The organism is Synechococcus sp. W60.1, from assembly GCF_047461575.1.
GTDB lineage: Bacteria > Cyanobacteriota > Cyanobacteriia > Thermostichales > Thermostichaceae > Thermostichus.
In genome coordinates, this window is sequence record NZ_JANSHL010000001.1 from 301,465 (window position 1) to 358,191 (window position 56,727).

Here is a 56,727-nt window from a genome sequence, read left to right on the forward strand (position 1 = left end):
CCTAGACCCCTTTCCAGCGTAAACTACCCCACGGCTGCAAGATCTGACGGCACCGACACCGTCCTGGCCTTATGGCTGGCGAGGCTTTTTGCGGTAGCGACCTTCTCGCCCGACCGATGGGCTCTCGCCCCCTCACCAGAGGCAGGCCTGCAGTGGGCTCCAGCTTGCATACCAGGGTCAGAGTCTGTTCCAGGCTAAGGTTGTATCATGCATAACCAAGGGCAGTGCTTTTTCCCAGGCATGTTCCCGCCGGCGGTGCGGAGCACCCATGCTGGGGTATATTGGCCATAGCTTTCTTGGTAGATGGAACTGGCAGATCTGGATCCCGATCAACATCCCTGACAACCCCAACGCCAGAGCTGGTAGGAGGCAAGGATGGCTGACTACAATCGCGGCATTATGAAGTTCAAGGGGGCAGATAGCCCAATTGTCGTTTTGATCTCGGCAGGAATTGTGGCCGGTGTGGTTTCGGCCCTGATCTGGTGGGCTTTGCACTTTGCTTACGCAGCTTGAGTCTCAGCCCATATCAGAAGCCGAGGTCAGTTTTTCCTACATTGCCAGCCTCCCGAGCAAAGGAGGGGAGTGGGACGAGGCTTCTTTGCAACGCTTGCGGCAGTCTCTTCAACGTTGGTACCGTGACCACGGAAGGGATCTGCCCTGGCGCCGCACCCGGGATCCTTACGCCATTTGGGTTTCGGAAGTGATGTTACAGCAAACCCAGGTGGCAACAGTTATCCCCTACTTTCAGCGCTGGATGCAAACCCTGCCCGGGATCCCAGCATTGGCGGCAGCCCCCCAGCAGCAGGTGCTGAAACTGTGGGAGGGCCTAGGCTACTACCGGCGGGCCCTGAACTTGCACAAAGCTGCCCAAATCCTGGTGCGGGAACGGAACGGCGAGTTCCCCAGGGATTTGGAGCAGGTGCTGGCTCTGCCGGGGATCGGGCGCACCACAGCCGGCGGCATTCTCAGCGCTGCCTTCGATCAGCCTTTGCCCATTTTGGATGGCAACGTTAAGCGGGTGCTGGCTCGCTTGGTGGCTTTGCAACAGCCTCCGGCCCAGTGTCTGCCCCTGTTGTGGCAGCTTTCCGAGCAATTGTTGGATCCCGTGCAGCCACGGGCTTTTAACCAAGCCCTGATGGATTTGGGGGCTACCGTCTGTCGTCCCAAAAAGCCTCACTGTGGCCGGTGCCCTTGGCAAGCGGATTGCAGCGCCTACAATCGAGGTCAACACCAACAATTGCCTATGTCTGCACCCCGTGCCTCTCGTCCTCACAAGCAAATCGCGGTTGCCATTGTTCTGCGGGGGAAAGAAATCCTTATCGATCGACGACTGGAAAGCTCAATGCTCAGCGGGCTGTGGGAGTTTCCCGGAGGGAAAATCGAGCCGGGAGAAACGGCTGCCGAGTGTGTAGTACGGGAGGTAAAAGAAGAAATCGGCATCGATATCGAGGTGGTCGCGCCGCTAGCCACCGTCGAACATGCCTATACCCATTTCACCGTTACTCTTATCGCTTTTATCTGTCGCTACCTGGGCGGAGAAGCCCAAGCCCTGCAATGTAGCGAGGTGCGCTGGGTCAGCCCGGCGGAGCTGTCGGAATTTCCCTTCCCAGGGGCCAATCAAAAGTTGTTTCCCCACTTGTATGCTTGGCTGGCAGAGCATGGCAACCCATGATGAACCCACCCAATCCGCCAAATGGCTTAGACCCTTCTGGAACGTTTGCCCCAAGACATTCGATAGGATAGTAGATGTCCTGCTGCCGTGAGCTACGGATATGCTTGTCACTCTGGAAAAAGCTGGGGAGATTCTGGCTAAGGGATCCCACACAGCCATCACAACCACAGATGGCAAGATCGCGCTGGTGCCCAAGGGAAAAGAAACCCTCAAACTGACGGCCAACGAAGCCATTAACCTAATGTTTTACGTCGTCCGCTCCGCTGAACCGGCAGAGACGGTGATGGCCCAACTGGAGGAGGCAGTTGCCAAAGCTCAAGCCCCCGATCCAGCCGAGGAACGGGCCAGAAAATATCGAGAACTTCGTGGCGTCTAAACGGATGGGCACTCGTGCCGGTTGGATCCCTTCGCAAACTGGAGAGAGACCCCAAAACAAAGATTAAAAGCAGGAGGAGCTGAGGGCGACAAACTTCCCATCGGTGGTCCACCCCAGCAGCATGGGCTCTTGCGGTTGAATGGCTCGTCCGGTGAGAGCGCAGCATTGGGCTTGGTGGGCCGTGGCCGGGAAGCTGGCCCGAATATCCTCAGGACTGAGGGTGGCAGCCCCTTGAGAGTGACGCAGGACATAACTCCAAAGAATTTCCCGTATGAGGGCCTGGTAACCCTGATTTCCGGCCAACGCCTTCAGCCGCTGCTTCAGCTCACGTTCCAGCCGAATGCTGGTCACTTCCATCTGAGTCGTGGGAATGGGGGAATGGGCGCGGATGGGCATGCAGGGATCCTCCCTCGAAAAGCCTATACTACTTTTGTGGCATAGCTAACTTCTCGCCCGAGCGGGGATCCCGGCCTGGGTGAGATGGCTCAGGTCAAAATGGTTGCAAGCTGTGCAGTTCTGACCGCTAAGGCAACGTCAGCACCTGAGTGTATGGTTGAGTTGATCCCGTCCCGCCGTCGTGCCTTGGAACATTTGCTGGCTCGTCTTGGATTCAGGGATCCGGCTTTGCTGGAACAACTGCGCTGGGATCTGCTGGATCAGGCCTTGATTCACCCTTCTCTGGATGGCCAGCGGAACAACGATCGGCTGGAGTTGTTGGGGGATTCTGTCCTGCGGATTTTGGTTACGGAATTCTTGTTTCAGTCCTATCCCCATCTGTCGGTGGGAGAGCTGACCGCGATTCGCTCTGACCTGATCAGCGATGCTCACCTGGCAGAACTGGCGGATCTGCAGGGCCTGGATCGCTACCTGGAGGTGGGATCCAGCTCGCAAAACGACTTGGCCGGGCGGGGTCGGCGGCTGGCGGATGCTTTCGAGGCTCTCCTGGGAGCCTTTTATCTCAGTTGGGGTATTTACACGCTGCCCAGGCTGCATCCCTGGCTGGATCCCTATCTACACCGGCGAGTGGAGCAGTGGTTTCAAGACCCCACTCGGCGCAACCCCAAAGCAGCCTTGCAAGAACTGACCCAACGCCTTTGGGGTAGCCTGCCCGAATACCGCCTGGTGGCCGCCCAGGAGCATCCCCCTCATTTCACCATGGAAGTTTGGGGGCAAGGGCGGTGCTGGGGCCGCGGTGAAGGTCGCTCGAAAAAGGCTGCGGAAATGGCCGCCGCTGCTCAAGCCTACGAACACTTGCAGTCGGAGAAGACATGAGAGGCAACCACCGCTACGAGTTGGCCAGTTGGTTGTTTTTGCTGGGGAGCAGCCTGTTTGCGGCGAGCGAGGTGATGACCTTGGGTAGCGACCCCCCTCCGTGGGATCCCGCAGCTCCAACCCTTCTCAATCTAAAGGTTGTCCGAACCCTGCTGGGAATAGGAGCCAGTCTCCTGTTCGTCGTAGGCAGTGCTCTGTTTATCCTCGATGCCCGTCACCGCTGAGATGCGCCCCTTATCCAGCAACCACAATAGCCCTTCTCCGAGAGCGGAGAGAGGCGAATAGATGAGAAGCTTGCTAATAGGGACTTCTTCCGGCTACAGGATCCGCAGGCGAGAGACTTTCTTTCTGTGGCAACCCTTCCGGCTCGTTTGACGAGTCATTCGGACGAGAGGAAAAAGATGGCTCTGGGCTGCTCGCGTCGGCAGGATCCATCCCCGGCAAAGCCAAAGAACCAGCAGCCTCGGTGGCCCGAGCATACAGCCTGGCTCGAACCTCTGCCTCCTGCTTGGGCTTCAGATAGAGGTTCTCCAGCAGCACCGCCATACCCGCCACCCACGGGGGGGCGATCACCGCCCCAACAATACCCAACAACTGGGTACCGCCCAGCACCGCCAGCAACTGATACAAGGGCTTCACCTGCACCGAGGATCCCACCAACAGAGGATCCAACACATAGGTTTCCAGGTTTTGAACGGCAACGTATAGGATCAGCACCCACAAAAAAGTCCAGCCCCCCTGAACGATTGCCACCACCAAGGCGGGCAGGGATCCCAGTACCGGCCCAATGAAGGGGATAAGGTTGGTAAACCCAGCGATCACCCCCAGCGCCAGAGCAAACTCCGACAGGCCCAGAAAGCGAAGCGAGACGGTGATCATCACACCCAAAATGGCAGAGACCAGCACCCGCCCCTGGATGTAGCCCCCCATGCGCTGAGCCATCGGGTGTACCTGCTCAGCAAGCCGCTCATTCCAGGGATAGGGAAACAACTCCACCAAGCCCCGCACCAAGTCAGAGCCGCTCACCAGCATGTAGCCGGAAATGAAGAGGGTCAGCACCATGGTCAGCAGACCGCCCAGCAAACCACGGGTGAAGTCGAAAGACTGCACCAGCACCCGTTGTCCCGAGCGAACCGCCCAGCTCATCAACGACTGAGGGTCGAGCAACTGGTTTAGGTAGTCCAGCGCCGCCGGATCCACCCCCGCCAGATCGGCAATCCAGGTATCCACCAACAGTTGCAACTGCTCCAGATAGAAAGGCAGCCTCGTCAGCAACCGCTGGGTCTGAGTTACCACCGTTGGGCCAATGAGCAGAGCCAAGCCGGCAATCCCGGCAATTAAGCTCAAATACACCAGCACAACCCCCAGCCAGCGGGGGATGCGTAATCGCTCGGCCAGATCCACCAGGGGAGCCAGCGCTGCCGCCACCACCACCGCGATCATCACCGTCAGCACCAAGCTGCGCAGTTGCCACAGCAGCAACAACAGCATCCCTGTGGCCACCACCAGGGCTACAGAGGATACGGAGATGGTCAGTTGTCTTCGGCTCATCACTTGGCTGGGTTCTCTTCAGGGGGGCGTTCAAGCCCCCCTAGGTAACAGATGGCTCTACCATCCTGGCCTGGCTTGGACGAACTTGCCAAATGCTCCTGGGCAAAGACCCCAAACCCAGCGCTTCAGATCCTCAGCAAAAACCCCGCCAGAGCTGAGCTACCGCAACAGTTCCCTCCGCACCGCTTCTACATATTCCAGCAGCCCCGGGGATCCCGTGCCGGAAGCCCGCCACAACATCAAAGCGCTACCCAAATCGGAAGCGGCACCAGCCCTATCCTCTCCCTGGTAAGCGCGCGCCATACCGCGGTGGTAGTAACCTTCAGCCCGCTGGGGCTGCACCTCGATAGCCCGGCTGAAATCCTGAACGGCCAAATTGAAGTCGCAGATGCTGGCCCACATCAGGCCGCGATGGACATAGGCCTCGAAAAGATCGGCAGCACTTTGATTTTGCTTGGCCAGCTCAATCGCCAGATGCGACACATCAAACGCCGATTCCAGATGGCCTTGTTCGGCCCAAATGCGGGAGCGGATCAAGTGCAATTGCGGGTTGTGATAGGCAATCCGATCCAGGGGAGACAAGGTCGCCAGAGCCTGCTCAGGTTCTTGCAAACGCTCGTGTTGGATTTTGGCCTTGAGCAAATAGGCTTCAGCCAGATAGGGATCCAAAGCAATAGCAATATCCAGATCCCGCAGAGCGGAGCGCATCAGGTAAGCAATGGCAGAAGCATGCTCCGGCTGCGGTAAAGCAGCAGGATCCTCCTGAGACTGACGCCAGAAGTATTGCGCCCGTTGCAGATAAAGTTGCGCATTTCCCGGCTCCTGCTGGATGAATTGGGTTAGCAGCGCCAGCTCATTGGGAACATCCGCCTGAGCAGAGAATGGAGAAAGGGTAGGATCCTGACGCCGAGGCCGTGCCGACAGGGCAGGGCTTGAGCTGGAACGGCCAACACCCCCGGCGGGCTGGGGAGCTGCCTGCTGTACCAGCAACTGATGAGCCTGCTGCTGGTGAGCTAGAGAGCGCTGCTCAAGCTGCTGTACCCGTTCTTGCAGCTGGGCTTGCCGCATGAGCCAAGATCCAGAACCTGCTTCATCTTCAAACAAGGCCTGGGATGAGGGCAGGGAGTGCTCCCAAGCTTGTAGAGAAACCTCAGTGACAGGACTCTGGCTCTTACGAGATGAGGTCAACCAGCCACCTTCGCCAATCAAAAACGGCAAAGACAGCAAACCCAACAGCGCCGAGCCGGAGAACAAAAGACTGGGCTTAAGCATGGATCCCACCCCTTGAAATAGCCTAGAAATGAAGAGTTGCCTCTAAGCTAGTTCGCCACAGCCGCAGTGTCCAGACTTTCGGCGATACCCGTCCTGCCCCAAGACCTGGAAACTCCCCTCTAGGGGATTCTGCCACCCGCCAGATCCACCAACTCCACGCGGCGATTCTTCGCCCGGCCTTCCTCAGTGGTGTTGCTGGCCACAGGAGCAGAGAACCCCACACCAACCGGATAGAGTCGACGTTGCTCGATGCCAAGCTGAACCAACCGGTTGACAACCGCCTCGGCCCGGCGCCGCGAGAGACCTAGGTTGTAGTCGAAGCTACCGGTTGCATCGGTATGACCGACCACGAGGATGCTGAGGTTGGTGCGCTCGCGCATCAGCTTGGCGATCTCGGCAAGGGTGGGCTCGACAGCCGCTTCGATTTGATCCGAGTCATAGGCAAAGAGAATGCCGTAGAGGAAGTGCCACCCTTACCTTGGTTCAGTTCGACTCCCAGGATCCCTATGAAGTCATTCACCGCTTCAAGCCAATTGCCGAGGTCCCTGAGCTGACCCGCGAGACCTACGTGCCGCGAGCTTCTACTCCCTTGCTGGATGCCATGGGGCGCGGCATCATCGACCTAGAAAAGAGCCTCAGCGAACTCAGCGAGGCAGATCGCCCGGCCAAGGTTGTGATGGTTGTGGTAACCGATGGGCAAGAGAATGCCAGTCGCGAGTTCCGCAAAGAGCAAATTGAGAAGATGATCAAGGAAAAAACCGAGAAGGAGAGCTGGCAGTTTGTCTTCTTAAGCGCCGATCTGGCTGCCATTGGGGATGCCCAAACCGTTGGCTTCGCTCCCAGCGCGTCCTTGCTATATCAGAAGTCTAAATTGGGCAGCGCAGGAGCGTGGACTTCTCTCTCTCGGCGCACCTCCGAGTACCGATTGGCTGTTCGCCAGAGGCTTATGTTCCTTGATGAAGACCGACAGCATCCCGACGATCCGAACAAGGGCAAGGAAGAAAGCTAATCCCTTTGCGGATAGGGCTTTGTGGGCAGGTTGACACGGGAAGCCCCTCGGATCCAGGGAAAGGGGAAGTATCGCAATGACCTCTGGGCCAGCGGGGATCCCTTCAGCGCCGTCGTCTGGAGCAGCGACGCAGTAACCAACTGGCGGCGGCCCGGTCGCCTTCATCCCACGCCAACCGCTCCACGGCCACCATCACCATCGAGGTGATTACAGCTTCACTTAAATGGCGAGAACGCAAGTGCTGCACGGCTGAAGTGGCGGCCTCTAGGTCGCGTCTGCGGATGGCGCGGAGCAGCTCATCAGACATAGACCAAGTCAACGAGCCTCACTTCCTTTCTGCCCCCTTTCTACCCCAAGAGCCAAAAATTTCCCTTTTCCTTCACCTGCTTGTCAGATAATGCAAAAGTTCGTCTTACTCTCACGAAATATCTCACAAAATGTCTTAGGAATTGTTATACTTTTTGCCCCTGAGCCGACCAGGCATGTTAGGCAGCAGGAAGAGCCACAGGAGAGCACGGGATCCCTTTGATAAGCCGCTCCATTTCTGCTTGTAAATCTTGGGTGAGGGCTTGTACGGCTTGTCGGCGGTTGGCCTGGTAGGCGGGCCAGCGTTCGGAAACCGAGAGGGGATCCCCAATGCTGAAACGGGCCAGGCGGGGTCCCAAGCGGGGGGGAGCAGTTCCAACGGGATTTTCTCCTTTGATCCAAGCCAGCAGACTCCAGAGGCGCAGGGCGGTTTCCGCCAACTCGTCTGGACTTAGACTGGGCTGCTCGGGCATGGGGCGCACCGCAAACACCATCAAGGTTTCCGCCAAGCGCATGTGCCAGAGGTGAAAACTGGCCTCAGCAGCCACTCGATTGGCCAGCCCCCTTTCCAAAGCCGAGAGAGCAGCAATATCGGCAATATCTTCGCGGTAGATCCAGGCCCAGCCCGCCTGTTCGATGCGGTGCCGCCGCTCGATGAAGTCTCCTTGAGGCTCTAGGCCGAAATGTTGCTCGGCCACCCGCAGGGCCAGATCTGACAAGCTTTGAAGACGCGCCAACAGATCCCCCTCTTTAACTTGGGCTCTATCTGCAGCAGGAAGAGCAGGGGCATAGAAGCGCTCATAGAAGGTCTGCATGACCTGGAGCAGGTGTTCTCCCAAGCGAAGGATACGGGCCAGCAAAAAGGCTTGACCGGCGTGAGCCGAGCGCGTGGGCGGCAGCTTGCAATCGGCCTCCATGCGGCTGAGCAATCTATTCAGAGCGGCACTGGGATCCCTCAGGTAAGAATAGCGAAGGCCCACCGGCAGGATCAGCACCTGCTCTGGCCGTCCCGCCTTGTGCAGATCCTCCACCGCCCAAAAGCTCATCTGGGCTACCCCCGGCTCCAACGGGTTGAGAAGACTGCTCATGCCGTTGATCGTTCCTTCTGGAGCTACCGCCAGCGGATATTGGCCCGATACAAACTGCTCACGAGAACTCTTTAGCCCTGCCCGATCCAGACGGCCCCGCAAAATCGGGATCCCGCCCAAGCGTGGCAAGCCCCAACGGGCAACGGATCCCAGCCACAGAGGTAGGCCGCGGTCGTAGACAAACAAAACGTGGGGCCGGCCCCGAAAGCGGATCCCCTGGCGTTGGGCCACCTGCGGCAGGAGATGGGCGAACAAGTACATCAAGCAGGGGGGATCATCGAGGGTCGGGTGTCGAAACGCCACCAACAGGCGAATCTTGCCCGCCTCAAACTGCTGATAAAGCTGAGCCAAACGCTCTCCCCCCTCCACTTCAACGCGAGGGATCCCTTTGGTCCATCGCAACCAAAAGGGCAAGCCTGCTTGAGCGAAATGAACGACCCAAGGCGTCAATCGCGGCGGCAAAAACTTGAGGGGTGGCTGAACCTTCTGTTGCATAGGGATCCTCATCTAGGGTCAGCAAGATCGGTGAACCTAGGCTTTGGATCCCATCTTAAAGAGGGCAAAGCGGGAAGAAAGCTGCGCAGTGACAGTTCGTCAACTGGATCCCTTCTCCTCAACCCCAGGAGAGGTTCAAGCCCCAGCAGTTTTTTTTCGGCGACCGCGAGTCGCTTTGGGGGAAGCTTCTTTGCTTGGGGTTGACTCCTCCACCCCCTGGCCGTTTAGCACTTGCTTGAGGTGAATGTGCTTGTAACCCAGCTGAATCTCGAACTCATCCCCAGGCTTGAGATTCATTTTTTCGGTGTAGGCCGACCCAATGATCAACTGCCCATTTTTGTGAACGCTGACCCGAAAGGTTGGTTCACGACCGCGCTTGTCTCGGCTGGAACTTGGGCTGAGGCTCAGACCTTTTGCCGCCAGCACCGCGTCATAGAACTCATTCAAGTTGACGCGAGGCTTGTTGGTCTTGGTCATGGTTACATAGCCACATCGCTTTGCCGTTTCTCGGCGTGGAAGATGCCCCAACGCTTCGACCTTCTGCAGCAGAGCCTTCCCGGTTAAAGGTTGTGGTGGTATATCTGACATTTTTTAATGTCCTACATCCTTCCCCTAAGATCATAGCCTTATGGTGTACCCCTGCAACCGAAAGTCGGAGGCTTTTTTGAAGACAGGTTTTTCTCCTGTTCCTTGAGCCGGCAGCTCGGAAGGAAAAGCCTCTTCTCACTCAAGAGATGTTCCCGCTCTTGCCAAAAGGTGATGGAGGCAAAAAGAACTCAAGCGCTGAAGGCTGCTGGGGTTTGCGTGGAGGGAGCTGACAAAAGATTGCCGTTGGAATAGGGGTGGTGCCGTGGCGCAGATGCAATTGACCGCCTTTGAGAGGGGAAAGCAATTGAGACTTCACCCCATGGCCGAAGGCGCGCAGGGGATAGGCATTGCTTGGAGACAACCTCATCCTCACTCGTCAGGTGCCCCGAACTCTGATCACGTCTTCTGCAACTTCCGCCAGAAAACGGGCTCGATCTTCCCAAAAACCGCCATAGAGACGGGCACGGCGATTGCCATTGCCTTGCGGAAATGGGTCGAAAAGATAGCCAGAGCGGGTGTGAAGCTGGATGCCATCACACCTGGCCCGGCGGTCACTTTCCCCTCTTGGCAAAGGCCGGTCACATCTGAGTAGTGGCTGAGGGATCCCCTCTTCGACATTTCTTTAGATAGGAGACCAGTGAGCGCGAGTTGCCCAAAGCAAGTTATTCATTCAGGATCCACTCGATTGGCTGCCGCTGAGACAACGATGAGTGGCAAGCTCACCAGCAAACAAAAGCCCCATTGCTCCCAAGACAGGGGTGCTGTGTCGAAGATAATGTTGAACAGGCTCCACTGGCTGAAGAGGATCTGCAGCAGGATGGCCGCCCCAATGCCGATGGCAATGGCTGCTGTATCCATGAGGCGCTCATGGCGCTCCAATTGGCTGGCACGTCCACGGCCCAACAGGGTAGGAATGGCCTGGCTGAGGCTGAGCAAGTAGAAGATGCGCCCGATCACCAACGCTTGGATGGCCATGGTGCGGGCCAGGTTAAGGTTGCCGGTGGTTTGTTCGATGTATTCAAAAACCCCGAAGATCAAGATCCAGTTGAACACGGACACCAGCAGGATGCGCTGCAGCAGCCTAGGAGAGAGCAAGTTGGCCTCCGGATCCCGCGGTGGGCGAGTCATCTCTCGGCCTGTGCTCGGCTCAAAGGCAAGAGGCACCGTCATGGTGATGGAGTTGATCATGTTTAGCCACAGCACTTGAATGGCCAGAATGGGGAGCTCGCGGTTGAGCAGCACGCTGAGGAGAATCGTCATCGATTCCCCCCCCGTTCACCGGCAGGATGAAGGCAATGGCTTTGAGCAGGTTGTTGTAAACCGTGCGCCCCTCCTCAACGGCTGCCTCAATGGAGGCGAAGTTGTCATCGGTCAGGATCATGTCGGCAGCAGCTTTGGCCACTTCGGTGCCGCCTCGCCCCATGGCAATCCCCACATCTGCTTGCTTTAGGGCCGGAGCGTCGTTGACGCCATCGCCGGTCATGGCCACGATCTGCCCCCGCGCTTGCAGAGCTTCCACCAGGCGCAGCTTTTGCTCTGGCACCACCCGTGCGAAGACGGATCCCCGATTGGCAGCTTCCACAAATTCCTCCGGGCTGAGCTGCTCCAGATCTCGACCGCTGTAGGCTTGCACAGGTTTTCCACCGCCCAAGCCCATCTGCTCGGCAATGGCCTGAGCCGTGAGCACGTGGTCGCCGGTGATCATCTTCACCTGCATCCCAGCCGTTTGACAGGAACGCACGGCGGCAATGGCCTCCGGCCGCGGCGGGTCAATCATTCCCTGCAAACCGAGGAAGATTAAACCCTCCTGCAGATCTGGGTGATCCACCCGAGTTTGGCTGCTGGGGACGGTTTTTTGGGCAAAGGCCAGAACTCGCAGCCCCTGCCGTGCCAAGGCCTCCACCTGCTGGCGAATCCGCTCCTCTTCCAGAGGCTGGATCTCCCCCTGGGATCCCATCTGGCTATGGCAGCGGGACAAGAGAGCCTCTACGGATCCCTTGACATAGAGGCAATGCTCTTCTGGCCCCAGCCGGTGCAGGGTGGCCATGTACTGAAACTCGGATTCAAAGGGGATGCTGTCCAGGCGAGGGCGGCGGCGCTGCAGTTCTTCCAGATCCAGACCCCCCTTCTGGGCTGCCACAAGCAGAGCCGCCTCGGTGGGATCCCCTACCACCTCCCACTGGCCGTTGTCTTTGGGTTGCAGACGGGTGTCATTGCAGAGGCAGCCGGCCAAGAGACAAGCCTGTAACGCCAGCAGCCGCTCCACTTCCACTGGATCACCCCCCTCCTGGGCCAGGATTTGTCCCTGAGGACTGTAGCCACTGCCCGTAACTTGGTAGAGCTGGGATCCGGCGTAGATGGCCTGCACCGTCATCTGGTTTTCCGTGAGGGTGCCGGTTTTGTCAGAGCAAATTACCGTAGCGCTGCCCAGGGTCTCCACCGCCGGCAGCTTGCGAATGATGGCGTGGCGCTGCGCCATGCGGGAAACCCCAATAGCCAAGGTAACCGTCACCACCGCCGGCAAGCCTTCGGGAATGGCGCTAACGGCCAGAGCCACTGCCGCCTCAAAGACACTGGCCGCCCCCTGTCCCTGAGCCAATCCCACCAAAAAGGTGAGCCCGGCCAAGCTGAGGATGATCCTGAGCAGCATGAGGCTGAATTCCTCGAACTTGCGTGTTAGGGGAGTTTGCAGGGATCCCCCCTTTTCGACCAACTCCGAGATACGGCCTGTTTGAGTCTGGTTGCCAATGGCCACCACCACCCCTGCTCCTTGGCCGAAGGTAACAAAGCTGCCGGCATAGGCCATGTTCTGGCGGTCGGCTAGGGGTGTGTCTTCCGCCAGGGATCCCAGCCGTTTTTCCACCGGCACCGACTCTCCGGTCAGGGCCGATTCATCCACCTGCAAGTTGCGCACGCTCAGCAAGCGCAGGTCGGCGGGCACCTTATCTCCCGAGCTCAAGAGCACCACATCCCCCGGCACCAGCTCCCGCGAGGGCAGCCGCAGTTTTTGCCCCTCCCGGATGACAGTAACCTCCGTCACCACCGACTGGGCCAGGGCGGCGATCGCTTCCTCCGCTTTGGACTCTTGGATGTAGCTGATGAGGGCGTTGATCACCACCACCGCCCAGATCACGATGGCGTTGCGCCAGGATCCCAGGAACGCCTTGATTGCCCCGGCCACCAGCAGGATGTAGAGCAACGACTGGTTAAACTGCTGCAGGAACTTAAGCCAGGCCGGGGTAGCTGCCTTGGCCTTCAGCTCATTGGGGCCATATTGCTGCTGCCGCCGGGCCACCTCGGCTTGAGAGAGGCCCTTTTCCAACAGCCCTGCCAAAGACAGCTCCTCTCCGAAAAGTCTCTGGATGGCCTGCTCCTCTGGCAGAGCATGCCAGGCAAGGGCCGGGAGCAGCTCAGGGGATGAGGATCTTGCCATGATCGGTGAGTCACCACAACACAACAGTAGGAGGAGCTTCCCGCTCTTCTCTCTGACAGCCTAGCGGATGCCGTCTGCCCCTTCCCAGCAAGACGCTCCCCAAGCGGCTCCCTCCAACCCTGAGGCAAGCGTCAAGCGCAGCCTCTTGGCCGCCCCTGGAGGATGAGTGAAGATGGACAAGTGGGCACGGAACACCCCCGCTATCCCAATGTGTTTGCTTTGGGGGATGCCTCTTCCCTGCCGACTTCCAAAACGGCAGCCGAAGTCCGCGACAGGCGCCGGTGCTAGCGGAAAACCTCTTAGCAGCCATGCAGCCCAGGCCCTTGCCCGCTCGCTACGACGGCTACACCTGCTGCCCCCTGATTACTGGCTACAACTCCCTGATCATGGCAGAGTTTGCCTATGACGGGAAGCTGGCCCCCTCCTTTCCTCTAGATCCAACGCGGGAGCGCTACTCCATGTACCTGGCTCAAATGCACCTGTTGCCTTGTTGGCAGCGCCGTGCGCAGGTCGCCCGAGTACTCCCGGAACAGCTCACCGGCAGGTATTTTTGGCCCTTCCAAGCCGGCTGTAGGCTCCCCAAACACGGCCGCTCACCCTTTCTCGCAAGCAGAACCAAGTCTGACTGCTCCAGACTGTCTCGAGAAGGAGGATTGCGGGCAAAGCTACAAAATATTTCTTGGCATCAAATTTTTTGAGATGTAGGGATTTACCACATAACTTTCCGCTAATCTCGGTAAAGGCCAAATAGTCAGAGTGGAGAAGTCTCATCTTGAGGATGTTGCCGTATGGCGGACGAAGCAGAGCTAGGGTGTCTCATTAAGAGGCTAGAGGAAATTGTAAAGCAGCAGAGAGGTATCCAAGCTGTTACTCAGTTTCCAAGAAACTGGCGGAAAAGAGATATTTTGCGTCAAGCAAGAGAGTGGGGCTGGGAAATTGTTCAGCGAAATGCCAGACATAGCACGAAAGCTGTCCGCGGCAATTTAAGGATTTCTATTCCTGGCCACGGTGACGGAGATGCTCTGAAAGTAGGATCGGCTCACAAGATCTTAACGGAACTAGCAGAGCCTGTACTCAGAGAGCTACAGCTTCAACAGCAAGAGTGCATCAACCTACTTATTAGCTTCCTAGCGAGAGGTATTAGCTTTAGCTCTTCAGGTGAAGCAGATTTACTAGCTAGGCGGATTGGGTTTCTAGAAGAGCAGAACAAAAAACTTGAACTTAAAATAGTCGAGACTGAGGAAGCAGCTCTTAGCTTGCTTACCGAGAAAGAACTTGAGAATCAGCGGCTAGCCAACAAAGTGAGAGAGCTTGCGGAAGAGCAGCTTCAAGCACAAGAGATTCTCGGTCGTGCTATTGTGGTTCTGAAGAAGCTCAGACACCTCTTTGATCAGCTTCAGAATGTGGTAAACCAACTTCCTATACTATGGGTTAGAAGCTCTCTGCAAGGTTACCTGAACAACATCCAGTCTATTTTTGAAACTAGCCTACTCCCTGCCGGTTCTGGGAAGTTGCTTCAGGAGAATGAGCAGGAGCCTTACCAAGGGAAGTTGCTTCAGGAGAACAACCATGGGTCTCATCGAGAGTCTTGAAACGGCGATCGCAACCTCTCGTCGCAATTATGCTGAGCTCCTTGAGTTGACAGGACAACTGGTTGCTGAGCGACAGCAGCAAAGTCAAAGAATTTGGATACGGCTGAATGCTAAGCCTTGGACGACAGCAACCCTTAAAAGAGCTTTTGCTTCCTTTGCGGCAGCTCGAGATTATTTTGGCAAGCGCTACGGCGTAAAGGCAAGAGGGTGGAAAGCCTTGGCAGAGCAGGTCAATACCGTTGAGACTGCATTGATTCACTTGGGGCTGGCTATTCGCGAAAACCCCCAAGTAACTCCCCTCTTAGGGGATGAAAGACACCAATCTATCCAAGAGGATGCCCACCTACTTAGTGAATAAAGTATGCTTGTTGCGCGTAGAGTGTTTACTGTTTGCTTCCATCTGCCTAGGCGAAGTGCACCTAAACTCTGCAGAAACCCCATTTCAGGGAGATGGCTTGAGGTGGAGATCTTCAAGTCCGTCAACAGAGTTAAAAAGCCGCGCCCCTACCCCCCTTCCCGGAGAGGAGTTTTTCTACAGGCAGGCTTTGAGCTTTTTCAGTACCGCCCGATCCAGTACCAGCAGTGCTGGGCGCAAGCCTCCTGAGTACCCCCAGAAAAAGCCCACCGGCAGATGGCCCTTGGGCGCTTCCAGGTTGGTTTCAAGCTCCTCGTACCCCAGCCAGCGGCCCTGCACCTGCCAGCCGACTCTTTCCCCCATGCAGTCTTCGCGGGGCAAGGCTGAGAAGGAGCCCGAACGGATCCCTCCTCTTCCCTCCGGGTCACACTCCTGCCAAAGTTGCTTCTGGACGGTAAAGCCAAAGCGCCCATGGCTGGCCCGCACCCACAGTTGGTCAATCAGCCGCAGCATGGGGCAGGGGAAGGCCTGAACATCCTTGGGATCAAAAAAGCCCACTTGCGAGCGCCCAGCAAGCTTCAGCATCAGGGCTGTCGTCCAGCGATCCGCCTCCCCCCACTGCCCCGCTCGCAGCCGATCCCACAGACCTTGCAAGGCAGGGGCTGCTTCCCCCACCCACTCTGGCCAAGAGAGAGTTCCGGGCAGGGATCCCCCCTTCCCTCTCTCCTCTGGACAGACCTCAGGAAAAATCAGGGATCCGGATCCCTCTTCTCTTCCAGCTTTTTTGGCAGTGGCAGGGGTGGGAGGTGCTACCAGTTGCTCTAGCTCTTCCGCCGAGTGCCGGGACAGGAGCTGTTCCAGCTCGTCTTGGGGTTGTGGAGGCTGGGCCAAGATCTGCTCCAGCTCCCTCAGCTCTTGGGTGCGGATGGCTGGCTCAAAAGCAACCGGCTTCCTCCCTTGTTGAGAGGCTTCTGCCGGTAACAGTGCCAGCCACTCGGCCATGGTTTGCGGGCGCTCTTCTGGGTGGAGAGCCATCCCTTTGAGAATGGCAGCCTCCACAACCTCGGGAATGTTGGGGTTAAGGCTGCGAGGGGTATCCAACTGGCGGCCTGTGGCCCGCACTGGCGCACACATAGGCACCATCCCCGTCAGCGCCGTGTAGAGGGTTGCTGCCAAGGCGTAGACATCGGTGAAGGCGCCGCGGCGGCGCAAGCTGTCGTATTGCTCTAGAGGAGCATAGCCATCGGTGCCGTAGGAGGTGTGGCGTTGGATCAGACCTTGGGTGTAGCCGCGAGCTAGGCCAAAGTCGATCAAAACTGCCTGCCCGGATCCCTCCTGCACCATGATGTTGGCTGGTTTCACATCCCGATGCAGGATCCCCTGTTCGTGCAGGGCCATCAGGGCGGATCCCACCTCCTGCGTCAGGCGCAGGGCCTCTGGCAAGGGCAACGGCCCCTTTTGCCGCAAAAGCTGGTGCAGAGTCTGGCCGCGGATGTACTCCATGACAATGCACCAGCGATCCTGCTCCCAGATCACCTCTTCCACCTTCACCACATGGGGGTGGCGGCAGCGGGCCAGTTGCAGCGCCTCATTCATGAAGTTCTGCTGGAAGTGGGGATAGTCGGGATCCTCACGAAGGCTGTCGTTCAAAACTTTGATAACCACCTGGTCGGCGCGAACGCTATCCCAGGCCCGGTAGGTGATGCCGAAGCCCCCCTCTCCTAAGATGGCCTCAATGCGGTAGCGCCCCCCCTGTAGTCTTTCGCCGACTGCCCAAGCCATACCTGACCCCCGCCTCTAGGGCCATTGTGTCACGGGGATCAGTAAATTGACGGCACATAAAACTGCTTAGAAGTCTACGGGCAGCACTCCAGTTTTCACCTGGAAGGTGCGCGCCTGTCCATCGCGGATGACCCGCAGCGTCAGCGTATTGCCCACCCCAGCGGCTTCCACCAACTGCTGCACCTGCTCGGCATCGCGGATGGCCTGCCCATTGATTTCGGTGATCACATCCCCCTCCCGCAAGCCAATCTCCTCAGCCGGGGATCCCGAAATCACCTGCCCGATCAAGACCCCTTCTTCCACTGTCAGCGTGGTGGGACGAGCGGGGTCGCGGTTGAGGCGCGCCACAATGTCAGGGTTGAGGGTGATCATGCGAATGCCCAAGAAGGCGTGTTCTACCCGACCGTCACGGATCAGTTGCTCGGCAATGTCCATGGCGCGGTTGATGGGGATGGCAAAGCCCACACTCTGGGCCCACTGGAAGATGGCCGTATTCACCCCAATCACGCGGCCTTCCGCATCCAGCAGTGGGCCACCCGAGTTGCCGGGGTTAATGGCCGCATCCGTTTGCAGGAAAGTCACCCGCTTGTTGACAGCCCCAATTTGCCCGGAGGAGCGCCCGACGGCGCTGATGATCCCGGCAGTCACGGTATTGTCTAAGCCCAGCGGGTTGCCAATGGCAATAGCCCAATCCCCTGGTCGCACCAAGTCAGAGTTACCCAGGGTAACCGTGGGCAGATTCTCCCCCTCAATTTTGATCACTGCGATATCGGTAACCGGATCTGAGCCCTTCACCTCTCCTTCAAAGGTGCGCCCATCCAGCAGATGAACCCTGACTCGCTCGCTGCCTTCCACCACATGGGCGTTGGTGAGGATCAGGCCACTGGCGTCGATGATAAAGCCCGATCCGGTGCCCTCCTGCTGAAACTCCTGCGGCAACTGCGGTAGTTGATCCCCAAAGAAGCGGCGAAACAGGGGCTGGTTGAACAGTTCTGGGTTGACCCCCCTCGACACGGTGCGGGTGGCATCGATGCGCACCACCGCTGGGCCGACCTTTTGGGCGACTGCAGCAATAAAATTAGAAGGCCGGACGGCATCGGCGGGAGGGGCAGAATTCGCAGCCTCAGGGCGGGGCTCAGACCAGGGCAAAAGGGATCCTACTCCCTCACCGGCCCGTTGCGTCCAAGTGACCAGAGGAGTTTGCTGTAACCACTCCTGCCCCGATCGAGACGATAGCCAGACCCCACCCGCGACGCCTCCACCAAACAGAGCCATCGCCAAAAGTGTGTGCCGTAGAATCCGCGCCATGATCCCTCCCAAAGCTAAGCCGTATCGCCAAGACTCAAAAGGCGTGAACCCGCTCCCTGACTTACGCCGTCGAAACTCAGTTCACTCCTGGCCTATTCTACCTATTTTTACTCTTCCTTTCGGATTTCGGGGTATGTGTGTTCACCTTAGCAAATCTTGCGGGCAAAGGCAGTGCTCGAAACACCCAAAATGATCGGGGATCCGAGCGAGCTCCATTCCTCCGAGCCGCAAGGGTGGGATCTGTGGCAGCGCCACCGCGCCTGGATGCAGTTGGCCTTGCGAGAAGCTGAGCAAGCGGGAGAAGCCGGAGAGGTGCCGGTGGCAGCTCTGGTGGTCGGGCCAGGGGAAGAGCTGTTGGCCCTGAGCAGTAACCGGCGGGAACGGGATCGGGATCCCACGGCCCATGCGGAGATCCTAGCCCTACGGCAGGCAGGGCAGCGCTTGGGCGATTGGCAGCTGCAGGGCTGTCGGCTGTATGTGACCCTGGAGCCCTGCCCTATGTGTGCGGGGGCAATCAGCCAATCGCGGCTGGCCCAGGTAATCTACGGCGCCGATGATCCCAAGGCCGGAGCACTGCGCAGCGTGCTCAATTTGCCAGCTTCTGCCGCCAGCTTCCATTGCCCGGAGGTCATCGGCGGAGTCTGCGAGGCCGAGTGTCGCCGCCTATTGCAGCAGTGGTTTTGCCGCCGCCGCGGGATCCCCTCTGAGCCGGCTGAATCCTGACCGAGGGACTGGGGGCGGAAAATTCTGGGTTGAATGGGTTGAAGTCGTGCATCTGCAGGATGTTTTTGATACTGTCATAACGGGTTCGGCTGGCCCTTGCCCGGGATCCCGCACCAGCCTCAAAAAAGGCTTTCCGAGTGCGGGATCTCTTGAGCCCAACGGTGGCCGCTTGGGTTGTTGAGGGTGCGTCGGCCCTATGCCTGGATTCTCAAAACCCGACTTGTCTGGGATCCCTCGCCGGCTGTGATACTCTTTCCCAGAGGATTGGTGTGTGACTATTACCCTCTCCTTCTCTCCTCCGCCATCAGCCTCGATTAGAGGTATTGCCCTTCTGGTTTGGGCTTGGCTGTGCTTGACCTTTCCGGTGCAGGCACGGGTGCTGCTGCGGGTAGGTATTGCCGTCAACAAGCCCCAGGTCACCGTCGGCAGCTCTACCGGAGCCCGCATATTGAATGCCCAGGGACAGCCGCTGGCAGAGGTGCAGGCCATGCAACCGCTGCAGGCCAGCCGTTCGGGTTCAGCAGTCAGTTTGGCCGGCCAACAGGGAGAACGTCTTTACCTACAGCCCACCACCTCCGATGGGTTAGTGTTTATCGACCAGAATTGGTACCGTGGCTTGGTGGAGTTGATCCCTGGCGAGCGTGGGGTGATTGCCATCAACCAAGTTGGCTTGGAAGACTACGTTTCCAGCGTGGTGGGCAGCGAGATGGGACACCGTTTTCCCATGGAGGCTCTCAAAGCCCAAGCCGTGGCCTCCCGCACCTATGCCCTCTACCACCGCAGTCGCCGTTCCCAGCAGCCTTTTGACTTAGGAAACGGGATTGATTGGCAGGTTTACAAGGGGGTAGCTGCCGAATCCAGCCGTACCCAAGCGGCTGCCCGTGAGACCGCCGGGCAGGTTCTCATCTACCAGGGGCAGTTGATCAATGCGGTTTTCCACTCCTCTGCGGGGGGACATACGGATGATGCAGGCAATGTCTGGTTAGAGTCGCGGCCCTACTTACAGGGGGTGCCGGATTTCGATCAGCACTCACCGGTGTTTAGCTGGACGGCCACCGTTCCTGCCCAACAGATTCAGCAATTGGCTGCCGGGATCGGTGCCATTCGTTCTGTGGAGGTACTGCGCAGCTCCCCGTGGGGACGGGCAATCACGGTGCGCTTGACGGGATCCCAAGGAATCAAAGATCTCAGTGCTGGCGATTTTCGTCGGGCTCTAGGGTTGCGCAGCACAAAGATTGCCATTAGCCCGCGCGGGGAGGCCACCACTACGGCCAGCCTGGCTCCTGTGGCAGGGACATTCCCAGCTTTCTTTGAGATTCATGGGCGGGGCTACGGGCACGGGGTGGGCATGAGCCAGTGGGGAGCTGCCGCCCTGGCCAGCCAAAACTACTCTTACCAACAGATCCTCAGCCACTACTACCGCAACACCAGTCTGGCAGTGGTGGAAGGACGTTAAGGCTCAACTTCAAGGAGAAGCCAACAAAATAATCGATTGGTAGCAAAAGTAGCTGCAGTTTTTAAGAGCTTATGGAAAGCAGCATTCTGAGCATTCTATGCAGATCTGGAGGGGTTTCCCAAGGGTTCGTTGGGGTTCTGTAGATTTTGTTAACTTTGAGTTAACTCTAACGTTGCACCATCTCTTACGATAGACGGGCAGCTTCTGCCGGAATCGAAAGCTGGCCTGCCTGCGACCCCTGTTTTTGAAGGCTCCGCGCTGCTGTGGCAAGATCGGGAGAAGCCCTGGAAAATTTGGGTTACGTCCCCTGAAGATTTTGTAGAGATCTTGAATTCCCCCCTCAGAATCCTCAGGATCGGCTCAATAATAATTGAGATACGTTTACCAGGATCGACCTCTACCTCTTCTCTTTCGAGCCCATAACTTTAACCCCAGGTATCTGTCCTATGTCCATTGCCACCTTAGCTCCTGCTTTTCCCGAACGTTGTCCGGTGCTGCCGGAAGCGCTCACGCCCCTGTGCGAGATCGCCCGTAACTATTGGTGGACTTGGAACCCGGATCACCTCACCATTTTCCGGGAAATGGATCCCGCCCTGTGGGAAAAAACCTCCCACAACCCGGTGCGCATGCTGGAGGAGGTTTCCTACTTGCGGTTGGCAGCCTTGGCCACCGATGTAAACTACCTCAACACGTTGAACCGGATGGTGCAGTCCTATCGGCAGTACATGGCGGCTGAGGATACCTGGGCCAAGCGCACCATGAAAACCTACGACTGGCAGCGTCCCATTGCCTATTTCTGTGCCGAATACGGCTTGCACGAGTCTTTGCCCACCTACTCTGGTGGGCTGGGTATGTTGGCTGCCGATCACCTCAAGTCGGCTTCAGATTTGGGGGTGCCCCTGGTGGCCGTCGGATTGCTCTACCGTCAGGGCTACTTCCAACAGCGCCTGGACAACAATGGCTGGCAGGGGGAGCTTTATGAAGACTCTGAGTTTGAGTCTCTGCCGTTGACTTTGGTGCGCCAGCCGGATGGCAGCCCTCTGTTGGTGGAAGTGGCGATGCGGCAGCGGTTGGTGAAGGCGCGTGCCTGGCGAGCAGACGTGGGCCGGGTACCTCTTTTTCTGCTGGACACCGACCTGCCGGAGAACGACCCCATCGACCGCTGGATTACCGCCCACCTCTACGGGGGCAGCACCGATACCCGCATCGCCCAAGAGTGCATTCTAGGCATCGGTGGGGTGCGTCTGCTGCGCCAGTTGGGTTTGGATCCCATGGTCTATCACATGAATGAAGGGCACGCTGCTTTCCTAACGCTGGAGTTGCTGCGGGAGGAAGTGGCGCGGGGCACCCCCTTCGAGACGGCGGAGGCCAAGGTGCGGGAAAAATGTGTGTTTACTACCCATACACCGGTGCCGGCTGGCCACGATGCCTTTAGCCCCAATGAGATGGATGCGTTCTTTGCCTCCTTCTGGCCTCAACTGGGCCTGACGCGGGAACAATTTTTGGCTTTGGGAGCTCGGCGCACTGGGGATCCCTGGGAGCGCTTTAACATGACGGTGCTGGCTTTGCGGTACGCGCGGGCGGCCAATGGCGTAAGCAAGCTCCACGGACGGGTTTCTCGCGAAATGTGGCATGTGCTCTACCCTGAGCGATCGGTGGATGAGGTGCCCATCAGCTCCATTACCAATGGGGTTCACGCCCGTACCTGGGTTTCCCCTCTCTTCTGGAACCTCTACGACCAGTACTTGGGCCCCGATTGGCCGGAGCGGGTGTCAGACCCGGAACTGTGGGCCAAGGTGGAAGAGATCCCAGATGAAGAACTGTGGCGGCGCAAAGAGGCTCTGCGGGAGCGGCTGGTGTCTTTTACCCGTCACCGGGTGTTGCGGGCCCGGCGCAATCGCGGCGAAAGCAATGAGCGCATCCAAGCGGTCAACCAGTTGCTGGATCCCAAGGTCTTGACGATTGGGTTTGCCCGCCGCTTCAGCACCTACAAGCGAGGAGATTTGATCCTGCGAGATCTGGAGCGAATTACCCGCATCTTCACCAACAAAGAGCACCCTGTGCAAATTATCTTCGCCGGCAAGGCCCATCCCCGGGATGAAGGGGGCAAGCGCCTGATCCAGCGGGTGGTGGAATGGTCCAACCGGCCTGAGGTGGCCAACCGGGTCGCCTTCATCGAAAATTACGATGCCTATGTCGCTCGCAATTTGGTGCAGGGGGTCGATGTGTGGCTGAACAACCCGCGACGCCCTCTGGAAGCCTCTGGCACCTCAGGGCAAAAGGTGGGCTTCAGTGGGGGATTGAATTTGTCGGTGCTGGATGGCTGGTGGCCGGAGGGTTACAACGGTCGCAATGGCTGGGCTATTGGCCAAGAAATCGAAGGTCTGGATCCCGCTGCCCAAGATGACTTGGACGCCAACTCCCTCTACGACTTGTTGGAGTATGAAGTAATCCCCATGTTCTACGACCGGGATGAGAAAGGGATCCCGCGCCGCTGGATTGCCCGCATGAAGGAGGCGATCCGCACGCTCAACCCCGTTTTCAACACCGACCGCATGGTAGCGGAGTACGTGCTGAAAATCTACGAGCCTCAGCCCCTGGAAGCAGAGGCGAGCCGGACTTTGTTGGGTTCGGCTGTTGCCGGCTAGGGTGGACTCCCCCTCTCCCAGCGCAAATCATACAAAACATTGGGATCCCTCTCTCCTCAAGAGGAAAAGCAGGGATCCCAAGTTTGAGCTTGGGGAAAAGAGACTAGGCGCTGGCGTTGACGGCCATAGGCAGAGTCAACGGCTCTGGCTCCTCTTCGGGGGGCAGCATCACCACCTCAGAGTTGTCGATGATGGCCTGCAGCTCTTCCCCATCGATGGTTTCGGCCTCTACCAGGCGGCGGGCAATCCGATCCAAGAGGGCGCGGTTTTCTCGAATCAAGTAGGTAGCCCGTTGGTAGGCCTCGTTCACCAGCCGCCGCACCTCTTCGTCGATGAGGGCCGCTGTTTCCTCCGAGAAATCCCGTTCTGCGGCGATCTCCCGGCCCAGGAAAATGTTGGCGTATTGGCGGCCCAGGGCCACATTGCCCAGGCGATCGCTCATACCGAAGCGGGTCACCATGTTGCGGGCGATGCGGGCCACCTGCTGCAGGTCACTGGCTGCCCCTGTGGTGATCTCCGACTCTCCATAGACCACTTCTTCGGCCACGCGCCCACCCAAGGCAACAGTCATCATGTTCTTCAGATGGGCACGGGTGGTGAGCCCCATGTCGTCATCGCTGGGCATGAACCAAGTGAGACCACCCGCCTGGCCACGGGGGATGATCGTCACTTTTTGAATGGGATCGTAGTTGGGCAGAAGGGATCCCACCAGGGCATGGCCCGCCTCGTGGTAGGCCACCAATTCCTTGCGCCGCTCGCTCATCAGCCGATCCTTCTTCTCCGGACCGGCCAACACCCGATCCACCGCGTCGTTGATCTCGTCCATGGAGATCTCGGTGAGGTTGCGGCGGGCTGCCAGAATGGCTGCTTCGTTCAGGAGGTTGGCCAAATCGGCACCGGTAAACCCAGGAGTACGGCGGGCCAACTTCTCCAAATCCACATCCGCAGACAGAGTTTTACCGCGGGCGTGCACCTTGAGGATCTCCAGGCGGCCTTGGAAGTCGGGGCGATCCACCGTAACTTGGCGGTCGAAGCGACCGGGCCGCAGCAGCGCCGCATCCAGCACATCCGGGCGGTTGGTGGCGGCGATGACGATGATGCCGGAGTTGCCCTCAAAACCGTCCATCTCGGTGAGCAACTGGTTCAGAGTCTGCTCCCGTTCGTCGTTGCCACCCCCCAAGCCAGCTCCCCGCTGGCGACCGACCGCATCAATTTCGTCGATGAAGACGATACAGGGAGCATTTTGCTTGGCTTGCTCGAACAGGTCCCGTACGCGAGAAGCGCCGACCCCGACAAACATCTCCACAAACTCAGAGCCAGAGATGGAGAAAAAGGGCACACCCGCCTCTCCGGCTACGGCGCGGGCCAACAGGGTCTTACCGGTGCCGGGCGGGCCCACCAGCAGCACCCCGCGGGGAATCTTGGCTCCCAAAGCGGTGAAGCGCTCTGAGTTTTTCAGGAAATCCACCACCTCTGCCAGCTCCAGCTTGGCCTGATCGATGCCGGCCACATCGTTGAAGGTAATCTGGGTTTTCGGCTCCATTTGCACCCGCGCCCTGGATTTGCCGAAGTTGAGAGCTTGGCTGCCTGGGCCATTTTGAGCCCGCCGCAGCAGGAAAAAGAGCCCCAGCAAGAGCAAAACCGGCAGGAAGAAGGTGCTGAGAATGCGCCCGAGTAGCCCCTCCTCTTGGACAGGACGCACGGCCAGCTCCACCCCGTTGGCAACCAGGGTGTTCTCAAACTCAGGGGTAAGGGGGGGCAGATTCACCTGCACTTGGGTGGCGCGGTTGTTGATTTCTGCCTCGGCAATGGCAACTTGGCGACCATCCGGGGCCGTCTCCACCAAAACTTTGCTGACCTCGCCCCGTTCGACGCGGCTGATCAGGTCGGAGTAGCTGATCTCCAAACGCTCAGCCGGGCGAGTACCAAAGAAGGTGGTGGCTAAAGAGATCAAGACGATGGCCAGTAGCGCATATAACCCCGCGCTTCTCCATTTCTTGTTTTTACCTTTCTGACTCACGGAAGTGTTTCCTCCCAAAGGGTGTTTTTGAATCGAACTCGCAGATGGCGACTTGTGGGTAACAATCTGGGGTCGAGTGGGTTCTTGCAGCAACAGACTGTTAATTAATATTAACCTGACTGAGAGGGTTGCCGGGGATCCCTGCAATTCCCCTCTTCTGGCCGGGAGTTTGGGGATAGGATTGAGAGACCAAGGCTGGACCGTCAGTCAGAACAGGTGGTGTTTTTTCCATTCTCATTCCAGCTTGCCCAGGGATCCCTATGCTGACTCAACTGCGCGAACTGAGCATCGCTGCCGACGGACGGTATCTCAGGGATGAGGAGCTGCAGTTCATGGAGACCTATCTAGCCTCCTTTGACCTACGCCTGAGCGCCTATCGCAAGATTCAGGCGGCGGAGGCCCAGATCATCCGGGATGTGGAGATGAAAATGCGCGCGCTGGATCCCTACTTGCTCATGCGAGGGGTGGAAGACTTTAGCAACAAGTGGAAAGCTGACACCGTGCGGGTTCTGCGCCTTTCGGCCTTAGCCATGCTCTTGGATGATGAGCAGCGCTACAAAGATCGATTTCTCTACTGGTTCCAAACACTGATGCGAGCCTTCCGCACCCAACGCAGTTGCGAGGCCACCTATCGCTTCCTACAAGAAGTGATAGCCAATTACCTCACCCCCGAAGAAACCAAGTTGATCAGGCCGATTCTGGAAACCAACCGCACGCTGTTGGGCCTTAACTAGGCCGCCGTCCCGGCGGGCTCTTCAGAGTTGGCCGGCTCAACCACCTCTAGCTCATCAGCTTGGAGATGCGCACGGAACTTGTTGTCAAACTGCACCTGAAAGGGAAAGTTGGCGCTGATCGGGCGGCCATTCCAATCTCGAAGCACGGCCTTCAGTTCCCCTTCCATACCTTTGAGGTCAAAAGGTTGATTGCGATGTTCCGGGTGGTGATAGACAATCACGCTGGTACGCACCCGCACCCGATCTCCAACTTTCATGTCTTGCCCTCCTGAAAAGGCAGCATACTGCAGGAACCGACTGGAAACACTCTAACTCAATCTCTAAGCAAGCTTTCCGGATGTGGAGAAGTGTGTGGAAACTGAAACAGTAGTTTGCATTTTTCTCAAGTTCCCTCTCACTTTGGATGACCCGAGAACATCCCCTCAAACTCAAGCCATGAGCCCGACCCAAGGGATCCCCCTGACTGGCCACTGGATCCCTGCATTGTATACATCCTTCCAGAGAACTTTAGGATGTGGCAAGGAAAATCAAATGAGGGCTTTCAACCTCATGGGATCCCTATTGGGCAGGAGATAGAGCTCAGTTTCGGAGGAAAAGGCAGCACCTATCCAATCTCAGCTTCCGCCAGGATCTGGGAAAGAGAGAAGGCGACCTTTTGTTGCTGATACATTTACGCTGAACACTGCTGAACATCACTGTTCAACTATGCAGCGATAGCATTCTGTTTGTTTCCAACCAGAATGGCGGTATCCCGCAAAGCTTTGAGTAGAATACCCAAAGCGCAGTTTCCGTGTCGTCTTACTACCAATTTTCTGCTTTGCTTTGGCTACCATGTTGGCAGACTCGAAAGTAAACAGAAAGATCAACTGGTAGTAATCCGTACTGAACATATTATACATTATTTTCAGTATAGTTGAGCTTATTATTTTATTATTGACTAGAGTCATGCTCCACCAAGCGGTCGAATTCTCGCTCGAAGGTGACCAAGGCCCGGTTGGTTTTGCCCCCCAAGTAGAGCCCCGTCTCCGTTTGCAAAGCCCAGATTTGGCTGTAGCTGAAGTAGCTCATCACCACCCCCACCATCAACAGGCCAAATCCGAGATACACCGCAGGGATCCCCGGATCCGATTTAATTTGCAGTCCGGTAGCGCCGATCACCTCATCCAGATACAGAGTGAGGGGGTTGGGGAAGCGTTGGGGAGCGACCTCGTCGAGGGCCAAGCTCATGCCTTGGCGCAGGGATCCCATCCATTGCCCTTCAGTGTCGTAGAGGAGGGCTGTCCCCTGCAGATCCGGCAGCAGCAGCGTGAGGCCCTGGCTCATGTCCGGCTGGGTGGGCACAAAAGCGCCCCAGAGTTTGTTGCCTGCCTCGGTACGCACCGGCACCACCGGGATTTGAAAAGTGGGGCTGTTGTTGATGCGGATGCGGATGCTGTCGATGCTCCAATCGGCTTGGTAGAGGGTCACACCCCGGTAGGAGAGAGGATGGTTGACGGAAATGGTCTGACGTTTGACCTCCTGACCCTGATCCAAAATCGAGAGGTCGGAATAAAACTGCTTGACCCGGCCATCGGCAGCGTAGTCAATCCAGAAGCGATTGGCCCGAATTTGCCAGGTAGGCAAGTGAGCGCGAGCCAGATCCCCTGCTCCGGTCAAGTGTTGAATGGAAGCCACGCCGCCGCTGGGAATGAGTTCTTGGGCCTTGAAGCCGCTAATGCTGCCCCAAATCGCCCCCAGCAAGATCAGCAGCATGCTGACATGCACTAAGATGGGGCCGATCCTGCCGATTAACCCCTTGCGGGCGTAGAGGTAATGGCCCTCCTGAAACACCAGATAGCCCTGTCGACGCAACTGCTGCGGCAGCCCTTGTAAGGATTGTTGGGGCAGATAAGTCCAAAAGGGCAGGCGCTGAAAAGACTGCGGACGGGTGAGATAGCTCCAACGGCGAGCCACCTTGAGCATTGGCCACTGGCGCGTAAAGGAACAGGCGATAAGGCTGCTGCCGAACAGGATTAAAATAGCCAGAAACCAAGGGGTGCGGTAGACGTGATCCAATCCCAAGTTCAGGATCACCCGCCACGTGAGAAAGCCAAACAGGGCCGGATGCTCCGGATAGTGGGCTTGATAAAAAGCCGCTGTTTCCTCTTGCTCAATTACCGTGCCGGTGGCGCTCAAAACCGCAATCGCCAACAAAAGGCCGATGGCCAGGCGCAGATCCGCCAGCAGCGGCAGCAGCTCATGTCGAAAATACCGCCGCAGCGAGGAAGCCCAGCGGGCAAGCGGGAGAGAGTATATGACCATGAGAAGTTTGTCGGCTCAAGATTCAGATCGCCGTTTTTGCCAGGCAAGGCGCAGTTTTCAACAGGGTGCTGTAGGTGTAGCCCCATCTTAGCCTGCAGCAGCAGGGATCCCTTAGGCCCAAGCCGACAGGATCGTTACGCTGCCGAACCCCACCAACACCACCCCACTGGCATAAGTGAGCCAGCCCGACCAGCGCCGCAAGGCCAACAGTTGCTTCACCAACCCGGTAAACACCCCCGCCAGGAGCAGAGGAAAGGCCAATCCCAGCCCGTAAGCCAGCAGCAGCCCGCCTCCTACCCAGGGTTGCCCTGTGGTGGAAACCCAGGCCAGCAAAGCCACCAAAACCGGCGTACTGCAGGGAGAGGCCACCAGGCCAAAAGTTAACCCCAGCAACACTGCCCGACCCAGCCTGGGCCATTCTCCGGGAATCTCGAGGCGGTTAAACCAATCTGGAAAACGCAGGGGGATCACCTCTAACAAGTTCAGCCCCATCAAAATAGCAATTCCCCCCACCACAACAGGCCCGAAGGATCCGGTTTGTCCGTAAACGCGACCCAGCAAAGCTGCCGACAAACCCAGCAGGGTCAGGGTAAAACCCACCCCAGCCGCAAAACCCAAAGATTGAGCCCAAACTTGCCGCCGCCCTTCCCCAGCCGTTTCCTCAGAAGCGGGGGTGTAGCCGCCGATGTAGCCGATGGTCACCGGCAGCATAGACAGCGTGCAGGGGGAAAGACTGGTGAGCAAGCCCGCCAGACCCACCACCAACAGACTAACGGGAGAAAGGTGCTGCAGTTGAAACTGCACCAGCTCAGTTGCCCATTGTTCCAGTTGGTAAAGCCAAAGCTGAGCCGTGCTCAACATAAGCTCGATCTGTCCACATAAGCTCAAGGTAGCATGAAGGATCCCCGAGCCCGTTCAAGATATCTTTGCTATCCATTCCCACCGCCCAGGTTGTGGAGAATTTCGCGAGGATGGTTGACCGGGAACTGCTGCCATTCTTGTTGAGTTCGTTGCAGCACCCGGAGCAATTCGTCCCACCTTTCGCCAGCGATCAACTGCTCTATCTGTCGCAGCTGAGCTTGGTAGCTGCTCAGGGCAGTCAGCAGCGCCTGTCGGTTGTGGCGGGCCATCTCCAAACCCAACTGCGGGATCCCTCCGCCAACACGGCTGGTATCGCGGAATCCGCTGCTGGCCAAGGTGCGGGCCAATTCCAGAATCGCGGGATCCTCCTCCTGGCTAACCGCTGCGATCAAACTGGCGCTGACCATAACTGGCAAATGGCTGATCCAGGCCACCGCTCGGTCATGGCGTGCGGGATCCGTGAGGACAGCTTCTGCGCCAACAGCAGCAATCAGTTCTTTCACCGCATCGAGAGCCTGAGGTTGGGTCTCGGCGATGGGAGTGAGCACGTAGGGCCGCCCCCGAAACAAGTCGGCTTCTGCCGCTTGGATCCCTTGCAGGCTTTTGCCGGCCATGGGGTGCCCCCCCACAAACCAGGGCCACAATTCGGTTGCCGGAGCAACGATGGGCTGCTTAACCGAGCCGACATCGCTCACCACGGTTTCTACCGACAAATAAGGCAACAGGGCGGCTAGCGTGGTCAACACCTGCTCCAGAGGGGTACAGATCAGCACCATTTGCGGATCAAAGCGAGCCAACTGGGCCAACTCGGTTCCACAGCCTTGGACAGCACCCCGTTCCAGAGCCTGTTTGCAGGTGGCCGGGTTGCGGCTTATCCCCCAGACGGGATATCCCTTTTCGGTCAGTTTGAGGGCCAGGGATCCGCCAATCAACCCCAACCCGACAATGGCAATGCGCATAGTATCTCAGTAAGCCAGTGAAACTCCTTTTTGGACACCACCAACAACCGCTTCCAGGTGTAGTAGGAGGCTACTCCCGTAGCTCAGCGATACTCGCCACCGGCGGGCAAGCCTAGTTCCTTCCGAAGCTCCCGCCGCAGCAGCTAAATTCTCGGCCAGGGACTGTCCACTTGTCCATTTTTAAGTCAATATAGGGGTAACATCCGGGCTTGCTTGCCCTGCGGATTCGTGGTAACCAAACTGGCCTCCGACAGGAAAAACAAGGGCAGGCCTTGGATGTATTGGCAGGAGCTCGGCCCGCTGTGGACTGCTGTTGCGCCGAAGGGATCCCAGCCTTTCGTGCCGGCTCAGCGCAGTTCTTCTTCGCTTACTCAAGAGCAGGTGTCCCTCTTCTCAGCGATTCTCCAGAACTGTACCCATCGAGCCACTTTCACAGCGGGCTCGGCTTTTGGCCTGCGAGTTCCCGCTTTAACCCCCGTTGGGGAGCACTCTGTCGTTTAGGAGATTCTATGCCTAGTGAACCCAAAACCCGCAAGAGCCGTGAAAGCACTAACCCGCGCCCGCGCGACCGTCGTCGTGAATCGGCCAAAGGGAGCAAAGGGGCAGTCTCAGCCACCCATCTCTCCTTGCCGAAGTTAATTCAAGAGAATGCGGTGCTCCAATCTCGCAGCCAGTTGTTGTTGATGTACAGTGACTTCCAAACCGAAATGCCCAACGATGGCAAAACCGGTGTGGGCACCTGGCTACAGTCTCGACTCAAGGAGCACGGCATGCCCAGCCTGCTGCGTTTTGGCCCCCGCTCCCGCCCCCAGGTTTTCCGCCGCGATGAATTTTCCGAGTGGATTACGCTGGCTCTGGCCTCTGTTAACCCCAACAGCGATACTGCCCCCCAAGAGCACCTGAGCTAGGCCGGAAGGGGAAGTTGAGCGGTAGAAGCAGAGGTTGCTGGCCCAGGGATCCCGCCACGCCCGTTGAGGGAAGAGGGTGAACTGGGCTTTTCTGTATCCGGCAATAGCAGGTCGCGGATGAGGCGAGCTGCCGAGCGTTGCAACCAGCGGGAGGCCAATTGACGGCCCAGTTGTTGAGCTTCCGGTTTGGCAGCCACCTTGGCAACAATCGGCAGAAGCTGCAGCGGCTGAAAGCTCGGGTTGCTGCTGAGGAGTTCCCACAGACGCTGCAAATGAGCCAAGCCATCTGAGCCACCCTGGGATCCCGAGCTGGAAAAGAGCACATCCACTAGGCGCTCCCGCAGGAAAGCGCCCCGCTCAGAAAAGATAAAATCAACGGCCTTTTCCAGGGATCCCTGCAGGTCAAAATCCTCGCTGTTGACGGCGTTGCGCAGCAGGTTCTCCAGGCGGTTCCAGCGAAATTGCCCCTGGTTAAACAGCAGCTCCCGCAGAGATACGCGCAGCTCCGGGGCCGGGTCGGTGAGCAGGCGCTGAGCCACGTAGGGATAGGCCACGCTCAACACCTTAAAGTTGGGATCCAGGCCGATGGCGATCCCTTCCAGGGTGAGCAAAGAGCGGATGATCAAGGCGTAGTAGGCGGGAACTCGAAAGGGAAAGTCGTACATCACCCCCGAGAGCCGATCGGTGATGCTCTTGAAATTCAGTTCGGAGACCGATTTGCCCATCGCTTCGGCGAAGACAGCCTCCAGAGCAGGGATGATGGGAGTCAGGTCGGTATCCGGATCCAGGAACTCCAAGTCCACGTAGTCTTGGGCCAGCCCGGCGAAGTCTCGGTTTACCAAATGCACAATCGCCTTGATCAGGCCGTAGCGCTGATGGGGCGCGATGGTGCTCATCATGCCGAAATCGATATAGGCCAACCGTCCATCCGGCATCGCCAAGAGGTTGCCCGGGTGGGGATCGGCGTGGAAAAAGCCGTTTTCCAGAAGCTGCTTGAGGGAGCAATTGACGCCGATCTCGATCAGGTGTCGCCCATCCAGCCCCGCAGCAGTGATTTTGTCAACCTGAGTCAGCTTGATGCCATCAATCCACTCCATCGTCAGCACCTTGGTGCGGGTGTACTCCCAGTAAATTTTGGGAGCGTAGATGGAGGGGTGACGGTACAGCGCCAGGAACCGCTCGGCATTGCGGCCCTCCTGCGTGTAGTCCATTTCTTCGTAGAGGCGCCCGGCAAACTCATCGACGATGCCTACCAAGTCGCTGCGGATGCGGCGGAAAGTTTTTTTGGCCCACAGCGCCAAGCTGCGAACAATGTACATGTCGAGAGAGATGCGACCGATCAAATCGGGCCGCTGCACCTTGACGGCGACTTTCTCTCCGGTATGCAAGTAGGCTTGGTACACTTGCCCCAAGCTGGCGGCGGCAATCGGTTCAGGGCTGATCTCTCGAAAGATTTTGTCTATGGGTTTGCCGATCTCCGACTCGATGAGGGCAAAAGCAATGGCATTCTCGAAGGGGGGCAGCTCATCCTGCAGTTTGGCCAGCTCCTCTAGAAATAGGGGCGAAACCAGATCGGGACGGGTGGAGAGGGCTTGGCCGATTTTGATGGCCGTCGGCCCCAATTCCGTGAGGATCTCCCGCAGCCGGGCCGCGTGTTTGGGGCGATTCTTCAGTTCTACTCCCCGCCAGCGATCCCAAAACACCCAGGCCAACAAGCCCAAAAAGGGGGTGATCAACTGAAACAGGCGCCGCACCACCAGATCCCAGCGCCCTCGATATTGCTTGGCCAACTGCTCTGGGTCGTAACGCAAGCTTGGCTCAGGAACCACCCCCAGATCTGCCGGAGGGATGGAGACAGCCCCAGAACCCAAGCCATCCTGCCTCGCTGCTATTGTCACTACCGGTGTTGCGCCCATAGATGCCCCAACGGATTCCGTAACACATCTTAACTTGCTGGCTCAGCCTGGCGACCCTCGGAGACAGCCACCAGCCTGCTCGATTGGGTTTGAAAAGGCGGGACGAACCTTCGGAATAAGGATCTTCAGTCTTCTCCCTGAGGAGTTGACAGCAGCCCACCTACGGGGATCCCCACCAAAACTAGAATGGGAAAACTGCGCTCTCTGCCTCTGTGTCTGGATCTCCCCCTCTACGGCCTGCCGAGCCGAGTGTGACCGGATTTGCAGCCCTTAAGGCGCGCCACGTGCTGTTGGCCTTCTTGGTGATCAACCTGGGGGTAGGCTTGGGAGCCATCGCCTTGGCCCAGCTGTTTCATCTCCCATCTGACGATCCTCTGCTGGCCGACTTTGTCTATTGCGCTACATTTGTCCTCACCTGTATCTGGAGCTGGCGACGGGGGCAGCAAGCCCATCTGCAGATGAGACGGCTGTGGGGCAACTGGCGGGCTGCTATTCCTTGGGGATCCCTGCTGCGGGTGGTGCCGGCTTTGGTAGTGCTCTCCATCGGCACAACTTTACTGATGATCTACCTGATATCTTGGCTTGCACCAGAGCTGGCGGAGTCGATGCTGCACTCACTGGGGGAAGAGGATAGGGAAACGGCCTGGCCGCAGATGTATCAGGGGTTGCGCTGGCTCTCGATTGGGGTGGTGGCCCCCATAACGGAGGAGTGGCTGTTTCGCGGCATCTTGCTACACCGCTGGGGCCTCAAGTGGGGCCTCTCCAGAGGTCTGCTGGCTTCTTCTGGGGTATTTGGCCTGCTGCACCCCAACCCCGTCGGGTTGACGGTGTTCGGCCTGGTGATGGGCCTGTTCTACCTGCAGACCCGCTCCCTGACCTTGCCTGTCTTGGCTCATGCCTTGAACAATCTCTTGGCTTTAGCGCTGGGATCCCTAGGAGGGGGAAGGATGGAACCAGCTGATCCAGTCGGGGCTTTCCACCTCTACTTTGGCCTGTTCTGTCTGGGGATAGCTGGGTTCATTTTGGTTCCCTTCGTCCGCTTCCATTGGCCGGAGCGTGGGGCTTGCTTGCCCTATTTCCTGAACCGCTGAGTATTGACTTCCTCACACTTTCCCTCCTGTCTGACGGACTTGTGTAAACTACCCGGCTCCGACCGCTAAGCGGTACGGAGCGGGCTTTCAGTAGCCCTGAGCCTGCTCTGCCCTACCAGAGAACAAAACAGGCCCGAACCTCTAGGCTGGTTTACGGCAGCCCCCAAGAGCGCAATCACATTCGCACCATTCAAATCCGCATCCCCTTCCCATCCACAGTGCCCACACTTGAACGACTTACCACTGCGGTAGGATTGCGCAGGATCGGGATGGATGTGTAAACACTTGTGACAGGTCTGCGACGTGTAAGCAGGCGGCACAAGAATCAGAGAAACCCCTGCAGCCCTCGCCTTGTATTCCAGAAACTGCCTCAGTTGGTAGAACGCCCAACTGTTGGCCCTGCGCCGCTCGGCTTTGCTGCGCGGCTGTTGATTGACTCTTTCCCGGATCCCTGTCAGGTCTTCCAGGGCAATAGCGCTGTTTGTGGTCTTTGCCCTAGAGACAATAGCTTTGGAGATGCGATGATTGACCCACGCCTGAAAGCGCCTCTCCTTGCCAGACAGCCGTTGCAGCAGTTGACGGCATCTGCGCCGCGAACTGCGTGTGCCCTTACTGGCTTTGCGTTGGAGTGCCGCCCTCAACCGGGAGTAGTGGTCTCGGACTCTGTTCAACTGCTGTCCATTCCAGTTCTTCCCCTCTGAGGTATGAGCGATATCTATCCTTCCCAAATCCACCCCGATCACCTTGTCGGTATCTTGTTGCTTGGGTGGTTTTTTCTCTACGCAAATCTGGATGTAGTAGGAGCCATCTTTGCGCTTGACCAGGGTGGCCGATTTGGGGTTAGAGCCAGCCAGCATTCCCCTCTGGTAGTTACCAATGGCTAGCTCAAAGCGTTCTCTCCCTTCCACCGTGGTCAGCGACACCGTCCAGTCTTTCTCGCGGAATGAAAAGATACGTGCGTCGTAGGTAACGAACCTACGCTTGAACTCTTTAACCGGACGGTTGCGCTGTCTCGCCACTTTGCGAGCGCCTGCCACCCGTCTGCACACCTGTTGAGCCAAGTTACTGGACAAGCCGAACCGGGCTCGAATCTCGTAGTAGCAAAGGGATTGCAGTTTGACCGCGTTGACGATCTTCTCCGGCGTGTTCTGGTTGACCCAGTTCAAGGCTTGGCCAAAAGCCTCCATCGTCGCGTCCAATTTGGCGGCTTGCGACTGGGACGCCTTGAGCTTACAGGAGACGGTCAGGACTTGGCTCATAAGTTCATTGTACTTCATCAAAGCGCATTCCTCCCGGCACTGACCCTACGGGTACAGTGCGGGGCTCCTGCGATTTCTAGCTGACAGAAGAGCGCTGCCGTGGGATCCCCATGGGAAGTAGCGGAGGTTTGATTGATAAGGAATGCAAAGAAAACGCCAAAAACTGTCACTCGATCTCGGGAAAAAGCTGTGTGGATGGGGATATCCTGAAATAGGCAGCAACAGATTCCAGTGCAAAGTTTAGCTGTGGCTCGCTGGCCGATGGGGTAGTCGTTGGGCCGGGGGTCAGCCCAGAGGGTCAACATGGAAAGGCGGTCTTTTCTGCAAAAACTCCTCCTGGTTGCTGCCGGTCTTGGCCTATCCCCTGGCTGGTTGAGGGGCCGGGCTGAGCGATATGGGCAAGCTTTGGCGGCTGGCTCCCGCAAGCTGGCTGTTCTCATCGGTATTAACCGCTACCTTGGCGAGGGATCCGCGCTACAAGGGTGTTTGACAGATGTGGAGTTGCAGCGGGAGCTACTCCTCTATCGCTTTGGTTTTGACCCGGCAGATATTCTCACCCTTACCGATGGGGCAGCCACGCCGGCTGGGATCCAATCGGCCTTTGCAGAGCACTTGGGGGGTCAAGGTCACACGGCTGAAACGGTAGTGGTGCAGTTTAGCGGCTATGGCCAGTGGCGGCTGGGATCCGCGCCCAACTGTTGGCAGCCGGTGCTGCTGTTGTCTGGCTCTGAGGGAGTGGCAGCAATGGAGCTAGACAGCTTTTTCCGGCTTTTGGAAGGCTTGGGCACTGCCCAGATCACCACCCTTCTGGACTGTGGCTTTACCTATGTCTCGCCGTCGGTGCGAGGCAACTTGCAACTGCGTTCCCGTCCCCCAGCCGCGATCTCGGACTCCAAGGACTCCGTCCCGCTGGCGCGATCGGAGCCGCAGCGGGTTTGGCCGTCTCCGCCCAAGGGCTTGCTGATTTCGGCCACCACCCCGCAAGACTTGGCAGCAGAAGCCGCTTGGCCAGGATTCTATGCTGGGGTACTCACCTATCTGCTGACGCAGTACCTGTGGGAAACCACGCCTGCCACTCGTCTGCTGGTGGCCTTTAACCAAGTGGTTAGCCGGCGAGAGCTGGGCCTATTCGCCTGCCAACGCCCCACCTTGGAAGGCAAAGACACTGCTCGACACATCCATCCCTATTTTCTCATGCCCACACCGGCAGGGGTCAGCGGGGTAGTTCAAGAAGTGAAGGGAAATCGGGCTCAGGTGTGGTTAGGCGGGATCCCATCGGCGGCCCTGTGTGGTTTGCAGCCGGGTACTCTTTTGGTTCCCATTCCCGCCGATCCTTCCGCCTCTTCGCCGACGCCGCTGCTCATGCGTTCTCGCAGTGGGCTGTTGGCTCAGGTTCAGATGGCCAGTCCGGAAGGGCAGCTTCCTCCTGTGGGCACACCTTTGCGGGAGCAGCTGCGCGGCCTCTCCAGCACGCTCAAGCTTTTGGTTGGCCTAGAGGAGAACCTGGGCCGCATTGAAAAGGTGGATCTGACCAATGCCATTGCCGGCTACAGCTGGATGGAAACGGCCAACCCCCGCGAGCGACAGGTGGACTGTTTGTTGGGCCGCATCACCCCGGAAATGGCCGCTGCTTTTAGGACTCCGTCCCGCTGGCGCGAACGGTCGGATACCCTGCTCAAACCCCTGGAAGTGAACAGCTACAGCCTGTTCTGGCCGGGGCGAGAATTGCTCCTGAATTCCTGTGGCCCAGCAGGAGAGGCTGCAGCAATGGCCGTCCAGCGGTTAGCTCCCCGTCTTGCCCATCTGCTGGCTGCCAAACGTTTGCGCACCACTCTCAATGCTGTTTCCTCTTCCTTGGCGGTGGTGGCGGAGTTGGCTGTCAAAGGTAGAGCTGCCAATCGCGCCAGCGGGACGGAGTCCTTAGCTCCCCCGTTGGCGGCACGCCTTGTCCAGTCCGCAACTTCCGCTCCTGCTGAGGTGGGTATGCAGCGGTTTACGCGAGGGGATCCCTTGCATCTCACCCTTTGCAACAACAGCGATCAGCATCTGTTCGGCTACCTGTTGCTGATCGACCCGACCGGACAACTGCACCTGCTGGCCCCCCTGCCTCAGGACAACTTCACCACACCTCTTCGCTTGGAAGCCAAGAGCAGTTTAACTTTGCCACCCTTGCCGGAGGTCGATGGCGAGCTGCGCTCTGCTGTGAGCTCTGACTTGCTCACCTGTCATGCCCAAGGGCTGACGGAGCTGTTGTTTGTGGCCAGCACCCGCCCCCTGTCCGCCAGCTTGGAAGCCCTCAAGGCTATGGCCCGCAAACTGGGGGTAGCCCGTTCGCCGATGTTGCTCAATGGGCCGCTGGAATGGACGCAAACGCTCCTCGAGGAGTTGACTCAGCGTGCCTCCGATCGCGCCAGCGGGACGGAGTCCTTAGGGGATCCCGACTTGCGTTGGCTGGATCCCGCCCAATCCATCACCCTTTCCCTTACCTATTTGCTGGTTTAGCTCAGCAGCAGGGCAAACAGGCCGCAGAGGGCAATACCATCGAAAACCCCGGCCCCGCCAATGCTGAGAATGCCTGAGCAATTGCGCCGCAACACCTCCGGCAAGTGCAGGAGATCCGCCCCGATAAGGGTACCCAAAACCCCGCCGGCAAAGGCCACCGCTGGCGCCTGATCCCCAGCCCAGAACAAAGCGGCCAAGGCTGCTGTAGCTGGGGCAATTAGAGGATTCATCTGAATGCCGATCCCCGGCACCACGTGGGAAGCATAGTAGCTGACCAAGGTTACCAGCGCCGTTACCGCCAGGATCAGCACGCTATCGGCCCGCCCAAATTGGTATAGGGCCAAGAGCACCGGGATCAGCCCCCCGCCCACGTTTAAGGCAATCACCGTCTCCTGGGAAAGCTTGGTCAAAGGGATCCCCCAGAACTGCCGCATCCACAAGCTAGCTAGGTCTTCTACCAGCGTCACCTCGCATTTCACCCGATAGAGGGGAATATTGACCGAGCTGCCCACCAGGATGGCCAGCAGCAGTAACAGCGCTCCCTCCCGCGAGAACCCCAGCTTTCCCACCGCCAGCGCCACCACATCCACTGCCAGCCCCAGCCAGAGGAAAGGCAGCAGCAACACCAGCATGAAAAACAACAGCAGCGAGACCGGCAGGTAGAACATGGCAGGGATCCCAACTTTTCTTCAGCCTATCAGGACTCGGTTCAACTTTTCTCAGCTGCGTGCCCCCTGAGAAAGTTAGGTTTGCAACTAAACTTTATTCGTTTCAGGATCTCAAAGGCCAAAAATGAGGTTGCGAATATCCCGATCGCGTTAGCGGGACGGAGTCCTTGAAATATTGCGGCCAGCCCTCCAGTCGCCAGGAGTTTTAGCCATAACGATTTGATAGCGCGGATCTCCATAAAACCGAATTTTGATGTGATTAGATTCTTCAACAGTCTCGAAGCAAAGGTCGCGCAGATACTGTTCAGTATGAATGTTCCACTTGCGGTAGTCTCTGAAGATGTAGCCCTACAGGACAGGCCGGCAGAGGTGCTGCAGATCCTGGGCTAGGCATGGCCCGCTACTACGGGAATGGGGGGATGCCTGCTGGCGAGACTCCGCCACACCAGGGATCCCAGCCCAACAGCCACTCTGGTCGCAGGGACGCCGTTCCCCAAGGCGCGGCAAACGAGCCCCAGCAGGACAGACCACAGCAAAACAACCAATACCCACAAGACTAGACCCAACAGCGGGCCCGCCAAGCCTGCTTCCAGATTGGTCAAAAACTGAAGGCCACCATCACCAACATCAAGGGCAACGAAGTTACTTTCCAGATTTCGGGCCCCGACATCAAGCTCACCCCAAGGGAACCCAAACAGGCGGGCTCCCTCTCGGTGGAGCAAGAGGTAGAGGTGAAGGTTCTGGGCCTTAGAGAAGATAAAGGACTCCGTCCCGCTGGCGCGATGGGACTCCGTCCCGCTGGCGCGATCAGAGAAGATAGCAGAATCGGCAAAGTCCAGCTGCTCTGGGCGCAAAGCAAGACAGAGCTCTCGAAAAATTTGAGTTAACCGCCTATCATGCAGACCATCATCATGACTGTGGGCACCTCCTTGCTCACCAACCTTGACAAAGACCTGCAGCCGCAGCGCCCCTGGGTGGGACAAAAAACCATCGGGGATCCGGAGCAAGCGCTGGCCTGGATGAAAAGAACCGATCTGGAGCTGATCAGCGCCGATCGCGCCAGCGGGACGGAGTCCTTAACCAACACCTACTACCGCCTGGATCCCACCCCCGGCGATGCTTTGGTTCTGCTGCACTCCGCAACCCCCCATGGGCTGGAGTGTGCCCGGATTTTGAAGCTCTTCTTTGAAAGAGAACTGGGCCAACAACAGGTTTCTCTGGTGCCCCTTCCCGGCATCGACTACGAGCTAGAGGGATCCTCTCTGGAGCGGATGGCCGAGCTGTTGAAACAGTTGGCAGAGAGCGCCAAGGGGATCGTCACCTTTGCCGCCACCGGTGGGTTCAAAGCCCAAGCCATGATCATGGCTGTGGTGGGCAGCCAATTGGGGATCCCAGTTTGCTACATCCATGAGCAATACAAGTCTTTGGTCTACCTGCCCTACCTACAGCCGGAAGTTCAGCCCCGGATCCCTCGGGCAGGTCTTCCCGATTCAGGCCGACCTCGCTCCGAAGTCATCCAGCTGCAGGTTGACAGCAGCCACCACCGTCCTCGCAGCTGGGTCAAGGTGGAAAAACTCCTGCGAGACATTCCCTGGGTGGATCTGGTCCGCTACGACCCGCACGCTTACTCTGCCCCCAAAAACAGCGTCAAAGCTGCAAACCGCAAAACAGAGGACGGCCGCCACATCTTGTGGATCCATCTCCACCAGAGCCAGGACACCCACCTTGCTGTCAGGGTAGAGACCACCGGTTACACCCCTGAGCACCTGGAGCAGGCCGCCGCTGAGTTGCGGGAGCGCTTGGGTCGTCTGGTGTGAGTTCCCCCCAGGGAAGGAACAGGCCAAGATCCACCCCCGGCCTTTCGCGAGGTGAGCGCGGGGCATTTTGTGGCTTGTCACCTGGTGCCCTAGGTAGCCCTCAAGGGATCCCGGCCACGCCGGTTTGGCGGGCAGCCTGGATTACCGCAGCGGCCACCTGAGGAACCACCCGCCCGTCGAAGACCGAGGGGATGATCCACTGGGGATCCAACTCTTCGGCAGGGATCAAGGCAGCAATGGCTTGAGCGGCAGCCAGGCACATCTCGGTGTTGATCTGCTTGGCGCGGCAGTCGAGGGCGCCGCGAAACACGCCCGGAAAGGCCAGCACGTTGTTGATTTGGTTGGGGTAGTCGCTGCGGCCCGTGGCCATCACTGCCACCCGATTGCCCACCAGCTCCGGCTGGATCTCGGGCACCGGGTTGGCCAGGGCAAAGACGATGGGATCCGGTGCCATTTTTTCTACCATCTCCACTGTCAGGGCATTGGCCACGCTCACCCCAATAAACACATCCGCTCCCACCAAGGCTTCCGCCAGGGATCCCTTCTCCTCGACGGCAATGGCCGCCTTCTCGGGGGTGAGATCGGAACGGGAGCGGCTGAGGATCCCTTGGCGGTCGCAGACCAGGATGTGGGCTGCCCCGGCCCGCCGCAGCAGTTGCGTCACGGCAATGCCGGCTGCCCCGGCCCCGTTGAGGACAATGCGCACCTCGTCTAGGCTCTTTTTCACCACTTTCAGGGCATTCAGCAGCGCCGCCAGCACCACAATGGCGGTGCCGTGCTGATCGTCGTGAAACACCGGCAGGTTGAGGCGGGCCTTGAGCTGAGACTCAATGGCAAAGCAGCGAGGGGCGCTGATGTCTTCCAGGTTAAAGCCGCCAAATCCCGGCGCCAGGCGCACCACCGTCTCTACAATTTCCCCCACCTCCTGAGTGGCCAGGCACAGAGGAAAGGCATCGATATCGGCAAAGCGCTTGAACAGCGCCGCCTTCCCCTCCATCACCGGCAAAGCTGCCTCCGGGCCGACATTCCCCAAGCCCAGCACCGCACTGCCATCGGTTACAATGCCTACACTGTTGCCCTTGATGGTGTACTCATAGACCGCGGCGGGGTTGGCAGCAATTTCTAGGGAAACCCGCCCCACCCCCGGCGTGTAGGCCATGGCCAGATCGGCGGCGCTCTCCAGGGGGCTTTTGGCCACCACTTGCAGTTTTCCCCCTCGATGCAGCTCAAAGGTGCGATCTACCACCCGCTCCACTTTCACATTGGCCAAGGAGGCAACGGCGGCGTAAATTTGCTGAGCATGCTCGCTGCTGACGGCATCTACACAGATTTCTCGCACCGTTTCTGCTGCCGATTGGTGGATGAGATCGATCTGGCTGAGACTGCCTCCCACTTCCGCAATGGCCTGGGTGACGCGGGCTAGGGCTCCCGGCTGGTTGAGCAGGCGAATGCGCAGGGCAATGCTATAGCTAGAGCTGGGGGTAAGTTTTGTCATAGCTCCCTATGGTAGACGAAAAATCCAATTCCGACTTGTACACCTTGGCCGATTGGCTGGAGGGTTACTACAGCAACCGCGCCCAGGCGATGGCAGAGCCGGTGTGGTTTGTGCCGGTCAGCCTTTGGTACGTGCGCCTTCCCCACCTGTTCTCGGAGGGGATCGGCTTTTTTACCGAGCAATTTAACCAGCACACGCCGGGCCAGTTTTATCGCAGCCGGGTGCTCCAGGTATTGGGGGATCCCTTGCGGATCGAGAACTACAAATTGCGGGATCAAGCAGCTTGGGCAGGTGCCTCTCAGGATCCGCAGCGCTTGGCGCAGCTCTCCTTGGCCGACCTGGAGCATTTGCCCGGTTGTCGCATTTTGGTGGAAAAGCGCCCAGACTGCTACCACGGCGAAATGCTGCCAGGTGGAGAATGTCGTCTGAACCCCGGGGATAGCACCTATATCCACATCGAGTTCAACCTCACCCCCAGCGAATTCATCACCTGGGATCGGGGCTTTGACGCCGCCACTGGCCAACAAACCTGGGGATCCCGCGCCGGACCCTACCGTTACCAAAAAGGGATCCCACCGGCTCCTCTTCAGGTCTGAACCTTCAAAACAGGAAGGGAAACAGATCTCGAAACCCTTTGCGCAGCCTGAGCAAAAAGATCAGCCGCTCCACCTCTGGAGAGACAGATCCGGTTTCGGGCCGAGCTGCCAAGGCTTCCTGGAGTTCTAGAGCTTCGTCGGCGGTGAGGGGCTGATTATCGACCGGAGAGCGAGCCCGCAAATCTGGCTGCGCCCGCAGCACCTCCTCAGGGATCTCAGAAGCGGGGGGCAGAGCCAAAGCCTGATCTGGGGGATACAGCAGGAACACCAGCAGACTGGCCCATCCACCGCTCCTTCTGGCCCAATGCTGTCGGTTCACCTGGTCGGATCTCCCGGCTAACTCCACCCTAATCCTAGCCACCCCAAAGACCTCAGCCCGTCTCTCGGCACCGCAGAACCGGCACGGTGAGATCATGAAAGGATCCCAGGTGTATTCCTCGCGGGTTCAATTCTTCAACATCCGACTCAGGAGCTTGCCCAGGCTATTTTTTGGATCCAGCCATCCTAGCTGGCGATTGCTTCTGAGCGCTCCTGGATCACCCGGTCTACTATGCCGTAAGCCTGAGCTTCCGTGGCCGAGAGGTAAAAGTCTCGCTCCACATCCCGCTCGATTTTCTCCAGCGGCTGGCCGGTGGTTTGTGCCAAGATCTCGTTCATGCGCCGTTTGACCCGCAGCGTTTCGCGGGCGCGAATTTCAATGTCGCTGGCTTGGCCTTGGATCGTGCCCAGCGAAGGCTGGTGCAGCATGATACGGGAGTGGGGCAGGGCAAACCGTTTTCCCTTAGTGCCGGCAGCCAGCAAAAAGGCTCCCATCGAAGCCGCTTGGCCCACGCAAACCGTAACGATATCTGGCTTGATGTGGTTCATGGTGTCGTAGATGGCCATGCCCGCCGTCACAGAGCCACCGGGAGAATTGATGTACATCACAATGTCCTTTTGCGGATCCTGCGAGTTGAGGTAGAGCATCACCCCCACGATGGTATTGGCCAAGCTATCGTCAATGGGCTCGCCGATAAACAAAATCCGCTCTTGGTACAGGCGATCGTCAAGGCTAATCCACTGGCTATAGGGCTCGCCGGGCAAACGGTAGGGAACCCGAGGCACTCCAATCGGCATAAGTTTCTCCTGGCAAAGTATGAAACACAGAACGACGCGCTTGTAAGATATCTTCCGCGCTCAAATCCAGCTGGGGCAAAACCGAGGAAACAATGCGTCCAGATCCAGTTTTGACCTCGCCTTCGTATTCTCCGCCAACCCAGCGCACCGCGGAAACGGACTGCTTGGCTGGATCCACTGGGATCCCACGGGCAGCATAATCTTTGCGCTTGTCTTGATCATCGCGTTTTTCATGGTCCACTCCGGGGGAAACGACTTCCACCACCAACAGCGGCAGGAGCATGTGCAGGCAAGGATTCCGCAACCGTTTCCCAGCAAGCTCACATAGCGGGATGTAAAGCCATCACCTCTGGATTGCGCAACCGAGCCTTGGCTGCGGGCACTTCGACCTCAACTTGGCCCAAGCTCAGGCGTTGGATGGGCAAAAACTTGGGCAATTCCGCAACCAGAAACAGCTCAATGAGGGTGTTCATACGCTCCTCGGCTTCCCGAATGGACCCGTCTTCAGGTTCAACCCGTCCTTCATAAAGCCCGTCCGTGAGGCGTAGGTACTCCCCCACCGTCAAAGGCTGTACGGGAACTTGAACCATCGACGGATCCCTCTGCTTCAGTTTTTGGCTGCTGCCAACCTCGGCAAGACTTTGGAACTGGTCAGCACCTGATCGATGAGGCCGTAGGCTTTGGCTTCCTCTGGTGTCATGAAAAATAGCCGCTCCGTGTCCTTCTTGATGCGCTCCATAGGCTGGCCCGTGCTGCGGGACAGTTGCTCCAGCATCATGTTGCGCAAAGTCAGAATCTCGCGGGTGCGAATTTCAATGTCGCTGGCCTGTCCGCGGGTGCCACCGTAGGGTTGATGGAGCACGATGGTGGCATTGGGCAAACTGGCCCGAAATCCCTTGGCCCCTGCAGCCAACAACATGGCCGCCATCCCAATCGCATTGCCGATGCAGATAGTATGCACAGGCGGCTTGATGTAGTTCATGGTGTCCAGAATGGCAAAGGCCGCTGTGTCGTAGTTATAGGTGCCCGTCGAGTTGATGTACATCTTGATCGGCTTTTCCCGATCCTCGTACTGCAGATACAGCAGTTGCTCGATGATCAGCTTGGTGACGTTGGCATTCGACTCCTCTGCAAGGGGCAAGCCCAGGTAGACAATGCGCTCCTGCAGCAGCAGCGAAGCCAAATCTGGGGGTGGGGTACGAACCGGAGCGCCGCCATAGTAGTAGTAGGTCGATTGCACCATGCCAGAGATCTCCTACGCCTGGGTCTGTTCAACTGAAAAACACCAGAAAAACAACACTTGAGGACCACAAGGGATCCGCAGCATCCCAACGGATCCCTTGCAGTCTGAGGACCTCTCAAAGCCAGCTTTACTCCGCCCCTTGAGGCAAGAGAACCCGCTCCGGCTCCGTGACCAGCACCTTGGGCTTGCGCTCCTCATCCACATCGATGAGCACCTCCGATCCCTCCCGGACATGCCCAGTCAGGATCTCTTCCGCCAGGATGTCTTCCAGCAGGCGTTGGATGGCGCGGCGCAGCGGGCGTGCCCCGTAGCTGGGGTTATACCCCTCCTCCACCACCAAGTCTTTGAAGCGGTCGCTGACCGTAAGGCGGATTTTCTTCTCCGTCATGCGGTCAAACACTTCCTTGAGCAGGATGTCGGCAATCTGCTTCACCTCATCCTTGGTCAGTTGCCGGAAGACGATGATCTCGTCCACGCGGTTGAGGAACTCCGGACGGAAGTACTGCTTCAGCTCCTCGTTCACCAGGTTGCGGATGCGGTTGTAGTTGGCATCCTCGTCGTTGGTGTTGAACTCGAAGCCGAGGCTGCCGCCGCCCTTCTCGATGACCTTCGAGCCGATGTTAGAGGTCATCACGATCAGGGTGTTCTTGAAGTCCACCGTGCGGCCTTTGGCATCGGTCAGGCGGCCATCCTCCAGGATTTGCAGCAATAGGTTAAACACATCCGGGTGCGCCTTCTCGATCTCATCGAAAAGCACCACCGTGTAGGGGCGGCGCCGCACCGCTTCTGTGAGCTGACCCCCCTCGTTGTAGCCCACATAGCCCGGCGGGGATCCGATCAGCTTGCTGACCGTGTGCCGCTCCATGTATTCCGACATGTCGAGGCGGATCATGGCCGACTCGGAGCCGAAGAAGTAGGCTGCCAAAGCCTTGGTCAGCTCGGTTTTGCCCACCCCTGTTGGGCCGGAGAAGATGAAGCTGGCGATGGGGCGGTTGGGATTTTTCAGCCCCACCCGAGCGCGGCGGATGGCCCGGGAGATAGCCCGCACCGCTTCGTCTTGGCCGATGATGCGCTGGTGCAGGGTTTCTTCCATGTTCAGCAGCTTCACTGACTCGCTCTCGGTCAGCTTGGCCACCGGCACCCCCGTCCAGGCGCTGACCACTTGGGCCACGTCCTCTTCGGTTACTTCGGGCATCTCGCTGCGGCTGCTTTCTTCCGCCTTCTTAGCAGCGGCAATGGCGCGGATCTGCTGCTTGATCTCCATCTCCCGATCCCGCAGCTCACCAGCCTTGTCGAAGTTCTGGGCCCGCACCGCAGCGTCTTTCTCCTTGAGCACTCGCCGCAGCTCTTGATCCAGCTCCCGCGCCGCCGGGGGCAGTTGAGAGTTGATCAGGCGCACCCGCGAAGCAGCCTCGTCGATCAAATCGATGGCCTTATCCGGCAGGAAGCGGTCGGAGATGTACTGGTCGGCCAGCTTGGCGGCTGCATCCAAGGCGGCATCGGAGATCTTCAGCTTGTGGTGCTGCTCGTAGCGCTCCCGCAGGCCAAACAGGATCTCGATCGTCTCGGAGACTGTCGGCTCGCCTACCATAATGGGCTGGAAGCGACGCTCCAGGGCGGCATCCCGTTCGATGTGCTTGCGGTACTCATCCAGGGTGGTGGCGCCGATGCACTGCAGCTCGCCGCGGGCCAAAGCAGGCTTGAGGATGTTGGCGGCATCAATCGCCCCTTCCGCAGCCCCGGCCCCGATCAGGGTATGTACCTCGTCGATGACCAGGATGATGTTGCCGGCATTGCGGATCTCATCCATGATTTTCTTGAGGCGCTCTTCAAACTCGCCGCGGTACTTGGTGCCGGCCACCAGCAAACCAATATCCAGGCTGATCACCCGCTTGTCGGCCAAAATATCGGGCACATCCCCCTGCACAATGCGCTGGGCCAAACCCTCGGCGATGGCGGTTTTGCCTACCCCCGGCTCGCCAATGAGGACGGGGTTGTTCTTGGTGCGGCGGCCCAGGATCTGGATCACCCGCTCGATCTCCCGCGTCCGACCGACCACCGGATCCAGCTTGCCCTCCTGGGCCAGTTGGGTGAGGTTGGAGCCGAATTCGTCCAGGGTGGGCGTTTTGGTGCGGCTGGAGGATCCCCCCCCTGCCGTCACTTCGGCGGTCTCGCCCAACATGCGGATCACCTGGGTGCGCACCTTGGACAGATCCACCCCCAGGTTTTCCAAGACGCGGGCCGCTACTCCCTCCCCTTCTCGGATCAGACCCAGGAGCAGGTGCTCAGTGCCAATGTAGTTGTGGCCGAGCTGGCGGGCCTCTTCTAGGGAGAGTTCCAGCACTCGCTTGGCGCGGGGAGTGAAAGGGATCTCGACGGCCACAAAACCGGATCCCCGACCGATGATTTTCTCGACCTCAATACGGGCGTCCTTCAAGTTCACTCCCATGGACTTGAGAACTTTGGCGGCGACCCCAGTGCCCTCGCCGATTAACCCCAACAAAATTTGCTCGGTGCCAACGAAATTGTGACCTAACCGTCTGGCTTCTTCTTGGGCCAGCATGATCACCTTGATGGCTTTTTCTGTAAAGCGTTCAAACATGATCCTCGGGCTCCCTACGCCTGCATCAAGGCGGACTTGATAGGGGTAATCCTAGCACAAGTTCAGGCGAAACCAAGGGACGGTAAATACCCCAGACGGAAGCTGTCTGGGGCCAAAACGCGCCTGGAGAGATTTGAACTCCCGACACCGTGGTCCGTAGCCACGTGCTCTAGTCCACTGAGCTACAGGCGCAAAAGGGGCGGGCCAACCACGGTTGACTGTCTGTCCATACTATCTGTCCATAGTTACTCAGATACTATATAGTTACTCAGATACTATCCAGTACTATCCAGAGACAGAGATGGACATCTATCAATGTGGCTTAGGCATTCTAGCACAAGAGCGTTTTTTGGAAAGTCCAGCGGGGGTGTAGATATCCGCCAGCGTTAACATTGCCCTTGCCAAGGTTGCCGGACTTCTCCCCCCACTTCCAGGCCGGCTTGGGGGCTGGTGGCCTTGATCACCGGCGTCCAGACTTGGCCGTTGCGCTGCCAAAGCTGCAGGTGCAGATGTCCTGCCAGGGTATCCCGACAGTTGCGCTGCATCCCTTCTGGGCCAGGGGCGAATACAGTTTGGCCAGGCCGCCGCGTGTGCCCTTCTAGCTGAATACACCAGAGGGCACTTTCTCCCCAGATTCGCCAGGATCCCCAGGGATCCACTTGCCAAGTCAGATGAGCTTGCCCAGGCCGCCATTCCAAAAAGGGCTGGGATCCCCATCCATGCAGGCTGATCAGGGCCACTTCTTCGGGGCGGGTGAGCACCTGCCGCTCAGCTCCGGCACAGGTGAGGCTGAGACCGGGATGCTGGGGAAAGGCGTTGCACTGGATCCAAAACCAGCGGCGAGGAAAGCTTTGGCCCCAATTTTTTTCGGCGTAGGCGGGAGCCTGCTGAAATGCATAGCGCCTGCCTCTCCACTCCACCCAGCCGGTGGCCAAGCCATGGCTCATGAGGATCTGCCAGCCCGGCTCGAAGATGGGCAGGAAAGACCCTATCCCCATGGTGGCTCGGGGTGGGATCCCATAGGCAAAACGAGGTTGAATGCGGTAGAGCCAGCGAATGGGCTCAGAGACCAAGGGATCCGGCAAAATCCCCTGGTTGAGGTGGGCGGTGTATTGGTAGCCGCTGGCGGTGCGCTGGAAGAAGGTGAAGGGATCCTGAAGGCCGCGACAGCCAGGGTCTGGGATCCCTGAGTGCCCCAAGGCCAGATGGGTTGAGCGGGCCCAAAAGCGGCGGGGATTGGGGAAGGTGCGCCAATGCAGCTCCTCCTCTGGCCCCAACACCTGCGCCATGCCCCCACGCTTGGGATCGATGGCGTACATGAAGGCAAAGCTGATGGGCGGATCCCCGGGCAACGTTACCCGGCTATACCAACCCTCAAAAAACCGCTCTGTGCAGCCATCCCAGTGATAGCCGGCATGGGGCAGGGATCCCCAATCTGTTGAGTTGTTTTGCCCAGAGCAAGCCGCCGTTGGAGGAAACGCCATTGAGACCTAAGCCATCGCAACAATGATAAACGGAAGTCTATGCTTACCAAAATAATAATTGTATTGTTTCTATATTTATTTGCTCTTAGGATATCAACCGAGCTGAGGCTTAAGGATTTCTTGAGATTTCACCAAGGAAATCCGTGGGTCAGGCGACTTGAACTGGAAAGCTTCCATCTTGCCTTCACATATCCTTTCGATGAGGTGAGCATGACATCACGTCGTAACTTTTTGCTGTCTGCGGGTGCGGCCACAGTGGGTGGACTCGTGAGTGGCAGCTTAGCACGGGCCAGCACAGGCTACTGGGTTGCCCAGGCCAGCGGCCCAGAAACCCCCAATCTCAGGTTAAGCTTTATACCGATTGTGGAGTCTGCCCCCCTGATCATCGCCAAGGAAAAGGGCTTTTTCGACAAGCATGGCATGACCGGTGTAGAGGTGTTGAAGCAGGCCAGTTGGCCGGCAGCCCGTGACAATGTGGTTATTGGCTCGGCAGGTGGAGGCATTGACGGCGGCATGTGGCAGATGCCGATGCCTCACATGATCCACATCGGCGCCATCACCAACAATCAGCCGGTGCGTATGGCAGTTCTGTGTCAGTTGATCACCCAGGGGAACGGAATTGCCATTGCCGGAATGCACGTTGGCAAGGGCTTGGGGCTGGATATCTCCGGAGCCGCGGATTACATCAAAAATTTCAGCGCCAGCAACGGGTGCAAGTTCAAAGCTGCCTACACGTTTCCCAATGCCAATCAAGATTTTTGGATCCGCTACTGGCTTGCCGCCGGGGGAGTGGATCCGGATCAAGACATTGACCTCCTGACGGTGCCCTCTGCCGAGACGGTGCAGGGGATGCGCAATGGCACCATGGACGCTTTTAGCACCGGGGATCCCTGGCCCTACCGAATTGTGGCAGATGGGATCGGGTTTATAGCGGCTCTTACTCAACAGATTTGGCCCTTTCACCCCGAAGAATACTTGGCCATTCGCGCCGACTGGGTAGAACAAAACCCCAGGGCCACACAAGCCACTTTGATGGCGGTGATGGAAGCGCAGCAATGGTGTGACGATCCAGCCAACCGCGAAGAATTGGCCCGCATTCTCTCGGGCCGTGCCTACCTGAATGTGCCGGTTGAAATTCTCATGCCTCCTTTTCAGGGCAAGGTGGTGTTTCAGCATTACTCGCTTTTGCCTTGGCTAACGGTTCGGTAAAACATTGCGCTAGCGGTGAATGCCGTTCTTAAAAAGCATTCTCCAGCCGAGCGTCAGCAGATCGTGGAAGAGCACATTGATCTGGTGGGCTTGCGCCACGCAGCAGATAAGCTCCCAGCCCAATTGTCCGGGGGTATGAAGCAGCGGGTGGCCATTGCCCGTGCCCTGGCTTTGCGGCCCAAAGTGTTGTTGTTGGATGAGCCGTTTGGCGCTTTGGACGCGCTCACGCGGGGGAACTTACAAGAGCAGTTGATGCGCATCTGTGAAGAACATCAGATGACCACTCTCATGGTCACCCACGATGTGGACGAAGCGGTTCTTCTGTCAGATCGTGTGGTCACGCTCACCAATGGGCCGGGATCCCGAATTGGGAACATTTTAACCATTGACATTCCTCGGCCCCGCCGTCGGCTGGATGTGGTCAACCATCCCAGCTACTACAGCTACCGCAGCGAGATCATCTACTTTTTGAACCAACAAAAACGGATTAAGCAATGGCGTGCTCGCCGAAGCACTGTGGTGGCCAGGCATGGCTTGGAAAAGATCAACCTGGAGATTGGCTTTGTGCCCCTCACTGCCTGTGCTCCCTTGGCTGTAGCTAAAGAAAAAGGGTTTTTTGCCAAACACGGCTTGGAAGAAGTGAATTTGGTGCGGGAAACCAGTTGGCGAGGGATCCAAGACGGCATTCAGGGAGGTTATCTGGATGCGGCCCAAATGCCCGCCGGTATGCCGGTGTGGATGTCTTTGGGCGGAGGGGATAACCCGCCTCAGCCGGTGGTTACTGCCCTCACCTTGACCCGCAACGGCAATGCCATCACCTTGCATAAGCGGTTCTACGAGCAAGGGATCCACACCCTCAGCCAGTTGAAGGCTTACATTCTGGATAGTCCCAGCCGTCGGCTCACCTTTGGAGTGGTGCATCCCAGCTCTATGCACAATTTGCTGTTGCGCTATTGGCTGGCAGCCGGTGGGATCCACCCGGATCATGACGTGGTGCTGAAAACGCTGCCCCCGGCTCAGATGGTGGCCAACCTAACAGCCGGCAACATCGATGGCTACTGTGTGGGAGAGCCCTGGAATTTGCGGGCAGCCCTGGAGGGCAGTGGCTTTACGGTGGCTACAGATCTGGAGATTTGGCTGGGCCATCCCGGCAAAGTGTTGGGGGTGCGAGAAGATTGGGCCAGAGCCTACCCCAACACCCACATTGCCTTGGTCAAAGCGCTGTTGGAAGCCTGCCGCTACTGTGAAGACCCGGCCCATCACGACGAGATTCGCGAGCTGCTCAGCCGCCGCGCCTACCTGAGCACCGACCCATCCTACATTCATCTGGGGGATCCCCAGCGTCTGATCTGTGACTTGGACAGGCCGATGCGGGAATATGCCCACCACCGCTTCTTTCTGGGAGCCGGCAACCGTCCCAGCCGCACCGAGCATCTGTGGATGATGACCCAAATGGCCCGCTGGGGGGAGCTGCCCTTCCCCCGCAACTGGGTGGAGATCGTGGAGCGGGTATGTCAGGTGGGGGTGTTCAGCACGGCAGCCCGCGAGCTGGGACTGGATGTCTCCTACCAAAGGCAGCCCATTCAGTTGTTCGATGGGATCCCCTTTAATGGTGAGGATCCCCTGGCCTACCTCAACAGTTTGGCGATTAAGCACGATATTTATGTAGCCGAGGTTGCCTTAGATCGTCGTCCTGTGTTGCTCTAGATACCCACTTGGGCGCCCTTGCAAAAGCACATTCCCCGTTGTGAGAAAATCATGAGTTGGAGCACCCTACGATGACTGCCCTCTTGACAACCTCTACCCCAGCGAACGTAGCCGCAGAACCCTACCTAAGCCTTGAGAATGTCAGCAAGACCTACTCAACTCCCAAGGGGGATTATCCCGTCTTGCGAGATATCAACCTCAGTGTGAACGAGGGAGAGTTTGTCTGCTTGGTTGGGCATTCCGGCTGTGGCAAAACCACCCTGCTGAATATGGTTTCCGGATTTGCCCAGCCCACCAGTGGCTCGGTGAAGCTGAAAGGGCAGCCGATTACAGCTCCTGGCCCGGAGCGCATGGTGGTGTTTCAAGGGTATGCCCTGTTGCCCTGGCTCACAGTTTATGAAAACGTCTATTTGGCCGTTCGGTCGGTATTTCCCCACAAGAGCCAGTCGGAAAAGCATCGAATTGTGGAAGAACATTTGGATTTGGTGGGGCTGGGGGAAGCTGCTCAGAAATATCCCTCGCAAATTTCGGGAGGGATGAAACAACGAGTAGCCATTGCCCGTGCACTGGCCATCCGCCCGGAAGTGCTGATTTTGGATGAACCTTTCGGAGCCTTGGATGCCATCACCAAAGAGGAGCTGCAAGAGGAGCTGTTGCGCATTTGGGATGAACATCGCTGCACGGTTTTGATGATTACCCACGACATTGATGAGGCGCTGTTTTTGGCCGACCGCCTGGTGCTGATCGCGTCAGCGGGACGGAGTCCTTTCGCGCCAGCGGGACGGAGTCCTTTGACCAATGGCCCTGCAGCCACCATCGGGCAGATCGTGACCATCCCCTTCCCGCGCCCTCGGGATCGCGAGCGGATTCTTGAAGATCCGCAGTACTACCGCCTGCGCAACTCGGTTCTCAGCTATCTCTACGGCCATGAAGCCAACCCAGAGGCGGCTTACCGGTAAATCCAACCTGGAGCAGTTGACGGAGCGAGAGGGTGACCGGGCAGCCGGAACCCCTTGGCCGTCAGGGGCAGCGCTTGGGCAGGCGATCCGCAAACCTCTCTTGGAACTCGCCCACAACATTGCGCAACCGCTCGTCCAAAGCGGCCAGCGTCTGGGATGCGATCTCGTCCGGCACGCCGCCGAAAAACGCCTCCGCAATGCCCCCGGCAATGCAGGCCATGGTGTCTGCGTCTCCACCAAGGGAGATGGCGTTGCGCACCGCGTCTTCAAAACCGTCTGCCTCTAGGAACGCGATGATCGACTGGGGCACCGAGCCCTGACAGGAGACATCGAAGCAGTAGTGCTCCCGGATATCGTCCAGCCGCTCGGATAGGCAGTATCCGAACTCTTGCTCGATGTACGTCTTGATGTCGGCCTTGGTGTACCCTGACCGGGCGAGAAACACGGCGGCTGCCGTAGCCTGAGCGCCGCGGATGCCCTCCGGGTGGTTGTGGGTTACCTCGGCACTGGCCCGCGCCTGGGCCAGCACTTCTTCCAGCGTGTTGCAGGCGATGCCAATGGGGCTAACCCGCATGGCGGCTCCGTTGCCCCAACTGTAGTACGGCTCACGGCAGCGATGCTCGGCCCAGTGGATGAAGCTGCTCCCGTACCCAGCCTCTGGGTAGGCGTGGAAGTACTCATGGTACCAATCGACGTAGCTACCGCCCCGCAGCAGCCGCTCGGCCACAGCGACCGTCAGAACCGTGTCATCGGTAAATTGGCTGGCCTCGACGAACAGCGGAAAGTTCTTCGTTTTGGTGCCCGAGTGCTCATGGACAGAGCCGATAACATCCCCGGCAATGGCTCCCAGCATCAGTACCCTCTCCTTTTTCTTTTCCCAGTTCTCAATCTCCCGGTTCTCAATCTCGCCGTTTCCGAAAAGGCTCGCCCGCCCATCCAATTCTGAATCCGCACCCCTAGGCAATCAAGCGGCGCACCGCCCGAAGCAGCTCCGCGGGGGGAGGAGAGTTGGGATCCCAGTGAATTTCCAACTCAGGTGAGTCTTTGAGCACTTGAGGAGGGCCGGGCGAGGTGTGCAGGATGGCCACACAGCGCAAATTGCCCCGGTCTCGACAAAACTCGTGCCAGAGAGGGATAGCCTCGGGATCCCGGCTGACCACCAGGTAGTGGGAGCAGGCTTCCAGGATCGGCTGCTTTTGCGGATCCACCTTGCCGCCCACATCCACAATCACCAAACTCTTTTGCCGGCGCAAAGCCAGAATGGCCTGGGCATGGAAGCTGAAAAATTCGGGGGTAAAAGAGCCCCGGTACTGGTGCTTGAGGATCTTCGCCTCTTCTGGTGGCAAGTCTAACGTCCAATTGCCTTCCCCATCCCAATGGGCCCGTTGCAGATAAATATCGGGATGCTCCGGCAGCAGAGCTTCGAAGAGGGCGCGGGCAAGACGGCTTTTGCCACTGTCGGGGGGGCCCACCACCATCACCGCCGCTGCCAATTCTGAACCCGGCCTTCCCTGCACCCAGGGGATGACCTGGCCCACCCGCACTTCGGGGGTATGGCTGGAGACCACCACCGCGCCCAAGCGTGGGTCATAACAGGCCACCCAACGGGTGAAGTGGCACTCATGCACCAGCCAGCCATACAGCCAAATGGGGGCCCGCCCCGTCAGAACCACCCCCAGCTGGGCATTGATCCCGGCAGGCAGCTGAAGCTGAGCCAAATCCTCTGGAAAAACCAGGCGATCCGGTCGGGTCAGCTCAATTTCGATGACCTGAAAAGACAGTTCCGAAGAATGGGATCTTCGAGGGTCCAAGGACTCCGTCCCGCTGGCGCGAAAGGACTCCGTCCCGCTGGCGCGAGCGGCCAGACAGCCGGAAAGCAAATGCAGTGCCACAGCAGCCATGGGCAGATTTGACGAGACAGGTTGACTTCAGTATGGAAGAGATTGGAAGTGGAAGGTTCCAACTCATGTCAGAGTGGTCAGGCTCTCACTTGCGCCTTGCTCCAAGAAAACCCCTGGCCTGGAGTGCCATCAACTGGTCAACCCAAAAACCGAGGGAACTGTCGGATGAGCCGATTTGAGCTGCCTTTGACGGTAGAGGTGTTGCGCTGGCTGGCCGGCGGGCAGTTGGCGGAGCGCTTGGAGCGGGCCGTGCGCCTGTGGGTGTTGCTCGATTGCTTGTATGGCGAGGAGGGATGGCGGGATCTGCCGGAAACGTTTGGCTATACCCACATTCGGGATCGCTTGCTCTCACCACGGCACCCCAAGCAGGATCTGGCACAAGGGATCCCTTCACCCTGTCCTGATGTTGACTGCATTTGCTGGAAACCCTTGAGGTTTTGGCTGAAGGATCCCAACCTATTGGCCGCCTTAAAAGCAGAAGTTCCGGATCTGGAAGCGCTGCTATCTGCTCAACCCTTTCACAAGACCCATCGCACACTGCGCAAAGAGCTGGATTACCTGGCTGCCCAGGGTTGGCTGCAGCAAATTCAGGCCAACTCTAGGCGGAGAGATAATTTTCGCTGCCGTGCGCCGGGGGATCGTCCCCAACTGCCCGTATCTTCATCGGCTTTGACCTTATCGGGCCATCAACTGGAACAGATCTATCACATCCTCAGCGATGTGGCCTTTGTACATCCAGATGTGCAGGTTTTGCTGGATGAAATCTGGGAAAATCATCAGCACTCCCAGCGGCGGCTGTTTGTGTGGTTTGAGTACATCCTCTCAGACGAACAGCAAGAACGGGTGGATGAATATCAAAGCCAGCTAGAAGCCCTTTGGGCCAACCCAGAAGCAGGGGTGATCGGTTTTGACTACGCCACCCGCCAACATGGGATCCGGCGTATTCTCACCTATCCGGTCTGCCTGTTTTATGCCCGCCGCGCCAAGTATCTGGCAGCCTTTGGCCAGCTCCCCACCCCCGAGGGATCCCTGGGCTGGCACAATTTCCGCTTAGATCGGATCCAGTCTGAGCGCCTGGCGGTGATTCCCTGGGACGCTCCTTCCATTCCGCCAGAGCTGGCAACCCGCAAACGGCAGAGGAAGCTGCCCAGCCCAGAGGAAGTCCAAGCAGCATGGGAAGAAGCCTGGGGATCCGATTTTTACCTGCCCAAGGCATTGTTGATCCTTCGATTTTCCCCGGAGTTTGCCCGTCGCTATGTGGAAAGCACAGTGCGACATCCCACCTTCCAGCCCATTGCCTACGAGCGGATCCCGGCTTTGGTGCAGCAGGCAGTGGCGGATGTGCAGGAACGCCAACAGATTTTGAACATTCTCCGGCAAAGGCCGGCCAGCGACCGCTATTTTCGGGCCTGGGTGCGGGTGGGAGATACCAATTTCACCATGCGTTTGCGCGACTGGCGGCCCAACGGCGAGGTGATCGCGCCACTGGCCTACCGGGAACAGATGGCTCGGGAAGCCCAGGCAGAGCTGCAGTTTTATCGCCCCGACCTGAAGCTTTCTTGACCTTCCTGCCCATGACCACCCTCTACCTAACCGAGCCGGGGACTGTGGTTCACTGCCAAAACCAAACCCTGCTCATTCGCCGCCGTGGTCAAGAGCAGCTTTGCCGCCTTGCGGAGGTGGAGCTGGTGGTGGTGTTGCCCGGGATCCAATTGACCAGCGCAGCTTTGGCCCAACTGCTGGATCGAGGCATCGAAACCATTTTTTTGCGTGCGGATGGCGGTTTTCGCGGTCGCCTGCAGGGATCCTTCTCCACCAACTCTGAGATCCGTCTGGCCCAGTATCAGCGGGCCTACTCCCCCTGGGGGCTGAGGTGGGCCAAGGTGATTGTGCGCGGCAAGATTCGCAACCAACGGGCAATTCTACAACTGCACAACCGGGCTACCCGCGGCCAAATTGCCCCCTTACAGGAGGGTATTGATGTTATCGCCGCCTACCTGCAACAGTTGGATCGCTCCACCACTCCTCCAGATCGAGAAGCGCTGATGGGCCTGGAGGGCATTTGCGCCCGCACCTACTACCAATCCCTGCAACATTGCTTTCCGCCTGAGTGGAACTTCACTGGCCGCAACCGACAGCCGCCGCTCGACCCGATCAACGCTCTGCTCAGTTGGGGCTACGGGGTGCTGCTGGCCCGCGTGTTCTCGGCAGTGGTGATGGCCGGGTTGGATCCCTATCTCGGCTTTTTCCACGCCAACTTGCCCTACCGCCCCAACCTGGTGCTGGACATGATGGAGGAGTTTCGACCCTTGGTGGTGGATTGGGCTGTGCTCCAGCTTGTCAAGGCTGGCCTGCTCACGCCGGAAGACTTTGAGCCGTCGCCGGATGGGACAGGCATATGGCTGGGATCCCTGGCCAAAAAACTGTTTTTGGGAGAGCTGGAACGCCGCTTC

50 protein-coding genes, 1 tRNA gene and 4 pseudogenes (1 of these 55 only partly in view) are annotated in these 56,727 nt (G+C 58.2%); 23 read left to right on the forward strand and 32 right to left on the reverse strand.

Annotated elements, in window-relative coordinates; all coding sequences use genetic code 11:
- Positions 1-375: 375 nt before the first annotated feature.
- The 3 genes from NW805_RS01370 to NW805_RS01380 all read left to right on the forward strand — a co-directional run bounded on the left by NW805_RS01370 (position 376) and on the right by NW805_RS01380 (position 2,048).
- The gene (locus NW805_RS01370) at positions 376-513 is read left to right on the forward strand and encodes a hypothetical protein (protein ID WP_011432392.1); all 138 of its coding nucleotides are present in this window, start codon (positions 376-378) and stop codon (positions 511-513) included.
- Between the two features lie 94 nt (positions 514-607).
- On the forward strand, positions 608-1,672 hold the full coding sequence (gene mutY, locus NW805_RS01375) for an A/G-specific adenine glycosylase (RefSeq protein WP_414421403.1): 1,065 nt from the start codon (positions 608-610) through the stop codon (positions 1,670-1,672).
- A gap of 100 nt (positions 1,673-1,772) precedes the next feature.
- Complete coding sequence (locus NW805_RS01380) at positions 1,773-2,048, forward strand: hypothetical protein (protein ID WP_099812344.1); 276 nt, start codon at positions 1,773-1,775, stop codon at positions 2,046-2,048.
- 63 nt (positions 2,049-2,111) lie between these two features.
- Here NW805_RS01380 and NW805_RS01385 read toward each other — a convergent pair whose 3' ends face one another.
- The gene (locus tag NW805_RS01385) at positions 2,112-2,444 is read right to left on the reverse strand and encodes a hypothetical protein (protein ID WP_414349980.1); all 333 of its coding nucleotides are present in this window, start codon (positions 2,442-2,444) and stop codon (positions 2,112-2,114) included.
- Between the two features lie 153 nt (positions 2,445-2,597).
- Between NW805_RS01385 and rnc the strand changes: the two genes are divergently transcribed.
- Positions 2,598-3,320 (forward strand): ribonuclease III, encoded by a 723-nt coding sequence (rnc, locus tag NW805_RS01390; RefSeq protein ID WP_414381356.1) that lies wholly within the window; start codon positions 2,598-2,600, stop codon positions 3,318-3,320.
- Positions 3,317-3,544 (forward strand): hypothetical protein, encoded by a 228-nt coding sequence (locus NW805_RS01395; RefSeq protein WP_414421404.1) that lies wholly within the window; start codon positions 3,317-3,319, stop codon positions 3,542-3,544. Before rnc ends, NW805_RS01395 begins: the two co-directional genes overlap by 4 nt.
- 73 nt (positions 3,545-3,617) lie before the next feature.
- On the opposite strand, the gene NW805_RS01400 is transcribed toward NW805_RS01395, so the two are convergent.
- From NW805_RS01400 to NW805_RS01410, 3 genes are all read right to left on the reverse strand, one after another.
- On the reverse strand, positions 3,618-4,871 hold the full coding sequence (locus NW805_RS01400; protein WP_414421405.1) for an AI-2E family transporter: 1,254 nt from the start codon (positions 4,869-4,871) through the stop codon (positions 3,618-3,620).
- A gap of 159 nt (positions 4,872-5,030) precedes the next feature.
- Positions 5,031-6,143 (reverse strand): hypothetical protein, encoded by a 1,113-nt coding sequence (locus tag NW805_RS01405; RefSeq protein WP_414421406.1) that lies wholly within the window; start codon positions 6,141-6,143, stop codon positions 5,031-5,033.
- 119 nt (positions 6,144-6,262) lie between these two features.
- Positions 6,263-6,595, reverse strand: a complete 333-nt coding sequence (locus tag NW805_RS01410; RefSeq protein ID WP_414421488.1) for an OmpA family protein — start codon at positions 6,593-6,595, stop codon at positions 6,263-6,265.
- Positions 6,596-6,621: 26 nt separating this feature from the next.
- Between NW805_RS01410 and NW805_RS01415 the strand changes: the two genes are divergently transcribed.
- Positions 6,622-7,152, forward strand: coding sequence for a hypothetical protein (locus tag NW805_RS01415; protein ID WP_011432401.1), 531 nt, complete (start codon positions 6,622-6,624; stop codon positions 7,150-7,152).
- A 103-nt stretch (positions 7,153-7,255) separates the two neighbouring features.
- On the opposite strand, the gene NW805_RS01420 is transcribed toward NW805_RS01415, so the two are convergent.
- The 6 genes and pseudogenes from NW805_RS01420 to NW805_RS01445 form a co-directional block, all read right to left on the reverse strand.
- Positions 7,256-7,459, reverse strand: a complete 204-nt coding sequence (locus NW805_RS01420; protein WP_041436260.1) for a hypothetical protein — start codon at positions 7,457-7,459, stop codon at positions 7,256-7,258.
- A gap of 178 nt (positions 7,460-7,637) precedes the next feature.
- Positions 7,638-9,041 carry a 1-acyl-sn-glycerol-3-phosphate acyltransferase gene (locus NW805_RS01425; RefSeq protein WP_414421407.1) on the reverse strand — a complete coding sequence of 468 codons (1,404 nt, stop codon included), beginning with the start codon at positions 9,039-9,041 and terminating at the stop codon, positions 7,638-7,640.
- Positions 9,042-9,176: 135 nt separating this feature from the next.
- Positions 9,177-9,629 carry an AbrB family transcriptional regulator gene (locus NW805_RS01430; RefSeq protein WP_414343799.1) on the reverse strand — a complete coding sequence of 151 codons (453 nt, stop codon included), beginning with the start codon at positions 9,627-9,629 and terminating at the stop codon, positions 9,177-9,179.
- A gap of 139 nt (positions 9,630-9,768) precedes the next feature.
- A complete protein-coding gene (locus NW805_RS01435; RefSeq protein WP_414421408.1) occupies positions 9,769-9,996 on the reverse strand; it encodes a hypothetical protein in 228 nt (75 codons plus the stop codon).
- Between the two features lie 9 nt (positions 9,997-10,005).
- Positions 10,006-10,200 (reverse strand): hypothetical protein, encoded by a 195-nt coding sequence (locus tag NW805_RS01440; RefSeq protein WP_414343797.1) that lies wholly within the window; start codon positions 10,198-10,200, stop codon positions 10,006-10,008.
- A gap of 95 nt (positions 10,201-10,295) precedes the next feature.
- Positions 10,296-13,062 (reverse strand): annotated as a pseudogene (locus tag NW805_RS01445) (cation-transporting P-type ATPase).
- A 162-nt stretch (positions 13,063-13,224) separates the two neighbouring features.
- On the opposite strand from NW805_RS01445, the gene NW805_RS01450 reads away from it, so the two are divergent.
- The 3 genes from NW805_RS01450 to NW805_RS01460 all read left to right on the forward strand — a co-directional run bounded on the left by NW805_RS01450 (position 13,225) and on the right by NW805_RS01460 (position 15,012).
- The gene (locus tag NW805_RS01450) at positions 13,225-13,350 is read left to right on the forward strand and encodes a hypothetical protein (protein WP_414421409.1); all 126 of its coding nucleotides are present in this window, start codon (positions 13,225-13,227) and stop codon (positions 13,348-13,350) included.
- A 500-nt stretch (positions 13,351-13,850) separates the two neighbouring features.
- Complete coding sequence (locus NW805_RS01455) at positions 13,851-14,654, forward strand: hypothetical protein (protein ID WP_414421410.1); 804 nt, start codon at positions 13,851-13,853, stop codon at positions 14,652-14,654.
- A complete protein-coding gene (locus NW805_RS01460) occupies positions 14,632-15,012 on the forward strand; it encodes a hypothetical protein (protein WP_414421411.1) in 381 nt (126 codons plus the stop codon). Before NW805_RS01455 ends, NW805_RS01460 begins: the two co-directional genes overlap by 23 nt.
- Before the next feature lie 174 nt (positions 15,013-15,186).
- On the opposite strand, the gene NW805_RS01465 is transcribed toward NW805_RS01460, so the two are convergent.
- Both NW805_RS01465 and NW805_RS01470 read right to left on the reverse strand, forming a co-directional pair.
- On the reverse strand, positions 15,187-16,791 hold the full coding sequence (locus tag NW805_RS01465; RefSeq protein WP_414421412.1) for a serine/threonine-protein kinase: 1,605 nt from the start codon (positions 16,789-16,791) through the stop codon (positions 15,187-15,189).
- Positions 16,792-16,857: 66 nt separating this feature from the next.
- Entirely contained in the window at positions 16,858-18,099 is a 1,242-nt protein-coding gene (locus NW805_RS01470; protein ID WP_414421413.1) for an HhoA/HhoB/HtrA family serine endopeptidase, read from the reverse strand.
- 189 nt (positions 18,100-18,288) lie between these two features.
- On the opposite strand from NW805_RS01470, the gene NW805_RS01475 reads away from it, so the two are divergent.
- The 3 genes from NW805_RS01475 (at position 18,289) to glgP (ending at position 22,926) form a co-directional block, all read left to right on the forward strand.
- Entirely contained in the window at positions 18,289-18,822 is a 534-nt protein-coding gene (locus NW805_RS01475) for a nucleoside deaminase (protein ID WP_414421489.1), read from the forward strand.
- 271 nt (positions 18,823-19,093) lie between these two features.
- A complete protein-coding gene (locus NW805_RS01480) occupies positions 19,094-20,278 on the forward strand; it encodes a SpoIID/LytB domain-containing protein (protein ID WP_414421414.1) in 1,185 nt (394 codons plus the stop codon).
- Positions 20,279-20,724: 446 nt separating this feature from the next.
- Positions 20,725-22,926: an alpha-glucan family phosphorylase gene (gene glgP / locus NW805_RS01485; RefSeq protein WP_414421415.1), complete on the forward strand. Its 2,202-nt coding sequence runs from the start codon at positions 20,725-20,727 to the stop codon at positions 22,924-22,926.
- 103 nt (positions 22,927-23,029) lie between these two features.
- On the opposite strand, the gene ftsH is transcribed toward glgP, so the two are convergent.
- Entirely contained in the window at positions 23,030-24,946 is a 1,917-nt protein-coding gene (ftsH, locus tag NW805_RS01490; protein ID WP_414421416.1) for an ATP-dependent zinc metalloprotease FtsH, read from the reverse strand.
- A gap of 260 nt (positions 24,947-25,206) precedes the next feature.
- Here ftsH and NW805_RS01495 point away from each other — a divergent pair, with 260 nt between their 5' ends.
- Positions 25,207-25,680 (forward strand): hypothetical protein, encoded by a 474-nt coding sequence (locus NW805_RS01495; protein WP_011432275.1) that lies wholly within the window; start codon positions 25,207-25,209, stop codon positions 25,678-25,680.
- Here the strand turns inward: NW805_RS01495 and NW805_RS01500 are convergent.
- From NW805_RS01500 to NW805_RS01520, 5 genes and pseudogenes are all read right to left on the reverse strand, one after another.
- Positions 25,677-25,937 carry a ferredoxin-thioredoxin reductase variable chain gene (locus NW805_RS01500; protein WP_414332109.1) on the reverse strand — a complete coding sequence of 87 codons (261 nt, stop codon included), beginning with the start codon at positions 25,935-25,937 and terminating at the stop codon, positions 25,677-25,679. The two genes, NW805_RS01495 and NW805_RS01500, sit on opposite strands and share 4 nt — an antisense overlap.
- A 446-nt stretch (positions 25,938-26,383) precedes the next feature.
- Positions 26,384-26,567 (reverse strand): annotated as a pseudogene (locus tag NW805_RS01505) (hypothetical protein); the annotation flags it as partial.
- 43 nt (positions 26,568-26,610) lie between these two features.
- On the reverse strand, positions 26,611-27,981 hold the full coding sequence (locus tag NW805_RS01510) for a cytochrome c biogenesis protein (RefSeq protein WP_414421417.1): 1,371 nt from the start codon (positions 27,979-27,981) through the stop codon (positions 26,611-26,613).
- A 111-nt stretch (positions 27,982-28,092) separates the two neighbouring features.
- Positions 28,093-28,842, reverse strand: coding sequence for a cytochrome c biogenesis protein CcdA (locus NW805_RS01515; protein ID WP_414421418.1), 750 nt, complete (start codon positions 28,840-28,842; stop codon positions 28,093-28,095).
- A 68-nt stretch (positions 28,843-28,910) separates the two neighbouring features.
- Positions 28,911-29,801, reverse strand: coding sequence for a prephenate/arogenate dehydrogenase (locus tag NW805_RS01520; RefSeq protein WP_414421419.1), 891 nt, complete (start codon positions 29,799-29,801; stop codon positions 28,911-28,913).
- Between the two features lie 509 nt (positions 29,802-30,310).
- Between NW805_RS01520 and NW805_RS01525 the strand changes: the two genes are divergently transcribed.
- Positions 30,311-30,709, forward strand: coding sequence for a hypothetical protein (locus tag NW805_RS01525; protein WP_414330450.1), 399 nt, complete (start codon positions 30,311-30,313; stop codon positions 30,707-30,709).
- On the opposite strand, the gene NW805_RS01530 is transcribed toward NW805_RS01525, so the two are convergent.
- On the reverse strand, positions 30,706-32,625 hold the full coding sequence (locus tag NW805_RS01530) for an ABC1 kinase family protein (RefSeq protein ID WP_414421420.1): 1,920 nt from the start codon (positions 32,623-32,625) through the stop codon (positions 30,706-30,708). The two genes, NW805_RS01525 and NW805_RS01530, sit on opposite strands and share 4 nt — an antisense overlap.
- A gap of 251 nt (positions 32,626-32,876) precedes the next feature.
- Between NW805_RS01530 and NW805_RS01535 the strand changes: the two genes are divergently transcribed.
- Positions 32,877-33,716, forward strand: coding sequence for a lysostaphin resistance A-like protein (locus NW805_RS01535; RefSeq protein WP_414332120.1), 840 nt, complete (start codon positions 32,877-32,879; stop codon positions 33,714-33,716).
- 65 nt (positions 33,717-33,781) lie between these two features.
- Here the strand turns inward: NW805_RS01535 and NW805_RS01540 are convergent, their stop codons facing one another.
- Entirely contained in the window at positions 33,782-34,975 is a 1,194-nt protein-coding gene (locus NW805_RS01540) for an RNA-guided endonuclease InsQ/TnpB family protein (RefSeq protein ID WP_414421490.1), read from the reverse strand.
- A gap of 303 nt (positions 34,976-35,278) precedes the next feature.
- Here NW805_RS01540 and NW805_RS01545 point away from each other — a divergent pair, with 303 nt between their 5' ends.
- The gene (locus tag NW805_RS01545; RefSeq protein ID WP_414421421.1) at positions 35,279-37,477 is read left to right on the forward strand and encodes a caspase family protein; all 2,199 of its coding nucleotides are present in this window, start codon (positions 35,279-35,281) and stop codon (positions 37,475-37,477) included.
- Here NW805_RS01545 and NW805_RS01550 read toward each other — a convergent pair.
- Positions 37,474-38,145 carry a DUF1614 domain-containing protein gene (locus NW805_RS01550; RefSeq protein WP_414332122.1) on the reverse strand — a complete coding sequence of 224 codons (672 nt, stop codon included), beginning with the start codon at positions 38,143-38,145 and terminating at the stop codon, positions 37,474-37,476. The genes NW805_RS01545 and NW805_RS01550 overlap by 4 nt on opposite strands.
- An 896-nt stretch (positions 38,146-39,041) precedes the next feature.
- On the opposite strand from NW805_RS01550, the gene NW805_RS01555 reads away from it, so the two are divergent.
- Positions 39,042-39,962: a putative CRISPR-associated protein gene (locus NW805_RS01555; protein WP_414421422.1), complete on the forward strand. Its 921-nt coding sequence runs from the start codon at positions 39,042-39,044 to the stop codon at positions 39,960-39,962.
- A 100-nt stretch (positions 39,963-40,062) separates the two neighbouring features.
- Here the strand turns inward: NW805_RS01555 and NW805_RS01560 are convergent, their stop codons facing one another.
- Complete coding sequence (locus NW805_RS01560) at positions 40,063-41,457, reverse strand: malic enzyme-like NAD(P)-binding protein (protein ID WP_414344157.1); 1,395 nt, start codon at positions 41,455-41,457, stop codon at positions 40,063-40,065.
- Between the two features lie 8 nt (positions 41,458-41,465).
- On the opposite strand from NW805_RS01560, the gene NW805_RS01565 reads away from it, so the two are divergent.
- Positions 41,466-42,053: a chromophore lyase CpcT/CpeT gene (locus NW805_RS01565; protein WP_414421423.1), complete on the forward strand. Its 588-nt coding sequence runs from the start codon at positions 41,466-41,468 to the stop codon at positions 42,051-42,053.
- Positions 42,054-42,057: 4 nt separating this feature from the next.
- Here NW805_RS01565 and NW805_RS01570 read toward each other — a convergent pair whose 3' ends face one another.
- From NW805_RS01570 to NW805_RS01605, 8 genes are all read right to left on the reverse strand, one after another.
- The gene (locus NW805_RS01570) at positions 42,058-42,399 is read right to left on the reverse strand and encodes a hypothetical protein (protein ID WP_414344154.1); all 342 of its coding nucleotides are present in this window, start codon (positions 42,397-42,399) and stop codon (positions 42,058-42,060) included.
- 158 nt (positions 42,400-42,557) lie between these two features.
- Positions 42,558-43,169, reverse strand: a complete 612-nt coding sequence (locus tag NW805_RS01575) for an ATP-dependent Clp protease proteolytic subunit (protein ID WP_414381170.1) — start codon at positions 43,167-43,169, stop codon at positions 42,558-42,560.
- Positions 43,117-43,473 carry a Uma2 family endonuclease gene (locus NW805_RS01580; RefSeq protein ID WP_414421424.1) on the reverse strand — a complete coding sequence of 119 codons (357 nt, stop codon included), beginning with the start codon at positions 43,471-43,473 and terminating at the stop codon, positions 43,117-43,119. The genes NW805_RS01575 and NW805_RS01580 overlap by 53 nt, the downstream gene beginning before the upstream one ends.
- Positions 43,474-43,489: 16 nt before the next feature.
- Positions 43,490-43,759, reverse strand: coding sequence for a hypothetical protein (locus NW805_RS01585; protein ID WP_414349572.1), 270 nt, complete (start codon positions 43,757-43,759; stop codon positions 43,490-43,492).
- Positions 43,760-43,776: 17 nt separating this feature from the next.
- Positions 43,777-44,412, reverse strand: coding sequence for an ATP-dependent Clp protease proteolytic subunit (locus NW805_RS01590; RefSeq protein WP_414381174.1), 636 nt, complete (start codon positions 44,410-44,412; stop codon positions 43,777-43,779).
- 127 nt (positions 44,413-44,539) lie between these two features.
- Entirely contained in the window at positions 44,540-47,014 is a 2,475-nt protein-coding gene (locus tag NW805_RS01595) for an ATP-dependent Clp protease ATP-binding subunit (RefSeq protein WP_011432255.1), read from the reverse strand.
- 118 nt (positions 47,015-47,132) lie between these two features.
- A tRNA-Arg gene (locus NW805_RS01600) sits at positions 47,133-47,206 on the reverse strand.
- Positions 47,207-47,400: 194 nt separating this feature from the next.
- Positions 47,401-48,498, reverse strand: a complete 1,098-nt coding sequence (locus tag NW805_RS01605; RefSeq protein WP_414421425.1) for a tocopherol cyclase family protein — start codon at positions 48,496-48,498, stop codon at positions 47,401-47,403.
- Positions 48,499-48,708: 210 nt separating this feature from the next.
- On the opposite strand from NW805_RS01605, the pseudogene NW805_RS01610 reads away from it, so the two are divergent.
- The 3 genes and pseudogenes from NW805_RS01610 to NW805_RS01620 all read left to right on the forward strand — a co-directional run.
- Positions 48,709-49,590 (forward strand): annotated as a pseudogene (locus NW805_RS01610) (CmpA/NrtA family ABC transporter substrate-binding protein); the annotation flags it as partial.
- Between the two features lie 39 nt (positions 49,591-49,629).
- Positions 49,630-51,414: pseudogene (locus NW805_RS01615) on the forward strand (nitrate ABC transporter ATP-binding protein); the annotation flags it as partial.
- A gap of 71 nt (positions 51,415-51,485) precedes the next feature.
- Positions 51,486-52,373: a nitrate ABC transporter ATP-binding protein gene (locus NW805_RS01620; protein WP_414421426.1), complete on the forward strand. Its 888-nt coding sequence runs from the start codon at positions 51,486-51,488 to the stop codon at positions 52,371-52,373.
- A gap of 61 nt (positions 52,374-52,434) precedes the next feature.
- Here NW805_RS01620 and NW805_RS01625 read toward each other — a convergent pair whose 3' ends face one another.
- Complete coding sequence (locus tag NW805_RS01625; protein ID WP_414421427.1) at positions 52,435-53,226, reverse strand: ADP-ribosylglycohydrolase family protein; 792 nt, start codon at positions 53,224-53,226, stop codon at positions 52,435-52,437.
- Positions 53,227-53,329: 103 nt separating this feature from the next.
- Positions 53,330-54,274 carry a CRISPR-associated ring nuclease Crn3/Csx3 gene (gene crn3 / locus NW805_RS01630; protein ID WP_414421428.1) on the reverse strand — a complete coding sequence of 315 codons (945 nt, stop codon included), beginning with the start codon at positions 54,272-54,274 and terminating at the stop codon, positions 53,330-53,332.
- 165 nt (positions 54,275-54,439) lie between these two features.
- Here crn3 and NW805_RS01635 point away from each other — a divergent pair, with 165 nt between their 5' ends.
- Both NW805_RS01635 and cas1 read left to right on the forward strand, forming a co-directional pair.
- On the forward strand, positions 54,440-55,837 hold the full coding sequence (locus NW805_RS01635) for a TIGR03985 family CRISPR-associated protein (protein ID WP_414421429.1): 1,398 nt from the start codon (positions 54,440-54,442) through the stop codon (positions 55,835-55,837).
- On the forward strand, positions 55,834-56,727 hold the 5' portion of the coding sequence (cas1, locus tag NW805_RS01640; protein ID WP_414344134.1) for a CRISPR-associated endonuclease Cas1. The gene runs 132 nt beyond the window's last position; 894 of the gene's 1,026 nt are visible here — the first part of the coding sequence; the start codon lies at positions 55,834-55,836; its stop codon lies off the right edge, out of view. The genes NW805_RS01635 and cas1 overlap by 4 nt, the downstream gene beginning before the upstream one ends.

Bases quoted from the DNA above. Each gene is read 5' to 3' on its own strand.
- NW805_RS01370 (WP_011432392.1), top strand. From the start codon at position 376: ATGGCTGACTACAATCGCGGCATTATGAAGTTCAAGGGGGCAGATAGC.
- NW805_RS01380 (WP_099812344.1), top strand. From the start codon at position 1,773: ATGCTTGTCACTCTGGAAAAAGCTGGGGAGATTCTGGCTAAGGGATCC.
- NW805_RS01385 (WP_414349980.1), bottom strand. From the start codon at position 2,444: ATGCCCATCCGCGCCCATTCCCCCATTCCCACGACTCAGATGGAAGTG.
- rnc (WP_414381356.1), top strand. From the start codon at position 2,598: ATGGTTGAGTTGATCCCGTCCCGCCGTCGTGCCTTGGAACATTTGCTG.
- NW805_RS01395 (WP_414421404.1), top strand. From the start codon at position 3,317: ATGAGAGGCAACCACCGCTACGAGTTGGCCAGTTGGTTGTTTTTGCTG.
- NW805_RS01400 (WP_414421405.1), bottom strand. From the start codon at position 4,871: ATGAGCCGAAGACAACTGACCATCTCCGTATCCTCTGTAGCCCTGGTG.
- NW805_RS01405 (WP_414421406.1), bottom strand. From the start codon at position 6,143: ATGCTTAAGCCCAGTCTTTTGTTCTCCGGCTCGGCGCTGTTGGGTTTG.
- NW805_RS01420 (WP_041436260.1), bottom strand. From the start codon at position 7,459: ATGTCTGATGAGCTGCTCCGCGCCATCCGCAGACGCGACCTAGAGGCC.
- NW805_RS01425 (WP_414421407.1), bottom strand. From the start codon at position 9,041: ATGCAACAGAAGGTTCAGCCACCCCTCAAGTTTTTGCCGCCGCGATTG.
- NW805_RS01430 (WP_414343799.1), bottom strand. From the start codon at position 9,629: ATGTCAGATATACCACCACAACCTTTAACCGGGAAGGCTCTGCTGCAG.
- NW805_RS01435 (WP_414421408.1), bottom strand. From the start codon at position 9,996: ATGAGGTTGTCTCCAAGCAATGCCTATCCCCTGCGCGCCTTCGGCCAT.
- NW805_RS01450 (WP_414421409.1), top strand. From the start codon at position 13,225: ATGAGTGAAGATGGACAAGTGGGCACGGAACACCCCCGCTATCCCAAT.
- NW805_RS01455 (WP_414421410.1), top strand. From the start codon at position 13,851: ATGGCGGACGAAGCAGAGCTAGGGTGTCTCATTAAGAGGCTAGAGGAA.
- NW805_RS01460 (WP_414421411.1), top strand. From the start codon at position 14,632: ATGGGTCTCATCGAGAGTCTTGAAACGGCGATCGCAACCTCTCGTCGC.
- NW805_RS01465 (WP_414421412.1), bottom strand. From the start codon at position 16,791: ATGGCTTGGGCAGTCGGCGAAAGACTACAGGGGGGGCGCTACCGCATT.
- NW805_RS01470 (WP_414421413.1), bottom strand. From the start codon at position 18,099: ATGGCGCGGATTCTACGGCACACACTTTTGGCGATGGCTCTGTTTGGT.
- NW805_RS01475 (WP_414421489.1), top strand. From the start codon at position 18,289: ATGATCGGGGATCCGAGCGAGCTCCATTCCTCCGAGCCGCAAGGGTGG.
- glgP (WP_414421415.1), top strand. From the start codon at position 20,725: ATGTCCATTGCCACCTTAGCTCCTGCTTTTCCCGAACGTTGTCCGGTG.
- NW805_RS01495 (WP_011432275.1), top strand. From the start codon at position 25,207: ATGCTGACTCAACTGCGCGAACTGAGCATCGCTGCCGACGGACGGTAT.
- NW805_RS01500 (WP_414332109.1), bottom strand. From the start codon at position 25,937: ATGAAAGTTGGAGATCGGGTGCGGGTGCGTACCAGCGTGATTGTCTAT.
- NW805_RS01510 (WP_414421417.1), bottom strand. From the start codon at position 27,981: ATGGTCATATACTCTCTCCCGCTTGCCCGCTGGGCTTCCTCGCTGCGG.
- NW805_RS01515 (WP_414421418.1), bottom strand. From the start codon at position 28,842: ATGTTGAGCACGGCTCAGCTTTGGCTTTACCAACTGGAACAATGGGCA.
- NW805_RS01520 (WP_414421419.1), bottom strand. From the start codon at position 29,801: ATGCGCATTGCCATTGTCGGGTTGGGGTTGATTGGCGGATCCCTGGCC.
- NW805_RS01525 (WP_414330450.1), top strand. From the start codon at position 30,311: ATGCCTAGTGAACCCAAAACCCGCAAGAGCCGTGAAAGCACTAACCCG.
- NW805_RS01530 (WP_414421420.1), bottom strand. From the start codon at position 32,625: ATGGGCGCAACACCGGTAGTGACAATAGCAGCGAGGCAGGATGGCTTG.
- NW805_RS01540 (WP_414421490.1), bottom strand. From the start codon at position 34,975: ATGAGCCAAGTCCTGACCGTCTCCTGTAAGCTCAAGGCGTCCCAGTCG.
- NW805_RS01545 (WP_414421421.1), top strand. From the start codon at position 35,279: ATGGAAAGGCGGTCTTTTCTGCAAAAACTCCTCCTGGTTGCTGCCGGT.
- NW805_RS01550 (WP_414332122.1), bottom strand. From the start codon at position 38,145: ATGTTCTACCTGCCGGTCTCGCTGCTGTTGTTTTTCATGCTGGTGTTG.
- NW805_RS01555 (WP_414421422.1), top strand. From the start codon at position 39,042: ATGCAGACCATCATCATGACTGTGGGCACCTCCTTGCTCACCAACCTT.
- NW805_RS01560 (WP_414344157.1), bottom strand. From the start codon at position 41,457: ATGACAAAACTTACCCCCAGCTCTAGCTATAGCATTGCCCTGCGCATT.
- NW805_RS01565 (WP_414421423.1), top strand. From the start codon at position 41,466: ATGGTAGACGAAAAATCCAATTCCGACTTGTACACCTTGGCCGATTGG.
- NW805_RS01575 (WP_414381170.1), bottom strand. From the start codon at position 43,169: ATGCCGATTGGAGTGCCTCGGGTTCCCTACCGTTTGCCCGGCGAGCCC.
- NW805_RS01585 (WP_414349572.1), bottom strand. From the start codon at position 43,759: ATGGTTCAAGTTCCCGTACAGCCTTTGACGGTGGGGGAGTACCTACGC.
- NW805_RS01590 (WP_414381174.1), bottom strand. From the start codon at position 44,412: ATGGTGCAATCGACCTACTACTACTATGGCGGCGCTCCGGTTCGTACC.
- NW805_RS01595 (WP_011432255.1), bottom strand. From the start codon at position 47,014: ATGTTTGAACGCTTTACAGAAAAAGCCATCAAGGTGATCATGCTGGCC.
- NW805_RS01605 (WP_414421425.1), bottom strand. From the start codon at position 48,498: ATGGCGTTTCCTCCAACGGCGGCTTGCTCTGGGCAAAACAACTCAACA.
- NW805_RS01620 (WP_414421426.1), top strand. From the start codon at position 51,486: ATGACTGCCCTCTTGACAACCTCTACCCCAGCGAACGTAGCCGCAGAA.
- NW805_RS01625 (WP_414421427.1), bottom strand. From the start codon at position 53,226: ATGCTGGGAGCCATTGCCGGGGATGTTATCGGCTCTGTCCATGAGCAC.
- crn3 (WP_414421428.1), bottom strand. From the start codon at position 54,274: ATGGCTGCTGTGGCACTGCATTTGCTTTCCGGCTGTCTGGCCGCTCGC.
- NW805_RS01635 (WP_414421429.1), top strand. From the start codon at position 54,440: ATGAGCCGATTTGAGCTGCCTTTGACGGTAGAGGTGTTGCGCTGGCTG.